This window comes from Bacillus capparidis (genome assembly GCF_017832095.1).
GTDB lineage: Bacteria > Bacillota > Bacilli > Bacillales > Bacillaceae > Bacillus > Bacillus gobiensis.
This window is the reverse complement of the sequence record NZ_JAFDST010000002.1, coordinates 172,795-230,465: the sequence shown is the minus strand read 5'-3', so window position 1 is coordinate 230,465 and position 57,671 is coordinate 172,795. Positions and strand designations below refer to the sequence as shown.

Genomic DNA, 57,671 nt, shown 5'->3' with positions numbered 1-57,671 from the left:
CCTGGGTACTCCTGTATATTTTACGACTGATGTTAATGCAGCCGCGTTAGGGGAACTGAAAAAGGGAGCAGCAAAAGGTCTCGGCAGCTGCATGTATATTACAGTTGGCACAGGAATTGGCGCTGGAGCCGTGATTGGCGGAAAGCTGGTTCAAGGCCATACGCATCCTGAAATGGGGCATGTGTTAGTACGTCGTCATCCTCAAGACACTTTTAAAGGCACCTGTCCTTCTCATAACGATTGCTTGGAAGGATTGGCTGCAGGTCCTGCCATTGAACAAAGGTGGGGCAAACCGGGGAAAGATTTAGCAGATCAACCATTAGTTTGGGAGATAGAAGCCGATTATCTTGCTCAAGGTTTGATGCAGTACATTCTGATTTTATCTCCTGAAAAAATTATTATGGGCGGCGGCGTGATGAAGCAATCTCATCTGTTTCCGTTGATTTTTGAAAAGCTGAAAGGCTACGTGAATAACTATATTGACCTTCCGGAACTTGAGTCATACATTGTCTCTCCAGGCCTAGGAGATCATGCAGGAATTTACGGCGCTATTGAACTTGCTAAAGAGGCTAACGAAGCATCCTTGGTAAAATAAGAAAGCAGCTTAGCTGCTTTCTTTTTCGTACCTTATGTTGCCCACGTGATACAAGGCTATACACGAGTATCAATTCCATTTTACTCTGTGTATATTATCTTAATAAAAGAACCAAATTAAACATGTATCACAATTCATTATATGAGGTGATCATAATGGGTTTTTTTAATATAGGTAAGGGCAAGTCAAACGGGAAAGACAAGCAAGCATTGACTGGAGCACTTAAAGACGCTTCTGCCGCTTTGAAAGGCGATCCTCTTCAAGAAGCAATTAATAAGAAACAAAACAAATAAGCATGTGACAACTTGCAGAAATCTTCTGCAAGTTGTTTTTGTAGAAAAACATTCCATTGACAGCTTCCTTTACTTCTGGTAGCCTCACATAGGTGGTTGTTTTACAACTAATAAAATCCTCACTCGGACTTGGTGAGGTAGAGGTTGCATGGATGATTAGTCGTATGCTTCGAGACTTGTGAGGTTGATGAAAGCATATAAAAGGCATCCGTGCCGAAGCATGAAGATTTCACAGGTTTTTGTGCTGGGTCTGTACCTGAAAAAGGGCAGGACTGCCGCGGTTACGGTGCGGAGAGCTATCCGGAGGTCAGGAGTGTATGTGCAGCATGGACTTTTGTTTGTTCATGCTTTTTATAATGCGTTAAAGGCTTTACGTACCGTATACGTTCAGGAAAAATTGGAGGTATACGATGCAAAACAATAAATGGGGTTTTTGGTTATTAACAGCAATAGTTGTTGGCAACATGGTAGGCTCTGGAGTCTTCATGCTGCCGAGCACTCTAGCTAATACAGCCAGTCCGTTAGGGGCATTATACGCTTGGCTTGTGACTGGCTTTGGTGTCCTTATGATTGCCCTTGTGTTTGGTCAATTATCGATTCGAAGGCCGGATTTAGCGGGCGGTCCGCAAAACTATGCCAGAGCTATTTTTTCTGATCCGAAAAAAGGAAAACTGGCAAGCTTTACAATGGTTTGGGGCTACTGGGTAGCCAACTGGATCAGCAATGTTGCCGTTGTGACAAGTTTGGCGGGATATATTACGACGTTTATCCCCATCTTGACTGACAAAAGGGTCTTATTTGAGACTGGCGACATGGAAATCCAATTAGGGCAGCTGCTTACCTTCCTGCTGTGTACCATATTATTATGGGGAACACATATAATACTTGTTACCAGCTTCAATGCAGCCGGCAAGATCAACTTTTTGACGACTTTTGCCAAAGTGGCTGGTTTCGCATTATTCATTATCGCAGGTCTGTTCGTATTCCAGACTGAAAATTTTAATGGATTTTACTATCCGGTCGAAGGTGAGAGCGGAACGGTTTTAGGCTTGGGGGCGCAGGTACACAATGCAGCCATATCAACTTTATGGGCATTTGTAGGCATTGAATCTGCGGTTATTTTATCCGGGAGAGCTTCTTCTCAGCGTGATGTAAAGCGTGCTACTGTTACCGGACTTATTATTGCTCTTTGCATTTATCTTATCATCACACTTATTACAATGGGGGCTTTGCCGGTCGAGGTCCTTCGGGCTTCTGATAAGCCGTTCGTAGATGTGTTGGCAGTTCTGATCGGGAGCTTAGGGGGAGTCATAATGGGAATCTTGGCCATTATGTGTCTGGCGGGTTCCATGTTAGGATGGATCTTGCTCAGTTCCGAGTTGCCTTATCAATCTGCAAAAGCAGGGGACTTTCCAACTTTTTTTGCTAAAGTGAACCGAAAGGGGAGCCCTGCTAACTCCTTGCTGATCACGAATTTGATGTCGCAAATTTTTATTTTTTCAACGATTTCCGGCACGATCAGCCAGGCATTTGATTTTTTAACGACCTCGGCAACGCTTGCGTATTTAATACCTTACTTGGTTTCGGCCATCTACTTTCTAAAGATCGTGTTTAAAGGTGAAACCTATTCCGAGCTGGAAGGCTCCCGAATAAAAGATGGCGCTATTGCCTTATTGGCAATCGTTTATTCCTTATGGGTCATTGCGACAGGAACTGCAGATATGATTACCTTTGGACTTGGAGTCGGCTTATTTTTAGCCGGAGTCATCATTTATCCATTTGCGGTAAAAAAATTCGCAGCAAAATAATAATATAATTTTCACAAAAAACGCTGAGGTTTCAGCGTTTTTTGTTTTGCGAAAATCGGCAGAATCTATTTAAGTGCGCTTGCTTCCGTAAAGAAGGTCATCCAAATCAGGCTCATCAACCTCTATCCGAAAAACATCAATTCTTTCATTAACTAACGCTCTGACTACTACGGGAATGTAGTAATCGTATTGGATCGAAATGGAAAGCGCGTGATTTGTCCAGTAAAGAATTTCAGCAAATTGGGAAATCAGCGGGATCAAAGTTTGTTTTTCTTTATTTGTTACTTTGGATAGCTTAAATGAGGCTGTAATGGAATGCCCGTATGCTGCATATAGGTCTTCTTTGCTTCCCTCTTTTATCATCCTTCCATTTTGCATAAGCGAAATGGTTGTACAAAGATTGGCAAGTTCATCTAATTTTTCAAAGGCCATAATAATCGTTTTTCCTTGCAATTTCAGCTCCTCAATGAATTGGTGAATATAACGAACTGAAGTGTCGCCAAGACCCTGTGTCGGTTCATCAAAGAGAAGCACCTCCGGATCGTGTACGATGGATTGTACTAGTAGCAGCCTCTTTTGCATATCCCTCGTATATTTATCAACCTTCACGTATGCCGCATCGTAAAGATTGACAGCCCGCAATAGTTCTAAGCATTTATCTTCGCTGGCACGCTTCTTTTGCCGAGATGAAAAATTCAACAAATGATTCATTCCCGTTAAATGGTGATGAATTTCAGAATGTTCGTTATAGACTCCGAGCCTTTGCTGGACACTTTTATCCCCGGACGGCTTATTAAAAAGGAAAACCTCTCCTGAGCTTGGAGAAGAAGAGCCGGCAAGAAGATTCAATAATGTCGATTTTCCCGCTCCGCGGTTTCCGCAAATTCCATAAGTACCACCTTTGGATACTGAGAAAGTGACATCGCTTACTGCGGCTTTACTCTGATAAAATTTGGTAAGATACTGAGTCTTGATGATTGTCATTCGTACACCTCCTCTATTACATGTGTTGTACTTATCATAGCGAATAGGATTTACCCGTAGCTGAAGTTTGCTTTAAAGTTTCCTTAAATAAGATTTAGGTTCGTGACAAGGATACGTTCAATGGTATGATTGATACATGGAACATGATAGAAAGGAAAGAATACAATGGAAAATGCACGAATTCTAATCGTCGATGACGAAGAAGCTATCGTACAAATGGTAGAGCGTGTTTTAAAAAAAGAAGGGTTCGAGCAAGTCATTAGTGCTGTGAATGCTGTAGATGCTTTGGAAATTGTTAAAGCAAAGAAAGTGGATTTGATTCTGCTCGACGTGATGATGCCTGGGCAATCAGGTTTTGAGATTTGTCCGCAGATCCGCCAGCATACGAAGGCACCAATCTTTTTTTTAACAGCAAAGACATCAGATCTAGACAAGCTGTCTGGATTTGCGTATGGAGCGGATGATTACATAACAAAACCTTTTAATCCATTGGAACTGGTAGCAAGAATCAAAGCCCATTTGAAACGGACGTATATAACAATTCAAGAAGAACCGCGACAAGTTCCAGATGATGATTTATATTCATATGATCACTTTATATTAAAGCCAGATTCCGCCGAGCTCATCGTCGCTGGTGAATCAGTCGGCTGCTCTGCCCAGCTGTTACAGCTCCTGCAGTATTTTTGTGATCATCCGAATCGTGTCTTATCTAAGGATCAGCTTTATGAAAGAGTATGGGGATCGCCTTCCTATGGCGACAATAATACAGTGATGGTTCATATAAGGAAGCTAAGGGAGAAAATAGAGGTCAATGCCAGTGATCCGAAATATATCGTTACTGTCAGAGGGCTTGGATACAAATTTATTCCGAAAAGAAAGCAGAATTAATCCCTATGAAACTAAGAACAAAGCTAGTATTTTTAATTATTGGCCAAGTATTTTTAATGTTGGTGGTAGTCGGCTTCGTTTTGGCATTTGCAACAACGAGATTTGTATTGGACATAATTGAAAATGATACAAGAAGCGGCTTGACGCGAGCCACCCCTGAATCTTTTGAGATGTGGATTGAAAAAGATCAGGAGGAATCCTTTCATGTTACGCCCGTTTTAAAAGAAATTGTCGACAAGGAAGAAGGCTTTCTGGTTCTTTTAAATAAAAACCAGGAGATCGTTTATTCTTACGGGAAAAAAGGAAATCTTCCAAAAACGATTAGTAATGAAGATTTGAACACTATTTATCAAAAGGAAAAATTAAATGGCGCAAAAATATATTATTGGTCTGCTTCCATCTCCGATAATGAATATATCGTGCTTTACGGGAAAGAACCTAAAAGTGAGTTCATATTAAATTATATTAAAGAACATGAAAAATCCCGCACGTCCTTAGATTCATTTGATCCTTCCACCCTTGTGTATATAAAGGATTTAAAAGGCTCTGTCTATCTTTTTGATCAAAATGGCAAGTATATTGATGATATTAATGGAAGCGCGAATTTGAAAAAAGGGATACGAGAAATTGATTTGCTTTCCTATACTTCTAAGCCTTGGAATTATAAGAATGAAATATCTTATGAAACGTTGGATAATGGCAGCGTGATGGTTACTGCCGTTCCCAACCTGTCCTATTTTCCCGATGATGATTTTAATCGGATCCTTTCGTTTTCTGCATTAAAGAATTTTCTTATTATTATCTGTTTCTTATTTTTCGTCATAGTTTTGTTCGCTTTATGGTATTCCTTCCGTTTTGGAGCGCCCATTTTTCATACGATTCGCTGGGTATACAATTTAGCTAAAGGAAACTTTTACGAGCCCCTGAATCGGAAAGGGAGGCCGGTGAGCAAAAAGAAGAACGGAAAAGTGAAGCAGCCATACCGGCTTTTCAACGAGGTTATCGTGTCGCTTGAAAAGCTGACAGCAACGCTTGAAACCAATGAAAAAAACCGGAATAAAATACAAACTACTCGAGAGGAATGGATCGCCGGTCTGTCCCATGATTTAAAGACGCCGCTCAGCACAATTTATGGAAATGCGATGATGCTAGAATCCGACCAATACGAATGGTCGAAGGACGAGGTCCGGGAAATGGGCCAAGTCATGCGGGAAAAATCGGAATATATGTCCGAATTAATCGAGGATTTAAATTTAACCTATAGATTAAAAAATGATGCGATTCCAGTTGATCGAGAGAAAACCGATCTCGTCTTTTTTTTAAAAGAATTAATTGAGCATTACGAGAGGACGCCTTTCCTGGATGAGTTTTATTTGCATTTCCATCACAACAAAGAAAAAGTCGTTTTCTCGATAGATCAGGCTTGGTTTAAGCGGATTATAGATAACCTGGTTGCCAATGGGGTAAAACATAATGATCTGGGAACACGCATTTCGGTGATTCTCCACGAAGATATGGATGACATTACGTTAATTATTAAAGATAACGGAAAAGGAATGTCGCAGGAGCATGTCGCTAATTTGTTCAATCGTTATTATAAGGGGACAAATACGAAGGACCCGTCAGTTGGTTCTGGACTTGGGCTTGCTATTACAAAAGAGCTCGTCCATATCCATAATGGAACGATTAATGTGGAAAGCAAGGAAGGAGCAGGAACCTCCATCATTATGCAGTTCAATAAGAATAAGTGATTGAATATTGAATAAGCTTTGAATGGGAAACCTCTCAATTATCCCGGGCTGTAAGACCCCCGCCTCAGGTGATTTTGAAAATCTAAGGAAGCAGGTGGGGGATGTAATGTACAAAGGTGAATTACGCAGTGCGTTCAGTTGCAACCGCCTTCACTGGCATATTCTATATGTTGTAACTCCAGCTGATTGAAGAAAAGATGAACTAGAGGTGAAAATATGGATGCGACTTTGACATTTGATGCGAGAGCTCTTCTTGGAGAAGGGCCAGTATGGGATCCGGATTCTTCCAAACTGTATTGGACGGATATATTGAGAGGGGAGCTTCACGTCTTTGATCCGGAAACAAATGAAGATGTAATACACCGCTTTAATTCCTTTGTCACAGCAATCTCAAGATATCAAAAAGACAAGCTTGTACTCGTAATGAAAGATGGGTTCTACTTATTTGATTTAGTGCAGAAGCAGTTGACGCTTTTAAAAAAGCCGGAACAGATGGAACATTCACTGCGGTTTAATGATGGGAAATGCGATCCTGCAGGACGTTTGTGGGCCGGTACGATGAGTATGGAAGGGAAAAAAGAAAAAGGTGCCTTCTATCGTTTGGAAAAAGACTTACAGCTCACGACTATAATTGAGCCGGTAAGTATCTCAAACGGATTAGACTGGGACCGGGAAAAACATGTATTTTATTATATAGATACTCCCACAATGGAAATCAAGCAGTTTCAATATGATCCTGAAACAGGTAACCTTTCGAATCAAGAAGTTGTATATCGTTTCGAGGAGGATGCCGGATACCCTGACGGAATGACGATCGATCAAGAAGGGAATCTCTGGGTCGCTCTTTTTGGCGGCGGGAAAGCAGTGAAGATCGACCCCGGCAAAAAAGAATGGATCGATACCATTTATCTTCCGGTTCCACATGTCACATGCTGCGCTTTCGGAGGAACGAATATGAAAACCTTATTCATTACGACGGCTTCCATTCCTTTATCTGAGAAAGAAAGAGGGGATAATCCGCATGCGGGAAGCCTATTTTCTGTTGAGCTTCAAGTGGGTGGCTTCACGCCAGAATCGTTTAAATGTAACGCTCAAATTTAGAAATGGGTGTATAAAATCAAATGATGGTCGGATAAACCGACTCGATTCTTTTTTATATCAATATAATTCTGTGAATACAAAGATAAAATTCAAAAGAACAAAATAGAACTACTCTATAAACGTTATAATAGACCTATTTGCACTAGTTATTATCCAAGTTCATGCAACTATTATTTATATAGAGTAAAAGTATATATGGCTAATCATTTATCCTTGAGACGGGATAATAACAATATTAAATTTTTATGAAGGAGTGCAGGAATGAAACTTTACACTCGAACGGGAGACCAAGGACAAACGAGTCTTATTGGCGGAAGAGTCTCGAAGGATGACATCAGAGTCGAAAGCTATGGAACGATAGACGAGCTAAATAGTTTTATCGGGCTGGCAGCGGCTGAGCTAGAGAATAAAATCACGAGCGAGATTAAGGAAGAACTCTTTAAAATCCAGCTTGAGCTGTTTGATTGCGGAGGAGAGTTAGCCAACGTTTCAAAAACAAAAGAAGGAATGCTGAAGGAAGAATACGTGGAATTCCTGGAACAGCGTATTGATGAGTATACAAAAGAGGCACCTCCGCTGGAACGGTTTATTTTGCCCGGAGGCTCAAAAGCTTCCGCCTATGTTCACGCTGCCAGAACGATTGCAAGAAGAGCGGAAAGGCAAATCGTCAGGCTGATGAATAGCGAAGAAATTCCTAGTGTTACCTTAAAATATATCAACAGGCTTTCCGACTACTTGTTTGCCGTCGCACGAGTTATCAATTTCAGATTACATGTAAAAGATGTGGAGTATGAAAGAGGTGCGATTGTGTTTCGAGACCGTGATGAGAAAGAGGAATAGGTCTATCGATTTGGAAAAAGGAAAACCGGCACTGTATACATTGATATGGAACGAATCGGATCTAGTATTCGAGAATTTGCCGTTACAAAAAGGTGGCAGCAGTTTATTTAATGCAGCCACCTTCATCTATTTATTGACTCCAGCTCATGGATGTTATTCCATAGCATTTGAGTCATATGGCTGAAGGATTTAATCGTATTTATTTCGCGTTTGTCTTCAAGCGTGATCAAGGAGGTTTTTACCGTGACTTTTTCGTCGAATAAACGAATGGCAACAAGCTTATTTTCTTGAAGTTCTTGTTTTACAAAGCTGCTTGTCATCACTCCTAGTCCCATTTGGTTCAAAATCCCCTGCTTGATCGCTTTTTCACTCTCCACTAGAATCGTATGCTTCGGAAGAAACGGAAGCCTGTTAATATATCTGTTTAGCATGTCTTGAAAGTAGCCGCTTATTCGATGTTCAAGAAAAGGCAGCTCGGATAAAAGGTGATTTAATCCATATTTATCATAAAGAGTCATGCTGACAACTAGAAGCATTTCCTCTTCCTCAAGAAGCAAGTTTCTTAGCCCCTTTTCGCTCACCTCACCGGCAATCACTCCGATATCATACTCGCTGTTTAATAAGCCCTTTATCACGTCATTAGTCGATCTTGTGAGCAGCTGGATCTCAGCCTTGGGAAAATTTTTTAAGTATTCTGTTGTAATTGGCAGTAAGTAATTCGAACAGTAAACTTCCGCTGCTGCTATCACTAGCTTGGAGTTCGGCTGGGACAAATTGAGGAATTCGGTTTCTATCTTTTCCACGTGGGAAAAGATCTGGTCGCTATGCGTTTTTAATAGTTTTCCTGCTGGAGTCAGAATTAACTTTTTTCCAATACGAAAAAATAGCTGTTGGTTTAATTCTTGTTCCAGGACTTGGATTTGTGAGCTAACTGTTGGCTGAGTAAAATTTAAAGCTTGAGCCGTTTTGGTAAAATTTAAATTTTCCGCAGCAACTTGAAATGTTTTCAATTGACGTAATTCCATTGAACTCTCTCCATCCCTATTGATTAATCAACTAATGATATAGAGGTATACTGGTTAATGCAAAACTGCTGTTAGGAAATATAACATAGAATATCCCTATTATCATCATTAATTCCTTCAATTTTCTAAAAAGTTTGATAAATGATAGATTGATAATAATTAACGAAAGGGAGGGATACGATGAGTACACTCGATGTCGTGTTAATAATATTCTACTTTTTAGTTATTGTAGGAGTGGGCGTTATAGGGACAAGAAAAATTAAAACATCGGAAACCTATGCCGTCGCTGAACGAAATTTAGGATTTTTTATGTATCTTTCTTGTTTATCGGCAGTCATTCTGGGAGGAGCCTCTACGATCGGAACAGCCAAGCTCGGTTATACTTTAGGCATTTCTGACGCGTGGCTGGTGATTATGATTGGACTGGGTACCCTGTGTCTTGCTTACTTTCTATCAAACAAGCTTTTTGGCATGAAGGTGCTGACGATCAGTGAAATGCTTTTTCGCAGATACAATGGAGAAACGAGGGTTCTCAGCGCAATTGTGGCTTGTATTTATACAGCGATGCTTGTGATCACTCAAGTTATTGGGATGGGAACGATATTAAATGTTTTTCTTGGCTGGGGAATGGTTCCCTCTATTCTATTAAGCGGCGGAATTGTTCTCGTATATACGATGTTAGGAGGCATGTGGTCGATTACAATGACCGATGTTATACAGTTTTGTATTATGACTGTCGGAATCTTTTTTATTATGCTGCCATTCAGCTTATCTCAAGCAGGAGGCTGGGATGGCCTGACTGAAGCAATCCCTGAGGCTTATATGGATTGGACGAACATTGGCTGGCCGACAATTTTTCAGTACTTCCTTCTTTATACTCTAGGGATGCTTGTTGGACAGGATTTATGGCAAAGAACATTTACTGCGAGAAATTTGCGGATTTCAAAAGCGGGCGGAATTGGTGCCGGTATCTACAGTATTTTTTACGCAGTAGCCGTGGCTATAATCGGAATGTGTGCCTACGTGGCATTTCCTAATCTTGACGATTCACAAAGCGTATTTGCCCACATGGCGCTAAACGTTCTCCCACCTGGTTTTATGGGACTTGTTTTGGCAGCAGTCCTATCTGCACTTATGTCGACTGCCTCTGGAACACTGCTTGCTTCATCAACGTTAATTGTCAACGATATTCTAAAACCGCTTATTGGCGGACAAAAAATTCTGTTTCTTTCTCGTCTGATTACGTTGATTGTCGGGATATTGATAATTATTTGCTCAATTTGGATACAAGATGTGCTGATCGCATTGGATATCGCGTATGCCATTTTATCAGGAGCTATGTTCTTTCCGATTATCCTTGGCTTCTTCTGGAAGCGAGCATCAGCAAAAGCAGCCTTTATCTCAATGTTGGTTAGTACGGTTGTCATAATTGGGGGACTTTTTTTCAAAGGAACGACATCTACTGATCCGATTTTATACGGGCTTGCCGCCAGCTTGATCAGATCATTGCTTTTTCTTATCTGTATCCGGATAAAAAAGGCAGAACACAATACTTTCAAGAGAAAGGACAAAACGAGAGTAAAGAAGCACTATAACGAATCAGAAAGGGAGAAAAAAATGCCATTTCCAACACAAGAATTTTTAGCAGAAAGTTTACTGACTGAATCATTTAAAGAACCGAATACACTTCACACCGTTTGGGGGGAGAAATGGGGAGCTTCATCCTATGTCGGACAGATTAAAAAAGTCCTTTTGCACCGCCCGGGGAACGAACTTGCACTCTTGAAACAGATGACCTATGAAGAAAGTGTGGATGCACTTGTATTGCGGGATGAAAACAATCAAATCGTCAGCTATCTAAATGGAAAAGAGCCGATCAATACAGATCTGTTGCAAGCCCAGCATGATCAGCTGAGAAAAACGCTGGAAGCTTGCGGAGCAGAGGTGGTAGATTTGGATTTTACGTCTCCTTTACATACGAAATCGATTTATACAAGAGATATCGGCCTAGTCGTACCTGGAGGGGTTATTTTGACCAGATTTGCTCTCCGAATGAGACAAGGAGAGGAAAAAGCAGCTTACCAAACCTTTGCGAAACTCGGAATGCCTGTTCTCGCAACAATTCAAGGCGATGGATTCGTCGAAGGCGGCAGTTTTGCCATGCTGGATTCAAAAACTGCGATTATCGGCCGGTCCATCAGAATCAACCAATCGGGCATAGATCAATTAAGGCAGATTCTTTCATGGCAGGGAATTGATCTAATCGTCATTGATGTTCCCGCTGACCGGATCCATTTGGACGAAATGTATGTACTCATTGATGAAAATACCGCACTTGTCGAGCCTGCACGCCTGCCTCACTGGTTTCTCGAGGAGCTTCGTGCAAGGGGCATTAAGCTGATCTACACAGATCCGGATGACCCGGAACGTACGACAAATTGCCTGGCAGTTTCTCCGGGAAAGGTTCTAATGACTGCAGATGCGCCGCGAACTGCGGATATTTTATCGGAAAATGGCATCGAAGTGCTGCCTGTCGATATATCGGAAATCCGGAAAATGGGCGGCGGAATTCACTGTTCCACGCTTCCTTTAATTAGAGAAGATGAATCATGAAAATGGGAAAAATGAAAAGAAGAAACTCCTGTTGTCTTATACAGTGTACGATAATTAAAGAGATCTGCTGCTAAAGGAGCATAGTAGAGGATTACAAATTGATCTTAAAGATTTGGAAGTATTCATTAAAAACGATATATCCATTTTAAAGTGGTAAGAGAATCTGTTTCTCAAGGATGTTCGGCTCACCCTCTACCACTCTGAAGATATAGGGGGTGAGCTTCATATCATTTTGTTATTTTTTTTGCAGGTGAATCCTTTTTTAGATTAAAATCATATTTATTCGCATTTTTATATCGAGGATCTAAATATTTGGATGGTGCATCACTTTTTGAAGCGATTTTGAAATCCGGAAATGAAGTATATTCTTCATCTTTCCATATCCAAATACCAGTTTTGCCTTTTTCCTTATGAAATACATTCTTTAATAGTTTATTGTCTTGATTGGTAGTAAAATAGTTGGCGATAAATAAACGAGACGGTCCAGCGGTTAAAATATTTTTTTCTATCACATTGTTTTTTGTATCATGCTGTATTAAAAGCTGTCCTCCATCTAGCTCTTTCGTGTCGTTTCGATAAATAATATTTTGAGAGATCGTAGAATTTATCGTACCTCCCCGATTTTCATCATACCCGCCAATCGATATCCCGGTGTAAAAGTTGTTATAAATAGTATTGTTTATAATGTTAATATGATCAGCATATTTTTTAGCATGCTCAGAGGTTGCTTCAATTCCGATATCGTTATTATAAATGGTATTCTTTTCGATGGTTATATTTTTTCCGCCATCAACGTAAATTCCGCCTGCCGTATAATCTTCTCCATAAGCAGGGTTACCATAAGAGGAAATTTCATAAACTTTATTATTTTTTACTGCACCATTTCGTACATAGTCGGTCTTTTTATTATTAGAAGTACCTTCAAAGCCGATTAGATCAATTCCGATATTGTTACTTCGGCGAACTAGATTATTTTCCACTTTGAATCCGTTAATATCTCCATTAAGAACAAGAGCCTCACTCGAACCGAGTATTAAATCTTCCACTGTATTGTTCAAAATGTTTAGGTCTTTCATTGGGCCAGTTCCATATATAGCGATTCCGTGGCCATTCCCATCATCTGCATGTGTCTCTATCCTCTGCACATGATTATTTTCTAATGTAATATGGCTGCTAGAGCCTGTTACGTAAATTCCTATAACTGTTTCATCTGCTAAATCAGTTATTAAATCCTGTATAGTCAATCCCTTGATTGTAAGATAATTTTTATTGTTAATATTGACTAAGGATGTTGTTCCTCCAACATTCTTTACACTCTTTCCGCTAAGAACAACCTTTTCATTTTTGTAGGCTTGAAAAACAATTGGTTTTGATTTTGTGCCATTATGTTTGACGACAATCTTTTCATGATAGGTTCCTTTGCGTATAAAAACGGCGGTACCAGCTTTAGCTTCTGAAGCAGCTTTTTTTAGTGTGCGGAATGGCTTCGATTTTGTGCCGTTATTTTGATCATTTCCGTTTATAGCTACGTATATATCCCTATCCTGTTTTGCGTTAGATTGGTTAAAAACAAAAACAATTATGATAGCAGCTGCAGCCAAGAGGATAACAACTATTTTTTTCATTATCATAGTTCCTTTGAAAAATATTTTTGAAGTTGAATTTTGGATGCCGTGTTGTTTATTTTATTATAGCCTAGAATAAATACTAATCTATATAATATTCAGTTTCATTTTATATTTTAAGAACGGTATCTTATCACTATCTAGGGAATAAATGTACCGTAATCTAACGGAATAAAGAAAGAAGTTAATGAAAGAAAGCGGATAGTAATATGGTATGATGTCAGTTTATGTTTTCTCATGAAAATCACTTTTGGCTTTCTTTTCTTTGATAAGTTCACACCTTCCTCTTTGGGTTCTCGAGGAACGTCGAGCAAGAGGCCTAAAGCTAATTTACATAGGTCCGAATAACTTGGAATGTACGACATATTGCCTTACTGTTTTGCCGAGAAAAGTCATCATGGCTGCAGATACTCCGAGAACCGCAAGATCACTGGGATCGAAGTGTTACCCGTTGATATATCAAAAATTAGAAAAATGGGCGGGGGAATTCACTGTTCCAGATTGCCTTTAATAAGAGAAGAATACTAAAAGGATGGCTTGGCTTTTCATCAAACAAAGCCGGGTTATTCATGTGAAATAATCTAATATTTTTTGGTTCGGAAGTCACGGTTTTGGCTAGTATTGTTACATTACCTTACTTATTAGGTGAATAATTCATTTTTGTAAGTAAAATGGTGCAGTATAGTTTGTTCATCAATTTCCGAAGGGAGAGGTTTTTTGGAACAGTTTCTTGAATGGCTTGTCGGAATCGTGTGGAGTTCTCCGCTAGTGTGGCTTTGTGCAGTTATTGGATTGCTGTTAACCGGGTTAACTGGTTTTGTACAATTGAGATATTTAAAAGATATGATCATTCAAACGTTTACTGGAAAAAGCTCTAAGGAAGGCGTATCGTCTTTCCAGGCGATATCAATAGCTCTATCCGGACGTGTTGGTACCGGAAATATTGCTGGAGTCGCCGCAGCAATCTATGCAGGAGGTCCTGGAGCTGTTTTTTGGATGTGGTTTATCGGCTTTGTTGGAGCGGCAAGTTCGTTTGCTGAATCGACGTTAGGTCAGATATATAAAAAGCAAGAGTCCGGTCAATATCGCGGAGGACCTGCTTATTACATTGATAAAGCCCTTGGATTAAGATGGTATGCAGTCATTTTTGCGATTGCTGCTATGATTGCGACCGCACTGTTTGCTCCAGGGATCCAGGCAAACTCTATTTCTTCCGGCTTGAAGGAGGCTTTTGGTGTTCCTAATGTTGTATCAGGGATAGTGATGACTGCTATATTAGCATTAATCATTATTGGCGGGGTGAAAAGCATAGCTTCTGTTGCACAGTTTGTCGTCCCTTTCATGGCGGTTGGCTATATTTTAGTTTCGTTAATCGTTATCGGCTTAAATATTGAACAAGTGCCCGCCGTTTTGGAATTGATTTTTTCCAGTGCATTTGGGGCAAATGCTATGTTTGGAGGAATTGTCGGTACCGCTATTTCCTTTGGTATACAGCGCGGGGTATATTCGAACGAAGCAGGACAGGGAACCGGACCGCATGCTGCTGCTGCAGCAGAAGTTTCCCATCCGGTGAAGCAAGGGCTGGTCCAGGCATTTTCGATCTATATTGATACCTTATTTGTTTGTTCTGCAACAGCATTAATGATTTTATTTACTAACAGTTTTAATACGGTAGATGCTGGAGGAAATCCGATTGCAAGCAATGTTTTAGGAGCGGACGGGGCATTAATTGAAGGAACAGCCCAATATACCCAGGAGGCTGTCGAAAGCGTGATTCCGGGGTTTGGTTCGGGATTTGTTGCCATTGCCCTATGTTTTTTCGCGTTCACGACGATCATGGCTCAATATTACATTGCAGAAACAAATATGGTCTATATATTAAAAGGAAAATTCAATAAGATCTTTGCCTTAATTTTAAAGTTAGCCTTAATAGCCACCACTCTGATTGGTGCTTTGTGGGAAACAGGAGTAACCTGGCTTTTAGCAGATCTGGGCGTCGGCATGATGGCCTGGCTTAATCTTATAGCACTCCTGTTTCTCATCAAACCGGTGCTGCGTGCTTTAAAAGATTACAGAGAACAAAAGCTGCAAGGATTGGATCCGATTTTCACACCGAGTAAGCTGGGAATCAAAAATGCGGATTATTGGGAAAAGGAGTATGTGAAGAAGAGAAAAAGGATTTCATAATAAGTACAAGACAAGATAAGGTGAAGAAGGGCTCTATAGCAGCTCTTCTTTTTATGTTTAGCTAAGTTTGGAACTGCTCTACAAGCGTGGAAAGCACACGAAGGAGACGAATGATTTCTCAAGCGGGCAGAAAAAAAGAGAAAGTGGTCACAATAAATTCGGAAGTGGTCGCAATAAAATGTAAAGCGGTCGCAATCATTCCCGAAGCGGGCACATGAGCCCCGGGATGAACGGATATATCGTTATCTCCTTGCCGCTGAATACAGAAAAAACTGAGCTGTCTGCCACCAACTGGCGGTATTGTTTTGGCTAAGAGTCTGTCCTCCTATACGACCCTGGTCTTATCTTAAAATCCTTCTCTGTCTCGTTTTATAGGCTTTTAATTTTGACTATAGTTAAGTCAAGGAACGAGAAAGGAGGGACACACGTGAAAATTAGCGGCAAATCCATAATCGGCATCGTCTTGATTTTGTTTGGACTTTCTCTCTTCTTTGGAGGCGGAAGTTTTGGAGGGCTGATTGCAATCGCTGTTTCTGCAGGACTGCTGTACTACGGGGCAAAACGCTGGAGCAGAGGACATAAAATTTCCGGGATCATCCTGATTCTGTTTGGAATTTGCTTTGTAACCGGATCACTCCCGTTTATTTTAGGATTGGCTTTGGCGGCCGGGCTGATTTATTTCGGTTGGAAAATGATCAAGGATGAATCAAAAGAAGCAGATCCGATCATCCATTCACATAAAGAAGACACCGTTTACCAATCAAACTTTGATTCAGAATGGGAAGATTTTTTGAAAAAAAATAAATAACAGGAGGAACGAAAACATGGTACTTAAACGAATGAGAGATATGTTCGTCGCTCAAATCAATGAAGGACTGGATAAGGTAGAAAACCCGAGGGTTATGCTGAATCAATATGTAAGGGACATGGAAAGCGATATTGCTAAAGCGAAGCATATCATTATCGAGCAACAAACGATTGAGCGGGGCTTTAAGAAGAAATTCGAGGAAGCAGAACAATTAGAGACTAAACGCAGAAATCAAGCGCAGCTCGCTTTTGATGCCGGCGAAGAAGAGCTTGCCCGTAAAGCCTTAGCTGAAATGAAATATTACGAAGAAAAAGCGAAGGAACATAAAGAAAGCTATGAACTGGCAAAGAATCAAGTGAAAGAACTGAAAAACCAGCTGGAGACACTTGAAGGGAAGCTTCAGGATCTTAAGGATAAAAAGCATGCATTAATTGCACGCGCGAATGCGGTGAAAGCAAAGGAACATTTAAATGCATCATTTAACAGGATTGATAGCGATAGTGCATATCGGGAATTTATGCGAATGGAAAACAGAATAGAAGAAATGGAAATTAAGGTGAACAGCTTTGCTGACATTTCCGGTTCAAGCTCCTTCACGAATCTCGAATATGCTGGCGAAGTAGAGAAAGAGATTGAAAAAATGAAAGCGAAGAAAAAGGATAATGGCGAGCTTCTGGCAAGCAAGCAGTAATCGCAATGAATGGGGGGCTGGCTTTAGCCTCCTACCCCTGTCTTGAAATAATAGTTTCAATGCAAACGAACATTCCTTATAATAAGGATGACCCATAAAAAATGAGGGATACTATGAAAAAACTTGTCGGGAATCTGATGATATTATTCGGCATCTTACTATTGGTCTTTCTTGTCTTCCGGGACGGCTTTTTTTTCTTGATTAGTCCGGGAGAGAGTAATACTACTGCCTCTGCTGATGTTAGTGATATTGACGAGATTGAGGTTTCTTCAAGGAGTACGAACGTTGATATTGTCGGAGAAGAGCGTGATGACATTTACGCTGAATTGCATGGCGGCAAAAATATCAGCTTGGATGCGAGTGAAAGCGGAGGGAAGCTTTCTCTTAACGTAAAGCATAAGGGTTTGTCTTTCTTTTCGTTCTTTCAAGATCATAAGCTGGTCGTGCATGTCCCGGCCGAGTACAAAGAAAACCTGTCTGCCGATCTCACAAGCGGCAATTTGCGATTATCAGCAGATCATCAATTAAGCTTAGATCAGCTCTCTTTGGAAACGAGCAGCGGGAATATTAAAGTGGACGAAGTAGATGCAAAAGAATTGAATGTAAAAGGAACTTCAGGAAACATTGGATTATCAGATATCAACGCTTCAAATTCAACATTAAGGACTACATCTGGAAATATAGAAATTGAAAACCTGACCGGAAAAATTCATTCGAAACTGACTAGCGGAAATGTTACAGTCAGCTTAAATGAATTGACAAACGATCTCCAATTTCAATTAACCTCCGGGGAACTGAGCCTCTCTTTGCCTGAAGACGCGGATATCGCTCTCGAAGCAAATACCACCAGCGGAGACATCAGCCATTCTTTTGATTTTGACAAAATTGAGTCTGATGAAAATAAACTGAAGGCCTCAAAAGGAAAGGCAAACCATAACGTATCAATTTCGGTCACAAGCGGTGATGTAGAGATTGATGGGCAATAATTCACAGAAAGGAGCGGGGCCGCTTGCGTCTAACTAAGAAAAAGCTACTTGGGCTTCTTGTAATACTTTTCGGGATAAGTGTCTTTATGCAAAATAGTGGTCTGGGTGACGCAGTGTTCTGGCCGCTCTGTTTTTTAATTGCAGGATACTTTTTCCATAAATATTCCCACCGATTACTCGGATCAGTCATGTATGTCTTTGCTGGATTGCTCTTCGTAAAATCGTTATTCAGCATCACCTTTAATCTTTTCGGGTACCTTTTCGCTGCTTTTCTCATTTATGCAGGATATCGTTTAGTTACGAATCAGCCCGTTTTTGCTCAAAAGGAAAAAACAAAGGAACCATCAAAAAAAGTGGATCTGACGAAAAAGAAATCAGAACCGGTGAACCATACAATTCCGACAGCCAATCGCAACTTTTTTATCGGAGAAGTCAGGTTAATGAAAAATCCTTTTGATCTTACAGATCTAAATATTTCCGGTTTTATCGGCGATGTGAAGATTGACCTCTCGAAAGCCATCGTTCCTGAGGGTGAAAGCACGATTGTCATAAGCGGGATTATTGGCGATATTGATATTTATGTGCCGGCTGACTTGGAGGTGGCAATCACCTCATCGGCATTTGTGGGTGATATGGATATAATTGGAGACAGAAGCAGCGGATTAAGCAGCAAAATCCATGCGTCATCTTCTAACTACAACAACAGTTCAAGGAAAGTGAAAATATCTATTTCATTGTTTATCGGGGATGTGGACGTGAGATATTTATGACAAGAAAAATACTTTCCAATATCCAATGGAGATCGGTAAGGATGTATTTGGGTGCGAGTTTTTTTGTCATGAGCGCCATAACCGTACTTTTGTTTTTTTATTATCAGCTTGATCCAAGCCTGCTTTTGTCATCAAAATGGTTTGGTGTTCCGTTTTTCGCCATCCTGCTCATGATCTGTGTTTTCATTGGCTTTGGTTCTGGGTATATTTTCGGTAATGATTTGAAGAATCGCTTGGAAAAGTTAATTGAATCCATATTAAAATTTGAAAATGGGAATTTTGCCTATCGGCTCCCTGCGCTTGGCGATGACGAAATCGGAATGGTGGCAGACCAGTTAAACGAAATGGCTAAGAGAGTCGAGCTTCAAGTGGCATCACTTCAAAAGCTGTCTAACGAACGTGCTGAGTGGCAAATCCAAATGAAAAAATCTGTCGTGTCAGAAGAACGGCAAAAGCTTGCAAGAGACCTGCACGATGTCGTAAGCCAGCAGCTGTTCGCCATATCGATGATGACATCTGCAATACTCGAATCGACGACCGGCTTAAATGAGAAAGTGGCAAAGCGCATGAAATTAGTAGAAGGGATGGCTGCGAATGCTCAAAATGAAATGAGGGCGCTCCTCATGCATTTAAGGCCGGTGACTCTGGAGGGCAAAGGATTAAAAGAAGGACTTTTTGAGCTGTTGCAAGAATTCAAAGAAAAAGAGACTCTTGAGATTGACTGGGAGCTCGAAGACATCCAGTATCTATCAAAAGGAGTAGAAGACCAGCTGTTCCGGATTGTTCAAGAAGCACTATCAAATGTGTTTCGCCACTCGAAAGCCTCGAAGGTTACAGTTCGCCTTTTAGCAAGAAACAGCCAGGTTCAGCTAAAGGTCATTGATAATGGAATCGGATTTAAAATGGACGACATCAAAACTTCTTCTTACGGGTTGAATTCGATTCGTGAACGGGCAAGTGAAGTAGGAGGAGTCGCAGAAATCATTTCGTTTGAAACGAAAGGAACGCAAATTGATGTCAAGGTTCCTATCTATAAGGAGAGGAGTGAACATGTTGATACGGGTACTGTTGATTGATGATCATGAGATGGTTAGAATGGGGTTGGCAGCATTTTTAGAAGCGCAGTCTGACATTGAAGTAGTTGGCGAAGCATCAGATGGGGAGACTGGAGTGAAAATGGCTGTTGATCTAAAACCAGACGTCATCCTTATGGATCTGGTCATGGAGGGCATGGATGGAATAGAGGCGACAAAAAAGATTTGCAGCCAAATGGAAAACGCAAAAATCATCGTGTTAACGAGCTTTATTGACGATGATAAGGTTTATCCTGTCATTGAAGCCGGAGCTCTCAGTTACTTGTTAAAAACTTCAAAAGCAAAGGATATTGCCGAAGCGATCAGATCTGCAAGCATTGGAGAACCGAAGCTTGAGGCAAAGGTCGCGGGAAAAGTCCTGTCCAGATTGCGTCATTCCTCTTCAGAGCAGCCGCTCCATCATTCATTGACAGCCAGAGAGCTGGAAATACTTCGTCTCTTGGCTGAAGGCAAAACAAACAAAGATATTTCAGAGGACCTTTACATAACGATAAAAACAGTGAAAACTCACGTAACGAATATTTTATCTAAGCTTGAGGTGGCAGACCGAACCCAGGCAGCCATTTACGCTCACCGGAATAAGATTGTACAATAAATAAAGGCCTTCCAAACTATAGGAAAGCCTTCATTACTTTATCCTGCATTACGGCCATTAACCGTGCCAATATTTCCGTTCGTTTTCTTGAAATGGCAGTTCTTCTTCTATTTCTGCTGTCAATTCCTGTTCATCTGCCGCTATGTGAGTATTATTCATTGGGGCAGAAGGGGCTTGGGCTTCGTTTTTCATTTCTAACAGCTGTTTTAGCAATGCAGTTGTCATTTCTGATGACCGCTCTTGCACTTCAATCAATTTGGCAGTGCCGAGCAGGAGAAATCCTCCGATAATAAGAAGAATAGGAGTTATAGAATAGGACAAAAAAGACATCATAGACTCGATATAACCCACTCCACCCCCTATATACGGATCTGATAAGAGGGATTGGTTCATCGTCGCAAAGAATATTAGAATTCCTGCCACAATTAATAGAATTCCGACAACCTGCAGCGTTCTTTTCAAACAGACACACCCTTTCTACTGTATTTTACCATGGCTCCCAACCTCTTCAAAAGATCTTCTAGATAATTTTGAAGAACAACTATATTGATGAAAAAACGGTTGGGGAATACAGCACTTAAAAAGCAGGTCAGGTTCACAATGGATGTACCACCGAATTTTTTTAGATTTTCATAGAAAAATACGATAAAATTTTAATAAAGGATATTACTTGTTTTCATCGAAGTACTAGATTAATGGAGGGATACATAATGGAATACAGAATTGAAAAAGACACAATGGGAGAAATAAAAGTACCGGCAGACAAATATTGGGGGGCGCAAACTCAAAGAAGCAGGGAGAATTTTAAAATAGGCAATGAAAAAATGCCGCACGAAATTGTGAAGGCGTTTGCAATTCTCAAGAGAAGTACAGCAATTGCGAATGAAAGGCTTGGGAATTTGGAGAAGGAGAAATCAAAGGCAATCGTATCCGTCTGTGATGAGGTCTTGAAAGGTACGTACGATGATCAATTTCCATTGGTTGTTTGGCAAACTGGCAGCGGAACCCAAAGCAACATGAATATGAACGAGGTTGTTGCTAACCTGGCGACCGAATATCTGCAAGAAAAAGGCGTATCGGAAAGGATCCACCCAAATGATGACGTGAACCGCAGTCAAAGCTCAAACGACACCTTTCCTACGGCAATGCACGTTGCTGCTGTACTATCAGTCTACGAAAAGCTTATTCCGGCGATCGATCAGCTGAAAGGCACTCTTGATGAGAAGGCCCAAGCCTATGAAGATGTCGTGAAAATTGGCCGGACCCATCTGCAGGATGCTACGCCATTAACGTTAGGTCAGGAAATCAGCGGATGGGTATACATGCTGGAGCGTTCGAAAGAAATGATTCTGGAATCTACTGAAAAAATCCGCGAATTGGCTATTGGCGGAACCGCGGTAGGAACCGGGATAAATGCTCATCCGGAGTTTGGGAACATAGTAGCGGAGGAAATCAGTCAGTTGACGAAGCACAACTTCCGTTCTTCGCCGAATAAGTTTCATGCCCTAACGAGTCATGACGAATTAACCTATGTGCATGGGGCAATAAAAGCGTTGGCAGCTGATTTAATGAAAATTGCGAACGATGTAAGATGGCTTGCGAGCGGGCCGCGATGTGGAATTGGCGAACTGGTGATTCCTGAGAACGAACCGGGAAGCTCAATTATGCCGGGAAAAGTAAACCCGACTCAATGTGAAGCATTAACGATGATTGCTGTACAGGTCATGGGGAATGACGCAACAATTGGAATTGCTGCAAGCCAAGGGAATTTTGAATTAAATGTGTTCAAGCCCGTGATTGCTTATAACTTCCTGCAATCCGTCCAGCTGCTTGCTGAAGGAATTCACTCATTCCATGACAATTGTGCGGTTGGAATTGAACCGAATCAAGAAGTTATTCAACGGAATTTGGAAGAATCACTTATGCTGGTGACTGCATTGAATCCGCATATCGGGTATGAAAATGCGGCGAAAATCGCAAAGCTTGCCCATAAAGAAGGTTTGACATTGAAAGAGGCTTCTTTGAAATTAAATCTATTAACTGAGGAAGAGTTTGATCGGTTTGTGAAGCCGGAAGATATGGTGAATTCAAAGGCTTAACATACGGAAGAAACGGCTGTCATTCAGCCGTTTCCCCCCATTTTAGATGAAGTTGGAACCATTCTTTCTTTCATTTATCAGATGATCGAGCATTTCAGCTTCTCCTTTAATTTCGTCTACTGCTTTTAAATTGGCAATCATGCCTTTAATAATTGCAGTTCGCGGAGTTGGATGCCTAAGTTCATTTTCAAGCAGCTCCAAGCTTTCCATGATTTCTTGATGATGAGAGCGGTCGGGTAGACGTGAGGCTTTTTCTTTAATTTTTTTGATCATTGAATGTCCCGGTTTATGCTCCATATCCGGCCATTCAAATAAGCTGCTAGCAGTCAAGTTTGTCACAAGCGGCTTTTCATTTCTTCTAATCATCCCTTGGACAAGGTCATCGACCCTGTCGACAATCGTGGATGTCAGCCTGCTGATTTCTAATGGAAGTTTATATAAAATGATCAGCTCCAAATAGACGTGGGTAAGCCCCTCAATTAATAAGCAAATATCGGCCAGATAGGGGGCAATGCCTTCACCGTAAATGTGCTTTACATTTTGTGTATGCAGTTCAAGTGATGTCGCTTTGAACTGATTGGCGATCGTACGAATGTCCTTATTGTCAGGCATTGATTTTTCTTTCATTTGCATCGTAATAAAATCCTGGTGTTCAAGAATATTTTCATAATAAACCGCAAGCTGCTTCCGATAAACTTCTTTGGGGGGGAGATGGCTGGTTTTCAATTCGTCAATTCGGGTAAATACTTTGTGATAATAGTATTCGAGGATGCTTACCAATAATGCGTCTTTCGATTTGAAGTAAATGTAAAAAGCGCCTTTGGATATTCCGCATTCATCAGCGATTTCTTGAACAGAGGTCGTTTTATATCCTTTTTCTGCGAACAATTTAATTGCTTGATTAATGATGCTTATTTCTTTTTGCTTCATGAATGCCCATCCTCCATGTTGACGTTGGCTAAAGGAGTGACCAAGTGGTCAAACCGAAAATTTAACAAGATTGTAACTTGTAATTCATACTCTTGTTTTATATATTATATAGTAAGGTGACTGTATGGTCAAAATTAACTGAAAGGGTGCATCGCCATGAAAGAATTGGAACAGATCATTTCCCGTTTAAAAAGCCAGGGAATCAAAGCTGAAAAAGTCAGTTATCCAAAGCAAATGGTCGAAGAAAAACGCTGGATACAGCATTCGAAAAGACATGTGACAAAAGGCTATCGTGATTTAAACGGATATTCATTTACGTAAAAAAACAGACTGCGCAGATTACAGCCTGTTTTTTGGAACGATGATTGTATAGCACACTCCTGTTTCTTTATTTTCAATCTTGATTTTTGCATTATGAAGCTCCAATATACGTTTTACGATGCTAAGCCCTATTCCGAATTCGCCTTTCTTCCCTTTATTAAAAGGCTCAAATAGGCTGGTAAGCATCTTTTCTTCAATATGCGGTCCATCATTTTTGATCGTTAGAATGGCTTCATTTGCATTTCCTGTGCGAACCTGAATTTCTATGGTTTGTTCCGCATAGCGTATTTGGTTTTCCAAAATGTTTTCGACCAATTTATTCCACTGTTCTTCATCCCCTTCAATAGATACATCATCTAAAGAGGTCAGCCAATCTATATCGATTCTAGACCATTTTAACCGATCCACAACCGATTGGATCGTTTCGCTCAAATGAAATGTTTCCCGAACTTGCTTTTGTTTCGAAAGATAATCCAGTTTTGTCAGGTATAATAAATTTTTGATTTTCTTCTCCAATTTTTCAGCTTCCGCTTCAATGACATCCACTGTACTATCTAAATCACCCTGCGGAAAGATTCCGTCCTTTATTGCTTGAGTGTACCCGCGAATGACCATTACTGGTGTTTTTAAGTCGTGTGAAATATTTTGCATTAATGCTCTTTCTGTCTCATCCTTATGAATAAGCTTTTGCCTCATATCCTCGATGCTTTGGCCGAGATGTCCAATTTCATCCGTCCGATCGACGGTCACAGGATCGTGCCAGTCCTGTTTGCTGATTTGTTTGACGTGCTTTTCCAAAGTGACCAAGGGTCTTGATAAATAACGCGCCAGCCAAAGAGAAGGAATCCAGCTTAATATCAGTACAATAGCTAAACCGTAAAGCAGCCTTTTAAACAGTGTGAATGACAGTGTGTCCCGATACGAATCAAATGCATAGGAAAGCAGGTATCCCGGCTGGTCATTGACGATCACTTTTTTTACGACGAAGAAAACTCTTGTATTGCCTATATCTTCAGAATATCTTCTCGTCTTTGTGTGTTGGCTGTTGACCAATTCATAGACCTTTTTTATGAACGAGTCGGGAACAAATTGCTGTTTTCGGTACAGGGAGATATCCTCTGGAAGCAGGATGTGCTGCACCGATCGTTCCGTGCTCGGTGCAGAGGCATCTTTGGAAAAATCGCGTCTCTCCAGAGAACCGGGCACTCGAAACTCAGTTAAAATGTGCTGCTCATTTTCGATCGTCGTATAGATTTCATCCGTAAAAAAGTTTCGTAACGTCGTGAGCAGCAAAATCATCAACAAAATGGCAATAACAAATAAAATCGCTGCTATTGATAACCAAATTTGAAAGGCGAGAGGTTTGTTTTTCATCCTTTTGCCATCCTGTAGCCAAACCCGTAGATCGTCTCGACCTTAAGCTCAGGCATTTTTTTTCTTAATCGCCGAACGAGATCATCGACGACACGATCGGTGCCAAAATAGTTATCTCCCCAAATTTTCACCAAAATATCTTCCCTGGAAAATGCATGGCCTTTGTTTTTAATAAATAATAGCAAAAGGTCAAACTCCTTTGATGTCAAAGTGATCGATACACCATTTTTGTAGACTTCTCTCAGCTCTTCGTAAACCTCATACGGAGAAAGGAGAGGGGAAGCTTTTGGCCTGTCATTTTTATATACTAGTTCAAGTAGTTTTTTTACACGAATGATGAGTTCCCTGGGCAGGAATGGCTTTGAAATATAATCGCTGCTTCCCAGTTCAAGGCCGAGTACTCTATCAATATCGGCGTCTCTTGCCGATATAAAAATGACAGGAACGGCCGGGTCTTGTTTTTTAATTTCCTTGATTATCGTGTAGCCGTCAATATCAGGGAGCATGATATCAAGGATCCAAATATGAGGAGAGGGCGTTAACTTGTTGATTGCATCTGTTCCATTTAAAAAAGACGTAACGATCCAGCCCTCGCTTTGTAAGTATTTCGTTAACAGCTCATTTAAGCTTTGTTCATCTTCCACAAGGTTAACTGTGTAGGACAAAATGAGTCACATCCTTTCTTACGCCATTATAAACGGTTAATATGTATTCAAGAAGGTTTTTCACAATTTCACATATTTTTTTCATTTTTATCCCACAATGTTTGCGTATTATACACGTAAGGGAAGAAAGAGAATGAGGAAATGATTGGATGATAAGTTATTTCTTTGGTACATAGCAAGATGATTGGAAAGCTGTGCACCAGACCATGATAGAAATGAAAGAAGGAGTGATTTTTTCATGGATTACAGACGAGAAGACCAAAACCAAGAAAATAATAATCAACAGAACAATAACTCAAACGAGCAAAATCAATACAACTCGAAAGCCGATGAGCCGAATTCTTACAAACAGGAAGAAGAACGCCGTGTTGTTTGGAACAGTGACGATACACGAGATGATTCAGACAAAGTCGACGCTCCGGTCATATCGAAACAAAATTCTCAACCAAATCAAACAATTTACGAAGCGGGTGAAACAGCAGCTTCCGTTGAAGAATCGAGAGAAAAAAATAACAATAAGACAAAAAAACGAAGAGCAGCTTCTTGGCTGAGCCCCATCCTCGGAGGTGTCATTGGAGGCGGCTTGGTGCTTGGCGTGTTCCCTTATTTGCCAAATCAACAAGAGGAAAATACCCCGATAACGGAGAATGCAAGCTCTGGACAGGAGCAGTCTCCTAATTTTACAAAGACATCTGCTTCTAAAAACAACTCCGATTCAATTGCGGATATGGTGGAAGAGCTGTCACCATCTATTGTCGGTATCAGCAACATCCAAAACCAACAAAGCAGCTTCGGATTTGAAAACAATAGCAACAAAGGTGTAGAAAGTGGAACGGGAACTGGCATTGTCTTTAAAAAGGATGGCGATAAGGCTTATATTGTTACAAACAACCATGTCGTAGAAGGAGCTAACAAAGTCAAAGTCTCTCTTTTTGATGGCAGCGACACGGAAGCAAAATTAGTCGGAAGTGATGCGTTAACCGACTTAGCTGTTCTTGAAATAAGCTCAAAAGGAATTGATTCGGTAGCCAGCTTCGGAAATTCCTCCAAAGCGAGACCCGGCGATCAAGTCATTGCCATCGGAAATCCGCTTGGACACGACTTTTCCAGAACTGTAACTGAAGGTATTATTAGTGGAATCAACCGGTCGGTGGATGTTTCGACCTCGCAAGGAAGCTGGGAAATGAACGTGCTGCAAACCGATGCGGCGATTAATGCTGGAAACAGCGGAGGTCCCTTGATTAATAGCGATGGACAGGTCATTGGCATTAACAGTTTGAAAATCAGCGAAACCGGAGTAGAGTCGATAGGCTTCGCTATTCCAAGCAATGATCTGCAGCCAATTGTAGATGAACTCCTTGAAAAAGGAAACGTTGAACGGCCGTTTCTTGGAGTAAGTATGTTAGATATGGAGAGGGTTCCGCAAAACTATCAAGAAGGCACACTCGGCCTCTTTGGGGATCAGCTGAATAAAGGCGCGTATATAGATGATGTGCAGTCCGGGTCTGCGGCTCAAAAAGCAGGAATTAAGTCCGGCGACGTTATTGTAGGAATTAACGGCAAATCAGTCACAAACACTGGTGATTTAAAAAATATTTTATATAAAGAAACTAAAATTGGCGATAAGGTCACGATGGATGTTCTTCGTGAAGGCAAGAAACAAACATTCAGTGTTACGCTTAGTCAAAAAGAAGAGGAGTCTTAAAATAGAATATAATTGGTAAAAACGGCCTTTATAGGTCGTTTTTTACTATGTTATTATAATTTGCATGTTTGATTCCTGGTAAAAGACCTATAAAACTTCCGAATTCCATTGAAATCTACCATTCGGGACTGATAAGATTTAAGAGGGAAATATAGACTTTTTCGAAACTTTTACATATACAGGTGATTCCATGTTCTTTATACGATCCATTCTTCTACTTATCGTCCTACTATTTGCAGCAGGAATTCAAAAGCAGGCAGGTGCAGCTGAGAAAGAGCCTGTGTTAGAAAGTGAATCTGCTATTTTGATGGATGCGAAGTCAGGGGATATTATATTCCAAAAAAACAGCGGAAAAAAAATGTACCCCGCGAGTATAACTAAGATTGCAACGGCTATTTATGCTATTGAAAAAGCGAATCTTGAAGATAAAGTTACCGTGAGTGCCAATGCGGCAAATATGGATGGAACGAAGGTGTATCTTGAAGAAGGAGAACATATGAAATTGAAGCAATTGATTCAAGGCATGCTGATCAACTCAGGCAATGACGCTGCAATGGCCGTAGCGGAATATGTCAGCGGTAATCCTGATCAATTTTCAAAAGATATTAATGCTTACCTCCATGAGAGAATAGGCGTTTCTCAGACGAATTTTATGAATCCAAGCGGACTTTTTCATGAAGATCATTATACAACCTCAGAAGACATGGCGAAAATCACCGCGTATGCAATGAAAAATGACGGGTTCAGAGAAATTTTTCAAACAAAAAAACTCCCATGGAACGGAAAATCATGGGATACGACACTGGTTAATCACCACCGGATGCTTACAGGGGAAATTTCTTATGCGGGAATTACAGGCGGTAAAAATGGCTTTGTGAACGAATCTAAGCACACCCTTGTTACGACAGCCAAAAGAGACAATTTAGATCTCATCGCAGTCGTGTTGAAGGCTGATCAAAAAAACTTCATGTACAAGGATACGATGCAGCTCCTTGATTACGGCTTCAAAGGCTTTGAAACCAAAAAATATGTTCAAGGTGAATCCTTCTCGACAGAATCGGCAGACAGCGCCAAACTGCCAAGTGATTTAATGATCACGAAGAAAAAAAACGAAACCCTTTCCGAACGTGTAGATAGCTCTGGTAAGCTGAATATACTGGGAGAAGATGGCCGGATAATAAATTCGATGCAGCTGGCAATTGACAATAAACATGAACCGAAAGAAGAAGATCCGATTCAACAGACACAGCATGTGGATGGAGAAATCAATCGGTATTTGCCGCCCATTTTAATGGTTCTTTGCCTGCTGGGTTTATTGGCGACAGACAGATTTGTAAAAAAATTAAGAAACAGTTGAGCTTCTGACTTAGTCGGAGGCTCTTTTTCTTTCTAACAATATTTTCATAATTAGCTTATAATAAAAAGAATAGTCGAGAAGGGAGAATAGGTATGACACTAAATAATTTAAAAGAAACCTGGAATCTGGATGTGTTCTTTAAAGGAGGGAGCCATTCAGAAGAGTTTGCTTCCTATTTGAATATGATCAGAGAAGAATTGTCTGCTTTTCATGAACAGGTCAAGTCCTTTACCAGTCCTAAGCATACCGGTGATATAAATGAATTGTCAGCCATTCTCAGCTTATTCGAAAGTGTCGTGAAGAAGACAAGACAGGCTGGAGCATTTGTCAGCTGCTTACAGGCTCAAAATATGAAAGACTTAAAGGCAAATCAGAAACGATCAGAGATCACACAGTTAAGTGCAACATTTCATAACTCTTTGGTCTTATTCGATAAAAAGCTCTCGGAAATTGACAAAAGCCTTTGGAACGAACTGCTGCAGCAGGAAGAAATAAAAGAAATTTCATACATATTAAATGAAAGAAGAGAAAAGGTAAAAGATCGTCTTTCGGTCGAACAGGAGACGCTTATTCAAGGGATTGCAGTTGATGGTTATCATTCTTGGGGAGATCTGTACAATGCAATCGTTTCTAAAATTAAAATTCCGTATGAAGACGACGGAGAAACGAAAATGCTTTCGGTTGGCCAAGCCTCTAATCTAACTGCAAGGCCGGAACGCCATACGCGAAAGATAATTACAGAAAATTTAAATCGCGCATGGGAGCAGGATGCTGATATCCTTAGCCGAACACTGAATCACCTTGGCGGATTCAGGTTAAATGTTTATGGCGCACGACGCTGGAACAACGTCTTAAAGGAGCCTCTTGAAATCAATCGGATGAAAGAAGAAACATTGGATGTCATGTGGGAGGTCATCAGCGATAACAAACAGCCGTTTGTCGATTACTTAAATCGAAAAGCAGAACTTTTAGGGCTCGACAAGCTCGATTGGTGTGATCTGGAAGCCCCGATCGGAACCGATGCAGGGGAGTATTCGTATGATAGAGCGGCTAATTTTATTGTCGATCAGTTCAAGTCATTTGCTCCTAAGCTTTCATCTTTTAGTGAAAAAGCGTTTAAAGACCGATGGATTGAAGCGGAAGACCGGGATGGCAAACGCCCGGGCGGCTTCTGTACGAGCTTCCCCGAAAGCGAACAATCGAGAATTTTCATGACGTTTTCTGGCAGCGCCTCAAACGTTTCGACCCTTGCCCACGAACTTGGGCATGCCTATCATCAGGAGGCAATGCTCGATGTCCGCCCTTTAAATAGAGGGTATGCAATGAATGTGGCCGAGACTGCATCTACATTTGCGGAAATGATTGTCGCTGATGCGGCGTTAAAGCAAGCCGATTCGGACGAACAAAAATTGGTATTGCTTGAAGATAAGCTTCAGAGAAGTGTCGCATTTTATATGAATATCCATGCCCGGTTCCTGTTTGAAACAAGATTTTATGAAGAAAGAAAAAAAGGAATGGTTTCTGCGGAGAGATTAAATCAATTGATGGTTGAGGCGCAAAAAGAAGCCTATTGTGATGCGTTAGGCGACTATGCACCGTATTTCTGGGCCTCAAAGCTTCATTTTTATATCACATCTGTGCCTTTTTATAATTTTCCTTATACATTTGGATATTTATTTTCATTGGGTATTTATGCAAGAGCATTGAAGGAAGGAGCGAGATTTGAGGAAAAGTATATAGCGCTATTAAAGGATACCGCTTCAATGACAGTTGAAGATCTGGCGTCAAAGCATCTAAACGTTGATCTGACAAAACGTGAGTTTTGGGAGGATGCAATCGAGCTTTCTATAAAGGATGCTGAAGAATTTCTGCGTTTAACTTAAACCGCAGGATAAGACACGCATAACCTGCAAACATGTGGAGCATGCTAAAGGAAAAAAGTGTTCGTATGGGAGTTGAATAGCATGCGTCTGTCTTTGCAGATGATGATGATTGTTTGTGTGGCCATTACTTCGGGATGCGGGTTAGCCGGTTTTGAAAAAACAGAAGACCGTTCGTTAAATGTTGCGGATGCCGTTGATGTTGATCAATCGACGCTCCCATTTAAAAGCTTCAAGCTTGCGGTTTACTACGGACAAGGAAACCAGGATTCATTTCAAGCCATTTATCGCAATTCGCCAGAAGAAACAGCAGAAATTAAAGACGGCCTTAGTGGAGTCAATCATATCGGGGACGAAGCGTTAGTAGAAATGAAAATGATGCTTGACGAGCTGCAGCCGGAGAATAATCAATCAGAGGATTCGTTAGTTCATGACATCCTATCTTCCTTTAATTTAGAGGAAGATTACGAAAAGCTTGATTTGGAAATAACGATGAAGGACGGAAACCAATTAAATTATCATAAGAAGAGCCCTCACAAATCGTGAGGGCTCTTCTTTAAACTGCTTTTTTTACTTTTCCAGGAAGTAAGATTCAATATCGTCAAGCAGCAGATTCGCAGCTTTCACTCCGCCTGCAGTTGTCCAAACTGTATCATTAACTTTATGCGCATTTCCTGACTTAACAGCCTTTAAATTTTTCCAAAGCGGATCGTTCGTCCAATTATTCTCCCACTCACTCGCATCTTTTTCAGATTCAGCTGGTTTATAAGTGAAGTAAAATAGAACATCTCCGTCCATCTCCGGGATTGATTCCTTGCTTTCAGTCATATATGCAAACTTGTCGTCTTGAGATTCAAATATTTTGTCCTGATTTGCAGGATATTTAAATCCGAGCTGGCCCAATATTACACCAGGAAAAGAATCTTTATAATAAATCCGTGATTGGCCAGCCATAAACCTGACTACGGAAACCTTTTTCTCTTTTTTATCTCCAAGCTTTTCACTTAAATCTGTCACTCGCTTATCGAATTGATCGATAATTTCTTTTCCTTTTTGTTCTTTATTGACTGCATTTGCATAGAGATTGAAATTTACTTTCCAATCACCGCGGAGCTCTTCGGAAAAAACTGTTGGCGCGATTTCGGAAAGCTGTTCATAGACTTGCTCTTGACGAATTTTATTTCCGATGATTAAATCTGGCTCTAATTCGGCAATCGCTTCAATGTTCGGTTCGCTCTCTGTCCCCACGTTTTTGACATTCTTCATGCTGTCTTTAATATGGTCATACCAAGGATCTCCGGTCCAAGATTGGACAGCCCCTACAGGTGTAATCCCCAGTTCTAACAAAGCTTCTGTTCCTTCGTTTGTTAAAACAACGACTTTTTTAGGTTCAGAAGGAACATCAGCAGTTCCCATTGCGTGGTCTATGGATCTAGTTTTATCTGGTGAACTGTCTTCAGACGATCCGCCGCCACATGCAGCAAGAATGAGTAATAGTATAACAGTAAATAAAGATAATAGTATTCTATTTTTCATTTATGTAAAATCCTCCTATGAAAATCATTATCAATTAGATCATAATGTGAAGGATTAATAATGTCAATCTTTAATTGAAAATGATTTTCAAGATCAATAAAATTTGTTACTATAGAAGCAGGCAATATTTCTATCAATCAGGAGAAACAAAACATGCTTTTAGTGACGAATAGACAAAAAATCTGGGTCTCCTTATTTTTAATCTTGATTTCATTGGCTGCCATATGCTGCAGCGTGGTATATGGGTATACAGATACATCATGGAAGACAGCAATTGATGCGTTTCAAGCATTTAATGGATCAAACGAGCATCTTATTATTACGAATGTCCGATTGCCAAGAGCGCTTGTCGCTGCTGTTGTCGGTGCTGCGCTGGCTGTAGCTGGAGCATTGATGCAGGCGCTGACGAAAAATCCATTAGCCTCCCCAGACATTTTTGGTGTCAACGCAGGAGCCGGATTCTTTGTAGTAGTATCAATGATTTTTTTTCATGTACAATCCTTACAAGCCAACGTCTGGATCGCATTTGCTGGGGCTGCAATTGCGGCATTTATCGTTTATTTTATAAGCTCAATAGGCATAGATGGCCTTACACCGGTAAAGCTTACCCTTGCAGGAGCGTCAATCGCGGCATTATTTTCTTCTTTGACCCAGGGGATGCTTGCCGTGAATGAAGCTGCTTTGGAGCAGGTTTTATTTTGGCTTGCAGGATCTGTCCAAGGCCGTAACCTGCAGCTACTTCTTTCTCTTTCTCCTTATCTGATTATTGCATTAATAGGAAGCTTTTTGTTAGGCAGGAAAATTAATGTGCTTATCATGGGGGAGGATGTAGCGAAAAGCCTTGGCCAAAAAACAGGCTTAATCAAACTGATGATGGCCGTGTCCATCATTATTCTTGCTGGGGGAGCAGTCGCCATTGCAGGGCCAATAGGATTTATTGGAATTGTAGTTCCGCATTTTGCAAGATATCTTGTCGGCAATGACCATCGCTGGATTTTGCCATATTGCGCTCTTTTGGGAGCGATACTACTGATCACAGCAGATATCGGAGCCAGGTACATTATTATGCCTGAAGAGGTACCAGTCGGTGTGATGACTGCTATTATTGGCACCCCTGTCTTCATTTACATAGCAAGAAAAGGGGATCAGCGATGAAGAATTATCGTCCGATGAGAGTAAATAAAGGAAACATTTCATATTTATTAGATAAAAGAGCCGTTATCACCTTTCTCATATTAGTGTGCATAACAGTTCTGTCAATTATTGTGAGCGCCGGAGTCGGAGATCGATTTATTTCTCCTCTTGACGTTGGCAAATCGCTGCTCGGAATTGGTTCAAAACTTGATCAGCTTGTCGTCCAAAGCTTTCGAATGCCAAGAATACTTATTGCCCTATTGGCGGGAATCTGTCTGGCAGCTGCAGGAAGCATACTTCAAGGGCTCATCCGCAATCCGCTGGCGTCTCCCGATATCATCGGAGTTACCGGCGGTGCATCTGTAGCCATAGTTTTGTTTATTTTGCTTTTTTCAACGAGCAGCGGCGCTTTAACCGTCAATATTGCATGGCAGCCCCTTGCCGCATTTGCCGGTGCATCAATAACAGGCATGGTAGTGTACGCACTTTCTTATAAAAACGGAGTATCTACTTTTCGTCTGATATTAATTGGGATAGGAACGTCAATGCTTGCTCAGTCATTGACCACACTTTTGATGATAAAAGGGCCTATCCACAGAGTACAGCAAGCGAATATTTGGATCACAGGATCAGTTTATGGAGCAAACTGGAGTGAGGTTTACGTATTAGGTGTTGCGGCAGTTGTACTGTTACTCCTTTCTTTTCTTGCTATCCGCCATGTGAATATTCAAGGGCTTGGTGAAGAAGTAGCTAAAGGAGTGGGGAGCAAGGTTCAGCTCCACCGTTTGTATTTGCTGCTTCTAAGTACAGCATTGACAGCCTGCGCTGTATCTTTTGCAGGAGCCATTGGGTTTGTCGGGCTTATTGCTCCGCACATCGCGCGAAGGCTGGTCGGATCTTCCTTCGGCGCATTGCTGCCATCTGCATCATTGCTCGGCGGTTTACTAGTTGTTCTAGCTGACTTAATTGGAAAAAGCGCATTCGCCCCTTTGGAAATTCCGGCTGGAGTATTTACAGCGGCGATCGGCGCACCTTATTTTATCTACTTGCTTTATAAAAGCAGAAATCAATAGAAGGAGTGGATTCAGATTATGAGTGCTATATCAACAAACACGTTAAGCCTGGGATATGGAGATAGTTTGATTATTGATGAGTTAAACGTAACAATACCAAAAGGTGAAATTACAGTATTCATCGGCAGCAATGGCTGCGGCAAATCAACCCTTCTAAGGTCTTTAGCCAGGCTGATGAAACCAAAAGGAGGATCTGTTCTTTTGGAAGGTAAGTCCATTGCAAAGCTTCCAACTAAGGAGGTTGCAAGAGAGCTCTCCATCTTGCCTCAAGGACCTGCTGCTCCGGAAGGTCTTACAGTTCTTCAGCTTGTAAAACAAGGCAGATACCCATATCAAAATTGGCTGAAGCAATGGTCGGAAGAAGACGAAGAAGCAGTTGAACGGGCACTCGAGGCCACAGGAACGAAAGAATTAGCAGAAAGAACAGTTGATTCACTCTCTGGCGGCCAAAGGCAAAGAGCTTGGATCGCAATGACTCTAGCACAGGAAACGGATATCATCCTGCTTGACGAACCAACGACTTATCTAGATATGACTCATCAAATTGAAATTCTCGACCTTCTGTTTGAATTAAATGAAAAAGAAAAGCGCACCATCGTTATGGTTCTGCATGATTTGAACCTTGCCTGCCGATATGCGCATCATCTGATTGCCATAAAAGACAAGAAGATTTATGCTGAGGGGAGACCTGAAACAATTATGAATTGTAATCTTGTTCAGGAAGTGTTTGGAATGAACTGCCAAGTAACAAGTGATCCGCTGTTTGGTACTCCGCTTTGCATTCCTCATGGACGGGGCAGATGTATTGTCAGACAGGTCAGTTTGGAGCAAAATGCATAGTATTACGGTGCAGACGTAAAATGTTTCAATGAGAAAAGGAGAGAAATTCGTTGTCAAATAAATTAGAGGAACAAATCGATGGTCTTCTAGAAAAGTACACGGAACTCTTGCTTGGCGAAACAGATGAAGATTTAAAAAAGCAAGTAGAAATGTGGATTATTTACACTCATATCGCAAAAAGCATGCCAGCTCTTGCCAAGCACTGGAACGGAACCTATCCTGATGCTAAGAAAGAAATTAAAGAAGTCATCTACCATATCAAAACGTTGAATGAAGAGCATAGGAAGAATGGAAAGGAATAACAATCACGGGGCTCTATTTTTGATAAATAATTAGACTAAAGGAAATGTGCCCCGTTTCAAACTGTCATCTGCCTCTAAATGTAATGATGGAGCATTTGCAAGGCTTTCTCATTCGACTAAATACACTTTTTTAGATAAGTTTGGCAAAAGGGAGAACGCTGCAACCTTGGTTTCGGTTGTTGGAAACTTGGTGTCTAACCTTCATTTCCCTAAAGAAAATCCTTCAAACAATCGTCCGCCGTGCGGTTCTAAAACCATTTCACTTATTAGAATAACTTTGCTTTTATCACCTGTTCTATAAAAAACGTCAAAGGCTTCAACAAATTCTTCAGCGAAATTTATATCATAATGCTTCAAAGCACGAATCATCCATTTCGAAGAACCTATCCAATGGCCATTTGTTCTTAAAACAAACTCATGAATAAGCTCGGCTAATGTGTTTGCTATAAATAATTCTTCAGCTCGATTATTACATCCTATAAAATCATCAAGTACATCAGTTATAAAATAACGTTTTATCCTAATTGTTTCTTTTGTCCACTTTTGAGGACCATTATCTAGCATTTCTTTAGCTTCTTTTTTTATAGAATCTATGATTCCTTGATCTTTTAGTATAATCCCCTCTACTATCATTCTTTGCATCGAAGGTTTTGCATCTTGATAATCCAAATTGAAAAAATGTTTATAGGAAGTTAAATTATGAACAAAAACCTCAATTGCCCAACCAAAATCAATGAATGACTCTCTGTAGGATGATGTTATGCTGTTATCAAAAACAACAATGTCAAGGTCAGACGTATCTGTTGCCTCACCTCTAACAACACTTCCAGCCAATACAGCTCCTTGACAGTCAGGGAAGTGTTTAGTAATAAACCGTTTAGCTGCTTCAATTGGTATTAGTTTTTTTGCTGCCCCCATCTTTTTCACCTCATTCTAAATTTATCCCCTAATTGAATTCGTATCTTACCACTAGTAATCCTTTTATTTGCCTGTTATTTTATTTGCCTTTTTCTAAAAGAGAATCACATATGAGAATAATAATATAAGTAAAAGAATATGATTCCATATTCCATTTTAAAAAATAAAATCAAAAAGGAACATGATAGTAATTAGTAGAACATAATCATGAATGCCTTTTTCAATCAATACTGTAATTGAAAGGAGACATGAATATGAACGAAAATAAAGACAAGGTGGATACCAAAAAGAGGGGGAAATTCGGACTATCAATTCAAGTCCGTTTAGTCTCCGACTTAAAAAAATCACAGGAATACTACCGTGATGTCCTCGGATGCCGAGTAGATGATTGGGGACACGCAGAACGAGACGATATGATAATTATTCTGCAACAGGCGAACTCTCCTAATGATGTGCGACCGAACGCTTTAGCAAAAAAGCGACCAGATTATCCGACTGATTGGGAGGGTCCTGATTACGGTTGGGACACATATATACACGTTAGCTGGGATGACTTGGACTCTTTATTTGAAGAAGTACGTGGAAATGGAGGACAAATTGCAGCAGAACCGTTTACAGGTATACACGGCAAATGGGAGTTTAAAAACACGTGTATTAAAGACCCTGATGGATATAACATCGTATTAGGTTCGATGCGTGAAATTAATGTGTAATTCTATTGAAAACAGTGCAGCTTTCTTTTAAAACTGAACGAACAAAAGGCAGATAACAATGTTGTTATTTGCCTTTTGTTCATTGTTAATGCTGCTGATATGGAGACTGGTTCTCCAATGTGTTCTGAAATTGGGTATATGCCTGCTGAAGCTTTTGGGTTTTTTCAGCTTCGACTTTATACCAGCCGTGTTGAAACATAACATTAAATAACCTTCTCTGTGCATCCTTAGACTCATTAAAGATGCTGTGAATATCTTGATAGAGCGCATCATGTCTGAACTCATTTAATGCTGTACAGTAAGAATCCGTGATATACTTTTCAGTCGCCAAAAGTTCGTTCATATAGTCTCGGTCGTTCATTGCGCTCGTTTCAGGTACCGGTGTCGGCTGATTACCAACGGTTGTTTGATTTTGCTGGTTCATTTGGTCCTCCTATTGCAACGTAGTTTGTTGTCCCATTTGATTCGGTTGCAGGTGCTTCATAATCGCTTGATAATGCTTATGATGCATCTGTCCGATTTGGTCAAGCTCGTTCTTGATCGTTTGATCCTGGCATTGTCCAGCAAATGCATGAGCTTTTTTCATTGCCATTAGATTCCAATGAAGCATGTCTTCCAAATATAGAAAATCCTTTGTAGAAATGACCGGTGGCGGTGTGTTCATACTTGTTTGCTGATTTTGCAATGATGTGGTCCTCCTCTTTTTTCTGATCTTCTTTATCGTTCCAAAAGGGAGAAAAAGTATTTATCAATGTTTGTATTCAAAATCTTCTGAAGATGGTAAGCTATTAGAAAAAGATCTAGATCGTTACAACTTGTTTTTATATAAACAGGGGGATTTCGGATGGAACAATTCATGCGTGACTCTTTATTGTTTTTATCAAAAAATAAGATGATGACAAGGCTTGCCAAAAAATACGGTCTTCGTTTTGGCGCAGGAAGGTTTGTTGCTGGAGAAACAATAGATCGGGCTGTACGTGTAATAAAGGGACTTAATAACGAGCAATTGGCTGTCACGTTAGACTACTTAGGAGAGTTTGTTGACACCGAGAAAGAAGCAAATGATATGGCAGCCCAATGTATCAAAGCAATTAAAGCGATCCGTGCCAACAATTTGGATTCACAGCTTTCGTTAAAATTGACATCTATGGGATTAGGAATATCAGACGAGATTGTTCTTAAAAACATGAAACGAATTTTAAATGAAGCTACGACAAATAATGTATTTGTCACAATAGATATGGAAGACTATTCCCTTTGCCAAAAAACGCTGGACATCTTCAAGATTTTAACAAAGGAATATGACAATGTCGGAACAGTCCTTCAAGCGTATTTGTATCGAACGGAAAACGATTTGATCGATCTTAGTTCATACCAGCCAAATCTCAGACTTGTGAAAGGGGCTTATAAAGAGTCTCCGAAAGTTTCGTTTCCTGAGAAAAAAGATGTGGATGAGAATTTTAAAAAGATGATAAAAATGCATTTGCAAAATGGCAATTATTCAGCGGTTGCTACACATGATGATGCCATAATCGAATATACGAAAAAATTAGTTGAAAAGTATCAAATTCCTTTTGACCAATTTGAATTCCAAATGCTTTTTGGCATTCGAACGGAAAGGCAGAAGGAATTGGTGGAAGAAGGCTATAAAATGAGAATTTACGTTCCCTACGGCAAAGATTGGTACGGCTATTTTATGAGACGGCTCGCTGAAAGGCCGGCAAACGTGGCGTTTGTTTTGAAGGGAATGGTTAGAAAATAAGAGTGAAATTGAAACCCTCCTGAGCTCCGGGGGTTTTTTTATTTGGCCATATAAAATATTTTTGGCAATTAGTATTGAAATCTGGAAGTAGGATAGGATAAAAGATTAGACAGGAAGGGTATGCAAAACTTAAGTTGAAATGAAGGATGGGGTACTTGGCCAATGGAAAAATCGAAAATTAGTGTGATTCAACTTTTTGCCTTGATGTTTATGTTTAACATGGGGACTTCGTTGATCGTAGCTTATGGAATAGTAGCGAGAAAAGATGCTTGGCTTGCCATTCTTCTAGGAATGTGCGGCGGGATGATCTTATTTTCAATTTACTACTACTTATTTCGTCAATACCCAAATTTACCTTTAACCGGATATGCACGAAAAATATTGGGGAAATATCTTGGATGGATCGTTGGTTTAGTTTATATCGTATATTTTTATTATATTGCTGCCAGAAATGTCCGTGATTTCGGCGGTTTGCTTATTTCGTCAACCTTACAAGAAACACCGCTAGTAGCGATCAATCTTTTATTGGTTCTATTGATGTGTTATGTCGTTCATCATGGGATTGAAGTGATAGGAAGAACAGCAGAAGTATTTATTGTTATTTTGTTTTTATTCGGGTTAGCAGGTAATTTATTTATTCTCGTTTCAGGAAATATTGACATAAATAATTTGCAGCCGTTTCTTGAAAACGGATGGACACCGATCATAGAAACATTTCTTCTGGATACCACTCCTTTTCCTTTTGGTGAAATGATCGTTTTTACTATGCTGCTTCCTTATTTGAATCGAGGCGGATTAGTAAAAAACGTGTGGCTGATTTCCATCGTTTCAAGCGGACTCATCTTATGCTGGACATCAAGCTTGAATATTGCTGTTCTTGGTGTTGATACTGCAGAAAGAGCTACATTTCCTACATTATCAACAGTTTCAACGGTCAATCTTTTAGAGTTTATCCAAAGGCTTGATGCGATTGTTGTTTTTACTATGTTGATTACCGTGTTCTTTAAAACTTCCATCTTTATGTATGGTGCCGTTATCGGAGTAGTGGATTTATTTCGGCTGAAAGATTATCAACAAATTCTTTTGCCTTCAGGGATCATTATCATCTTTTTATCTTTGGCGATGGCGTCCAATTTTACAGAACATTTGGAAAAAGGGAGAGAAACATTACGCTATTACATCCACATTCCTCTTTTCATAATTATTCCATTGTTTCTGCTGCTCGTAGCTATAATTCGCAAGATGAAATCTAAATCAAACACAAAACTAACATAAGTTTAATAAAAGCGGGATTCTGTGTAAAAAAATAGAATCCCGCTTCATATTATTAGGTTTTACTTTGGCTGCTGGTTTTTGCTGTTTCGCCTGCCTGTGCCTTCCCTGCTTTGTACAGGACCGGCACTTCCTTTAACGCTTGCAGCGCTGACTCCCGCTTTTGATGGATCTTTCTTCAGACGCGCCATAACTAGTATCACCCCCATTGCTCGTTTTTTTATCCTTTCCACTCCCGTAAAATCAATACGTTAGCGTTCGAGAGATCTTTTTTCCAACATGCTATTGAAGAAATTTTCAAATTCTTTTAAGATGAAAAAAGAGGGATAATAACTGCATTTTTTTTACACAAAAAATGAATGAGTATTCATTCAAATGAGGGGGATGGGAATGAAGAGGCATATTGGAAAAGCTGCTGTCATAGGATCGGGCGTCATGGGTTCAGGCATTGCCGCTCATCTAGCCAATACCGGTATACCTGTGTTGTTGATTGATCGTGTTCCAAATGAATTAACGGAGGATGAGAAGCAAAAAGGGTTAACTTTGTCAGATGATAAGGTTAGAAACAGACTGGGCACTGAGGCTCTGCAAAAGCTTGTAAAGCAGAAGCCTGCACCGCTGACATCAACTAAAAATCTCGCGTATTTGACAGTTGGCAATTTACTTGATCATGCGGATTCTTTAAACAGCGCAGATTGGATTATAGAAGTCGTTGTCGAGAATCTTGAGGTGAAAAAAGAAATACTTGCACTGATCGATGAAAAACGAAAACCGGGAAGCATCGTTTCCAGCAATACGTCCGGAATATCCGTCAATAAAATGGCAGAAGGAAGATCCGCTGATTTCAAAAAGCACTTTTTAGGAACCCATTTCTTTAATCCGGCACGTTACTTGAAGCTGTTAGAAGTCATACCCATAAGAGAAACGGATCCCTGCATCCTAGACTTCATGAAGACCTTTGGTGAGGATGTTCTTGGTAAGGGAATTGTCGAAGCAAAAGATACACCCAATTTTATTGCGAACAGGATTGGAACCTATGGACTGTTAGTGACGATAAAAGAAATGATTGCCGGCCAATACAGCGTAGGTGACATCGACTCGATCACCGGCCCATTGATCGGAAGGCCGAAAAGTGCCACATTTCGAACTCTGGATGTGGTCGGTCTTGATACCTTTTCTCATGTAGCCAAAAATGTTTATGAACATGCAACAGGTGAAGAAAAAGAAATATTCACATTGCCTTCATTTGTAAGGATCATGTTGGAAAATGGCTGGATTGGAAGCAAAGCAAATCAAGGTTTTTATAAAAAAGAAGGAAATGAGATTTTAGAATTAGATCCTGTCTCGATGACTTATCATGCACGAACAAAACTCGATTCACCAGGCATACAAGCTGCTAAATCGTTAAAGGGCGCAGAAAATAAAATGAAAGCGCTTATATTTTCTGATGACAAGGCAGGAGAATTGCTTTGGAAACTAATAGCTCCCGTACTCGTCTATTCAGCAAAATTAATAGGCGAAATATCAGATGATATTTCAGCGATAGACAATGCGATGAAATGGGGCTTTGGCTGGCAGCATGGTCCGTTTGAGATTTGGGATATTCTTGGTGTAGAAAAAATCACCCATAAGCTGCAGGAAGAAGGGGCAGAAGTGCCTGCTGTCGTAACGACAATGCTGGGAAAGGGACATGAATCCTTTTATTTGCGGGAACACGGGAAGGTTTTTTTCTATAATCAGGCTGAATATCGTTTGCTTGAACAAAACAAAAATCAGATCCATTTAGCTGCAATAAAGCGCTCAAATGGAGTGATTCAGTCAAATAACGGCGCAAGCCTTATCGACATCGGTGATGATGTTGCGCTCCTTGAGTTCCATTCCAAAAGCAACGCCATAGGGATGGATATCATTCAAATGATTCATGCTTCTTTGGAGGAAGTGGATACCAATTACAAGGGTCTCGTCATCGGAAATCAAGGGAAAAATTTCTGTGTTGGCGCGAATTTAGCGCTCATATTAATGGAAGCGCAGGACGAAAATTTTTATGAAATTGAGTTTGTGATTAGAAGGTTTCAAGATGCAATGATGAAGATCAAATACAGTAAAAAACCTGTGGTAGCTGCTCCATTTGCCATGACTCTCGGAGGAGGAACAGAGGTATGTCTTCCCGCAGGTAAAATTTGTGCTGCCAGTGAAACCTACATGGGTCTTGTTGAGGTAGGGGTCGGCTTAATTCCTGGTGGAGGAGGGAATAAGGAGCTTTATCTCCATCACATTGAAAATCTTCCGGAAGGGGTAGAATTCGATTATCAAAAAGCTGCAAACCGCGTATTTGAAACGATTGCATTTGCAAAGATATCCACCTCCGCGCAGGAAGCAAGGGAGTACTCCTTTTTACGAGCTGGAGATCTCGTCATTAGCAATCAAGACCATTTGATCCATCATGCAAAGCAGCAGGTCATTTCATTGTTTGACCAAGGATATCACCCGCCTGTTCCAGTGAAAATACCGGTCACTGGAGAAACAGGCTTCGGTACAATGCTGTTAGGTGCAGAAGCATTGAAGCTTTCAGGTTATATAAGTGAATATGATATGAACATTGCGAAAAAACTGGCTTACGTAATTGCAGGCGGGAATGTACCATTCGGAACAAAGGTCTCGGAAGAATACTTGCTGGATTTAGAAAGAGAGGCCTTTTTAAGCTTAGCGGGGGAAGCACAATCCCAACAAAGAATGCAGCATATGCTGGTAAAAGGGAAGCCTTTACGTAATTAGGAGGGATAGAATGAAGGAGGCAGTTATTGTCACAGGTGCGAGGACGCCGGTAGGAAAAGCGAAAAAAGGAACATTAAAAACGGTCCGTCCAGACGATCTTGGGGCGTTAACGGTAAAAGAAACATTGAAGAGAGCAGGGAATTATGAGGGGACGATCGATGACCTTATTATGGGCTGTGCCACGCCTGAAGCAGAACAGGGATTAAATATGGCGAGAAACATCGGGGCTTTGGCAGGACTTCCGCATACAGTACCTGCTATTACTATCAACCGCTACTGTTCTTCCGGTTTGCAGGCGATCGCCTATGGGGCAGAAAAAATCATGCTTGGCGCGGCAGACACGATTCTTGCAGGAGGAGCCGAATCGATGAGCATGGTTCCGATGATGGGGCATATATCTAGGCCGAACCCGATCCTTGCAGAAAGAACTCCTGAATATTATATGGGTATGGGCCATACGGCAGAGCAGGTGGCTGCTGCATATAATGTGTCGAGAGAAGCGCAGGATGAGTTTGCCGTTCGCAGTCATAAAAGAGCAGCGCAGGCAGTTAACGCAGGAAAATTCAAAGAAGAAATTGTTCCGGTTGAAGTAAATCGAAAAGAAGTTGGTGAAGACCATAAGCTGCAGGAAACGAAGTTTATCATCGAAAATGATGAAGGTGTAAGGAAAGACACGAATCTGAAGGTTCTCGGGACATTGAAACCGGCGTTTTCAATAAATGGATCAGTTACGGCGGGGAATTCGTCTCAAACGAGTGACGGTGCTGCGTGCGTTCTTTTAATGGATAAAGACAAAGCAACTGCTCTCGGTTTTGCTCCGATGGTAAAATTTCGTTCCTTTGCTGTTAGCGGAGTACCGCCGGAGCTGATGGGGATCGGACCTGTAGAAGCGATTCCGCGGGCACTAAAGATTGCAGGACTAGATTTAAGTGATATTGGACTTTTTGAACTAAACGAAGCTTTTGCTTCCCAAGCGGTCAGTGTCATTAGAGAGCTCCGGTTAGATGAGGATAAAGTCAACGTAAATGGCGGAGCAATAGCGCTCGGGCATCCTCTTGGATGTACTGGAGCAAAGCTGACACTTACGCTGATGCATGAAATGAAAAGAAGAAACGTACAATTTGGGGTTGTAACAATGTGTATCGGAGGCGGCATGGGGGCAGCCGGAGTGTTTGAATTACTTTAAATCAAGGGGGAAATACAGTGGGAGAGACTATCAAAAAAGTACCAAAAGGCGGAAGCTTCTTAATTGAAGACGTTTCGTATAAGCAAATATTTACGCCGGAGGATATCACAGAAGAGCATCAGATGATTGCAAAAACAACCGAAGACTTTATTGAAAAAGATGTTTTGCCTTACATTGACGAAATCGAAGAACAAAACTTCAGCCAATCTGTTCGCTTGTTGAAAAAGGCGGGTGAATTAGGATTGCTGGGTGCTGACGTACCGGAAGAATTCGGAGGGCTAGGGCTTGACAAAATAAGCTCTGCTCTAATTACAGAGAAATTTTCCACGGCAGGAAGCTTTTCTCTTTCTCACGGGGCTCATGTCGGAATTGGTACTCTCCCAATTGTCTTTTTTGGGACAGCGAAGCAAAAAGAAAACTATCTTCCAGACCTTGCAAGCGGTGAAAAAATTGCCGCTTATGCCTTGACTGAACCGGGATCGGGATCAGATGCCCTTGGAGCAAAAACGACAGCGGTATTAAACCAAGCGGGTACCCATTATATATTAAATGGCGAGAAGCAGTGGATTACAAATTCCGGATTTGCAGATGTATTTATCGTTTATGCGAAAATAGACGGTGATCAATTTTCCGCATTTATCGTTGAGAAGACCTTTCCCGGAGTATCTACAGGAACTGAAGAAAAGAAAATGGGGATTAAAGGATCATCGACGAGAACACTGATTCTAGACAACTCCGAGGTCCCGAAAGAAAATCTTCTGGGCGAAGCAGGAAAGGGTCATCTTATCGCATTTAATATATTAAACATCGGCCGTTATAAGCTGGCAATCGGGACCATTGGAGCATCTAAACGAGTGATCGAACTGTCTGCAAGATATGCGAATCAACGGCGCCAATTCCAAAAACCGCTTTCTTCGTTTAGTTTAATTGGTGAAAAAGCAGCTACAATGGCTTCCAAGCTTTACGCGATGGAAAGTTCCGTCTATCGTACGGTTGGGCTTTTTGAAGAAAAATTGGGAGCTCTGTCCGAAGAAGACCAAAAAGATGGTATTAAAATAGCTGACGCAATCGCCGAATATGCGATTGAATGCTCGTTAAACAAGGTGTCGGGCTCAGAAACCTTGGATTATATTGTGGATGAAGGTGTTCAGATTCATGGCGGATACGGATTTATGCAGGAATATGAAGTAGAGAGGAGATACCGTGACTCCAGGATTAACAGAATCTTTGAAGGAACGAATGAAATCAATCGTCTGATCGTACCGGGAACCTTTTTGAAAAAAGCGATGAAGGGAGAACTGCCGCTATTTCAAAAAGCACGGGAGCTTAAGGATGAGTTAATGATGCTGATGCCCGAAGAGCCGGGCAGCGAACCGCTTAATTTGCAAAAGCATTTGTTGAAAAATGCTAAAAAAATCGCGCTCATGACTGCCGGACTCGCTGCAGAGAGATATGGGAAAGAGATTGAAAAAGAACAGGAGGTACTTGTGAATCTTGCTGACATTGTTGGACACGTCTATTCAATTGAATCAGCCATTCTAAGAACAGAAAAATCATTGGCAGAAAAAGGCGAGGAAAAAAGCAGGCAGAAGCTCCTTTACACGGAAATCTTTACTCAGGAAGCATTTAATGAAATAGAAGCACATGCAAAAGAAACAATACTTGCTGTAGAATCCGGTGATTCCCTTCGCATGACGCTCTCTGCATTAAGAAAGCTTACGCGCCATACTCCCCTAAATATCATAGTCAAGAAAAGAGAAGCAGCAAAAATGATTTTTGCTGAGGAAAGATTCGTCGTTTGAAGAGGCAAGAGCTTGATATCATGTCAGGCTCTTTTTTACATAAGTACGTTATTTTGGAGATGAAATCATTCTATGGTAAAATACCTCCGTAGATACTGGAGGTGAGTGAATGTCATTGACTTTTTATTGGTACCCGAAATGCGGAACGTGCAGAAAGGCAAAAAAGTGGCTGGAAAGCCATGAAATAGAGCTTAACGATATACATATTGCAGAAACTCCGCCGGATAAAGAGGAACTAAAAAAGCTTTATCAAACGAGCGGACTGGACTTGAAAAAGTTTTTTAATACAAGCGGCCAAAAGTACCGGCAGCTCCAACTGAAGGATAAAGTTAAAGAAATGACAGAGGATGAAATGCTCGAGCTTCTCTCATCAGATGGCATGCTTATTAAACGTCCGTTAACAACAGACGGAAAAAAAACAACAGTTGGATTTAAAGAAGAAGAGTTTCAAAAGTACTGGCTATAATGTAATATTAATTGTAATGTGATGTTTTTTAAGTCTAGAAAATTACTGGAGGTTTGAAAATGAGTACACCGAATGAATTGCGTTATTCTGAAGAACATGAGTGGGTAAAAACTGAAGATGGCAATGTAAGAATTGGAATTACTGATTTTGCCCAATCAGAGCTGGGAGACATCGTGTTTGTCGAGCTGCCGTCAGTTGGAGATGAAATCAAAGCGGACGAGCCTTTTGGAAGCGTAGAGTCTGTTAAAACCGTTTCCGAGCTATACGCACCCATTAATGGGAAAGTTCTAGAAGTAAATGAAGATTTAGAAGATAATCCTGAATTTGTAAATGAGTCTCCGTACGAAAAAGCGTGGATGATCGTAGTTGAACCACAAGACATCTCCGAAATTGACAACCTTATGACTTCTGAACAATACGATGAAATGATAAAGGAAGACTAAGGGATAAGAAAAAATCGGAGTGGACACCCTTAGGTAAGATGGGTGTCCATTTTTGCATATCGAATCTTCCTGCGTGTGGTTCTGGGGTGCTGACAGATGTGACAATAAAGGCGTTGCAGCAGGAAGCCTGAGGAGCCAGCCGTTGTTCAGGTGAACCAACCCAACCCAGGCCAGGCAGTAATCTTTCAAAGGGATCCAACTACTTTTAACTGAGAATGAAATTTTACTTTTTGTATGTAATTATATAGTGATGGGTGATGTCCTCATGGAAAAAGTCATTATAGTTGAAGGAAAAACTGACAAAATGAAAGTGAAAGAAGTTGTAATGGATCCGGTAGACATTGTTTGTACCAATGGAACAATCAGCATAACCCGGCTTGATGAGCTAGTCGAAGAACTTTATGAAAAAGATGTCTATATTTTAGTAGATTCAGATGAATCAGGTGATAAGCTTAGAAAGCAGCTGAAAAGAGAGTTTCCTGCGGCGATTCATTTATACGTGGATAAAACGTATCGAGAGGTTGCAACTGCACCTAGTCATCATTTAGCCGTAATTCTTCAGAATGCTAATATAGATGTAAAGGTAAAATATCTATAATATAGAGGTGTCTCGCTTCCATGAAAGAGCTTCAGGAAAAAGAAGTGATGAATATTAATGATCCAACATATCTTGTGTATCTCTATACTCCGCTTTGCGGAACATGCAAGGTTGGAGGCAAAATGTTAGAGGTTGTGGAGGAAATGCTCCCATCTATCCCCTTTTATAAGATCAATCTTAATTTTTCACCCCGTTTAGCTAAACAATGGAAGGTGGAAAGTGTTCCTTGCTATATTCTCCTGTCTGGAAACGACATTGTAAACATGGAATATACTTTTCAATCTGTTTCCCATTTATACGATACGATTAAACAAAAAGCCGCTCTATAAAGCGGCTTTTGACATATTTCTTAGGAAATAATCCCCGTTTATGTCGAGCAATTCTAAGAGGACTCCTTTCAAAGAAAGAGAAATGGTATATGAAGGCAATTTTTTTGGGGGGTCTATATTTTGAATGAATTGGAATGGGCAGAAACAACAAAAAGCCGTCTTTTTTTAAAACCTCTTTTATCAAAGTCACCCTTGTTAATCGCATTTGCAGGAGAACGGGAAATCATTTCGATTTCGATTAACGAAGAAGGATTAATGGCTCAAAGATCCCCGTCGGAAGGGGAAAAATCACATCTGGTTTTTTTTGGAGAGCAACATGAAATAATTTGTTTGCTGCAAGGAGATATCCCGCTGCAGCAGCTTGTGCAAAGCGGAACAGTAAAAGTGAAGGGCTCCTTTCGAGCGCTTTTAAGGCTTGAAGCAATACTTTGGCTGACCGATGGTTTTTTTACAACAGCGTAATAACTTCTGTTTTTCTATAAAAATGTTATTACAATAAGAATTTTGTAATATTTATTGACAAAGAATCTTACGCGTGATATTCTTCATGTATTATCAGACCTATGTCTTATATAACCGCATATCGTTTTCTCTTATTGAGAGAGGTGGAGGGAAGTGCCCTATGAAACCCGGCAACCGTCAACTTTGTTGAAATGGTGCCAATTCACCCGAAGCATACGCTTTGGAAGATGAGAGAAAGGTGATTACAACATATAATACCTTTCTGCTCGTTTTTCGCGGAAAGGTTTTTTTATATAGTATTAGGCTGAAGGAATTGGATTTGAAAGGAAACAGGTGATTGTACTGATTAAACTAATAAACATCTCTAAGACCTATCAGACGGGGCATAATAAAGTCCATGCCGTACAGAACGTTGATTTATCGATAGAACAAGGAGAAATATTTGGGATTATCGGCTACAGCGGTGCCGGCAAAAGTACGTTGATTCGCCTTTTAAATGGATTGGAACTGCCGACTGAGGGGACTGTTGAAGTCGCGGGCAATCCTATAAACAAAATCAAAGGAAATTCACTGCGTAAGGCGAGACAGGAAATCGGCATGATTTTTCAGCACTTTAATCTGCTGTGGTCCCGAACCGTTAAAGAAAATATTTCTTTTCCTCTTGAAATTGCGGGAGTAGGTGCAAAAAAAAGGAACGCCAAAGTAAACGAATTGATTCGCCTTGTCGGCTTAGAAGGCAAAGAAAATGCATACCCATCCCAGCTCAGCGGAGGGCAAAAACAAAGAGTCGGCATCGCCAGGGCTTTGGCTAACGATCCCAAGGTGCTTCTTTGTGATGAAGCGACTTCAGCTTTGGATCCGGAAACAACAGAGTCAATCCTGGACCTTCTGTCTGACATAAACAAAAGGCTCGGTTTGACCATCGTGTTGATTACCCACGAGATGCATGTCATCAGAAAAATTTGTCACAGAGTGGCTGTTATGGATAATGGCCGGGTAGTAGAAGAAGGAGACGTGCTCAAAGTATTCGTAACTCCGAAAGAACAAACGACGAAACGATTTGTTGGACAGCTTACTGAGCCCGAGGAAACAAAGGAAGCGATTCAGCATATTCTCAGAGCAAAGAAATCAGGGAAAACTGTTCGTCTTTCTTTTATCGGAGAATCAGCTGAACAACCGCTGATCGCTCACATGATTCGTAATTTCCAAGTTGAAGTAAACATTCTCCAAGGAAAGATAACGCAAACTCAGGAAGGCTCATACGGAACACTATTTATCCATATTGATGGAGATGCGGCTGAAGTGAATCAAGTCATTGAGTACATCAAGACAAGACAGGTAGAAGCAGAGGTGATTTCAAATGTTTGAAAAATGGTTTCCAAACGTTGATATGGAGGTTCTCTGGAATGCAACGTATGAAACGATTTATATGACTATCATCTCGTTATTTATTGCCTTTATTATTGGAGTTGCCTTGGGAATGCTGCTTTTTTTGACAGATAAGGGGAACCTATGGGAAAACAAAGCGATCAACAGTCTGATCGCGGCAGTGGTTAATATTTTCAGGTCGATTCCATTTATTATTTTAATTATTTTATTGCTCGGCTTTACCAAGTTTTTAGTTGGCACGATTTTAGGCCCAATCGCTGCACTGCCAGCGCTCGTTATCGGATCGGCGCCATTTTATGCACGTTTAGTGGAAATCGCCTTGCGTGAAGTCGACAAAGGTGTCGTAGAGGCCGCAAAATCGATGGGAGCAAGAACATCCACGATAATTTTTAAAGTGTATCTTCCGGAATCCATGCCTGCACTTATTTCCGGTATCACTGTAACGGCTATCGCCTTAATTGGCTCAACTGCTATTGCGGGTGCAATCGGTGCAGGGGGATTGGGAGATCTTGCATATGTAGAAGGTTATCAGTCTGGCAATACAGATGTAACCTTAGCCGCGACTGTATTTATTTTAATCATCGTCTTTATTATTCAATTGTTCGGTGATTTGATAACTAATAAAATTGATAAACGATAACGGAGGATTTGTAATGAAGAAACTAATTTTAAGTGCATTAATTTTTGTTTTTGCTGGCATTTTAACTGCTTGCGGTTCAAATAATGCAGGTGACTCAAACAGTAAAGAAATCGTTGTTGCAGCAACGAAAACACCTCATGCAGAACTTTTAGAAGAAGCGGAGCCCCTATTGAAAGAAAAGGGCTATACATTGAAGGTTGAAACGTTTAGCGACTATAAAATGTATAATAAAGCATTAGCTGAAAAAGAAGTAGATGCAAACTTTTTCCAACACATTCCGTACTTGGAGCAAGAAAAAAAGGATAATGATTACGACCTTGTAAATGCCGGTGCAATCCATCTTGAACCATTTGGTATCTATTCTAAAAAGGTTAAATCTTTAAACGAGCTTCCGGACGGAGCAAAAGTTATTTTGACAAACAACGTGGCTGAGCAAGGACGTATGCTTGCGTTTCTTCAAAAATCTGGATTAATTAAACTGGATTCCAAGGTGGAAGCAGTAAATGCAACAGAGAAAGATATAGTTGAGAATAAAAAAAACCTGAAATTCGAAAAAATTGCACCTGAATTAACCGCGAAGGCTTACGAAAACAATGAAGCCGATGCTGTATTCATTAATGTGAACTACGCGATTCAAAATAAATTAAATCCTAAAAAAGATGCAATTGAACTTGAATCACCAGAAAACAACCCTTATGCGAACATCATCGCCGTACGAAAAGGGGATGAATCGTCTGAAAAAATTAAAGCTTTGCTTGAAGCTTTGCATTCCGACGAAATTAAGAGCTTTATCGATGAGAAATACAACGGATCTGTACTTCCAGTATCAGAATAAATTGACGGAAAGCCCGGTTTTGATGAAAACCGGGCTTTTTGCGGTTTAACGAATGCTGATTTTCTCAGCCATCCTGTTTTAACGCCTTCGCTATCAATTTTTCATAGCTTTTTTTAAATCGTACATACTAAACGGTGAAAAAGTGAAAATTGGGAGGGAATTCTTATGAATCATCATGATACGGAAAATCATACAGAAGCAGCACTGCATGATTTCAAAGCAGGATTAGGCCTTTTTTCAAAGAAAATGCCCTTGATTGCAGAAAAATACAATGAGTTCACTGAAGAGTGCTTTAAAGAGGGCGTTCTATCAAAAAAAGAAAAACAACTAATAGCACTTGGAATCAGCGTTTTTTCACAGGATGAATATTGTATTGTTTATCATGTGAAAGGGTGTATGGACGAAGGGGCAGCCGAGGACGAAATTCTTGAAGCGGTAAGTGTAGCTGCCGCATTTGGCGGAGGAGCAGCTGTAAGCCAAGCGGTAACGCTGGTTCAAGAAAGCATCAACGATCTTAAAGATTCACTGCATTAATTCAGCGTAATTTGCACATTGCTTTTCATTAACGGCCATTGTTGATACACTGTACTCGTAAATAAAAACAAGCTAAAGGGATGGGGACTTCACTCCATCCTTTATCAATATATAAGTGTTTTTTGTTGGTAACCACCCTTTGGTTTCGGGAATGCTTTATGTTTTTCAATTATTTTGGTACACTTTATTATTTGAAGGGTAACGTTTTAACCACTATTAAGAGTTGTTTTCAGTTTTAATTTGTTATAAAATTAGAATGAGAATAAATTGAGAATAACTAAATTTTTCGTTAAGAATACTGGAGGTAAAAAGAATGGCTGCATCAACTTTAGTAATTAAAGATCTTCATGTCGAAATTGACGGGAAAGAGATCTTAAAAGGTGTAAACCTTGAAATAAAAGGTGGAGAATTTCATGCGGTAATGGGTCCGAACGGTACTGGTAAGTCAACCTTGTCTGCCGCTATTATGGGACACCCAAAATACGAAGTAACACAAGGAAGCATCACATTGGACGGACAAGATGTACTAGAGATGGAAGTAGATGAACGTGCCAAAGCCGGTTTATTTCTTGCCATGCAATATCCTAGTGAAATCAGCGGCGTGACAAATGCTGATTTTCTCCGTTCTTCAATTAATGCACGCCGCGAAGAAGGCGACGAAATTTCTCTTATGAAGTTCATCCGCAAAATGGATGAAAACATGGAGTTTCTAGATATGGATCCTGACATGGCTCAGCGCTATCTAAATGAAGGTTTTTCCGGCGGGGAGAAAAAACGCAATGAAATTCTACAACTAATGATGATTGAGCCAAAAATTGCAATCTTAGATGAAATCGACTCCGGATTGGATATTGATGCCCTTAAAGTCGTTTCAAAAGGCATTAACAAAATGCGTGGTGAAGATTTCGGTTGCTTAATTATCACTCACTATCAACGACTGCTTAACTACATCACTCCTGACCATGTGCATATCATGATGCAAGGCCGTGTTGTTAAATCAGGCGGTGCGGAATTGGCACAACGCCTTGAAGCAGAAGGTTACGAGTGGATTAAAGAAGAGCTTGGCATCGAAGACGAAACAATCGGTCAAGAAGCGTAAGCGTTAGGGGGATTATCATGACATCAGAAACCAAGCAATCAGTCGATCAGGCATATATTAAAGGATATTCTGAAAAACACCAAGAGCCTGCTTGGCTTACGGATTTCCGTTTACGTGCACTTGCTGATGCGGAACATCTGCCAATGCCAAAGCCGGATAAAACCAATATTAAAAGCTGGAATTTCACAAGCTTTGACAAGCATGAATCAGAAGGAGCTGCACTGGAATCTCTGCAAGACCTGCCGGATGATATCCGTTCCTTGGTCGATGTGGATAATAAAAACAGCATCCTATTTATCCAAAGAGACAATACCACGTCTTACGTATCTCTTCCAAAAGAGTATGAAGAACAAGGTGTAATCTTCAAGGATATTCAATCTGCAGCTCGTGAGAACAGCGACTTGGTAGAAAAATATTATATGAAAGACGGCGTCAAAGCCGATGAACATAAATTAACAGCTCTTCACGCTGCATTAATGAACGGCGGAGTCTTTCTTTATGTACCAAAAAATGTAGAGATAAAAGAGCCTGTTCAAGCAGTTTTCACACATGAAAGTCTTGACACAACATTGTTTAATCACGTTCTTATCGTTGCTGAAGACAATAGTGCGGTCACTTATGTCGAAAACTATATCAGCACTGTCAATCCAAAATCGGCAGTGTTCAACATCATCTCCGAGGTCATTACAGGTGCCAATGCCAAGGTATCCTACGGAGCAGTTGACTATTTGTCTGAAGGTGTTACTACGTATGTCAATCGACGTGGTGTTGCCAAAGGACGGGACAGCAAAATCGAATGGGCACTTGGTTTAATGAATGACGGAGACACCATTTCGGACAATCGGACTAATCTTTTAGGCGACGGAACAATCGGTGATTTGAAAACAGTCGTCGTCGGAAGAGGGAACCAAAAAGAAAATTTCACGACAAGCATTGTCCATTATGGCAAGCATTCTGAAGGATATATTTTAAAGCATGGCGTTATGAAGGATGCGGCATCATCCATTTTTAACGGAATCGGAAAGATTGAACACGGAGCTTCAAAATCCAATGCAGAGCAAGAATCTCGTGTGTTAATGCTCAGTGAAAAAGCCAGAGGCGATGCCAACCCGATTCTTTTGATTGATGAAGATGACGTAACAGCGGGACATGCTGCATCTGTTGGTCGCGTAGACCCGATTCAGCTCTACTATTTGATGAGCCGGGGGATTCCAAAAACAGAAGCAGAACGTTTAGTCATTCACGGCTTTTTGGCACCTGTCGTAAAGGCACTTCCAATTGAACAGGTCAAAACACAGCTTGTCTCTGTAATTGAAAGGAAAGTGAGATAATGAATACGGCGGAAATCCGGGAGCAGTTTCCAATCCTTCATCAGCAAGTTAATGGGAATGACCTAGTGTATCTAGACAGTTCGGCTACATCTCAGAAACCCCGGGCTGTAATAGAAGCCATCGACCATTATTATCGTTCTTACAATTCAAACGTGCACAGAGGTGTCCACACGCTAGGCACGAAGGCGACTGATCAATATGAAGGGGCACGTGATAAAGTAAGAAAATTTATCAATGCTGTCTCAATGCAGGAAATTATTTTTACCCGAGGAACTTCAACCGCCTTAAACATGGTAGCCCAGAGCTATGCGAGAGCCAATCTGAAGCCGGGGGATGAAATTGTAATTACTCCAATGGAGCATCATTCAAATATTATCCCTTGGCAGCAAGCGGCAAAGGCAACCGGAGCTACTTTGAAATATATCCCACTTCAAAAAGACGGTACAATTTCAATTGAAGATGTTAAACTAACAGTAACAGCGAATACGAAAATTGTATCTGTCACCCATGTATCAAACGTACTCGGAACGATTAATCCGATCAAGGAAATTACTGAAATTGCCCATGCACATGGTGCGGTTGTAGTAGTTGACGGAGCTCAAAGCACTCCGCATATGAAGGTAGATGTTCAAGATCTTGACTGTGATTTCTTTGCGCTTTCTGCCCACAAAATGTGCGGCCCTACCGGCATCGGAGCTCTGTATGGCAAGAAGCACCTGCTTGAAAGCATGGAGCCTGTTGAATTCGGCGGAGAAATGATTGATTTTGTCGGTTTGTACGAATCTACCTGGAAGGAACTTCCGTGGAAATTCGAGGCCGGTACACCGATCATCGCCGGAGCCATCGGACTTGGAGCAGCCATCGATTTCCTTGAAGAGGTTGGTCTTGATGAAATCAGCGAGCACGAGCATAAGCTTGCCGTATATGCACTTGAGCGTTTCTCGCAATTTGAGGGAGTTACCGTGTACGGTCCAGAACATCGAGCAGGAATCGTCACCTTTAATTTAGAGGATGTTCATCCCCATGATGTTGCAACCGTATTAGACGGGGACGGAATAGCTGTAAGAGCAGGCCATCACTGTGCACAGCCATTGATGAAATGGTTGAATGTTTCAGCAACTGCACGAGCCAGCTTCTATCTGTACAACACAGAGGAAGAAATTGATAAATTGATTTCTGGATTACAAAAGACAAAGGAGTATTTCACAAATGTCTTTTAATTCAAATTTAGATACACTTTACAGGCAGGTCATCATGGATCATTACAAAAACCCTAGAAATAGAGGGGTTTTAAACGACAGCATTGTTGTCGACATGAACAATCCTACCTGTGGAGACCGTATTCGCCTTACTATGAAGGTTGAAGACGGAAAAGTAGATGATGCGAAATTTGAGGGTGAAGGCTGCTCAATCTCCATGGCATCTGCAAGTATGATGACCCAGGCGATTAAGGGGAAAGATATAGAGACAGCCCTCAATATGTCGAAGATTTTTTCTGATATGATGCAGGGAAATGAATACGACGATTCAATTGACCTTGGAGATATTGAAGCATTGCAAGGAGTATCCAAGTTTCCTGCAAGAATCAAATGTGCCACATTGTCTTGGAAAGCACTTGAAAAAGGAGTCGCCACAGATGAAAACGCTGGCGACAAATCATAAAAAGGAGTGAAAATGGATGGCTAAAAAAATGCCTGAAATTGGTGAATACAAGTATGGTTTTGCCGACAGAGACGTTTCCATTTTCCGTTCAGAACGAGGGCTAACGAAAGAAATCGTTCAAGAAATTTCACGTATGAAAGATGAACCTAAGTGGATGCTCGATTTCCGTTTGAAATCATTAGAGCACTTTTATGAAATGCCGATGCCTCAATGGGGCGGAGATTTAAACGCTCTTAACTTTGATGAGATCACTTATTACGTCAAGCCTTCTGAACGCTCAGAAAGATCTTGGGATGAAGTACCTGAAGAAATTAAACAAACCTTTGACAAGCTGGGGATTCCAGAAGCTGAGCAAAAATACTTGGCTGGTGTATCTGCACAATATGAATCAGAGGTTGTTTACCACAATATGCAAGAGGATCTTGAATCCCAAGGTATCGTTTTTAAAGACACAGACAGCGCACTAAGAGAAAATGAAGATATTTTCCGTGAGCACTGGGCAAAAACGATTCCGCCAACTGACAATAAATTTTCTGCTCTGAACTCAGCTGTTTGGTCAGGAGGATCTTTCATCTATGTACCAAAAGGTGTAAAGGTGGAGACGCCGCTTCAAGCTTACTTCCGCATTAACTCAGAGAACATGGGTCAGTTTGAGAGAACGCTGATTATCGTGGATGAAGAAGCTTCCGTGCATTACGTTGAAGGCTGTACAGCCCCTGTTTATACAACAAACTCTCTTCACAGTGCTGTTGTTGAAATTGTTGTGAAAAAAGGTGGATACTGCCGTTACACGACAATTCAAAACTGGGCAAACAATGTCTTTAATCTGGTGACAAAGCGTGCGGTCTGCGAAGCAGGAGCAACGATGGAATGGATCGACGGCAATATTGGAAGTAAATTAACAATGAAATACCCTGCCGTTATTCTAAAAGGCGAAGGCGCTCGCGGTATGACGCTAAGTATCGCTCTTGCAGGTAAAGGGCAGCATCAGGATGCGGGAGCGAAAATGATTCATTTGGCTCCAAACACATCATCAACCATCGTGTCTAAATCTATTTCAAAACAAGGCGGAAAAGTAACCTACCGCGGAATCGTCCACTTCGGAAGAAAAGCGGAAGGCGCCCGCTCAAACATTGAATGTGATACGTTGATTATGGATAACAAATCAACATCTGATACAATCCCATATAACGAAATTTTGAACGACAACATTTCTCTAGAGCACGAAGCGAAGGTTTCTAAAGTCTCTGAAGAACAGCTCTTCTACTTGATGAGCCGCGGAATCTCAGAAGAAGAAGCCACAGAAATGATCGTCATGGGCTTTATCGAACCATTCACAAAAGAACTTCCAATGGAATATGCAGTCGAAATGAACCGTCTGATCAAGTTCGAAATGGAAGGTTCAATTGGATAATTCAGACTTACAAAGGTTCGGCGGGAAATCCTGCCGAATCTTTTTTATTTTGCTATCTTCTTTCCTGCAGGGGGAAGGCTGAATACTACTAAAGGAGTACCCAGGCTACTATTTAAGCCTTGTAATTGTGCAATCACCCAGAGTAACGATCTCGATTATTGGATGAATTGG

At 40.7% G+C, this 57,671-nt stretch carries 57 protein-coding genes and 2 riboswitches (1 of these 59 running past the window's edge); of the genes, 45 read left to right on the top strand and 12 right to left on the bottom strand.

The window, feature by feature from the left end; all coding sequences use genetic code 11:
- The 3 genes from JOC74_RS08215 to JOC74_RS08205 all read left to right on the top strand — a co-directional run.
- On the top strand, window positions 1-595 hold the 3' portion of the coding sequence (locus JOC74_RS08215; protein WP_053604119.1) for an ROK family protein. The gene continues 281 nt to the left of window position 1, outside the view; only the last 595 of its 876 coding nucleotides appear in the window; the start codon falls outside the window, past its left edge; the stop codon is at window positions 593-595.
- 155 nt (window positions 596-750) lie between these two features.
- A complete protein-coding gene (gene sspJ / locus JOC74_RS08210; RefSeq protein WP_053604118.1) occupies window positions 751-888 on the top strand; it encodes a small acid-soluble spore protein SspJ in 138 nt (45 codons plus the stop codon).
- Window positions 889-1,018: 130 nt separating this feature from the next.
- Window positions 1,019-1,195, top strand: a riboswitch (Lysine riboswitch).
- A gap of 103 nt (window positions 1,196-1,298) precedes the next feature.
- On the top strand, window positions 1,299-2,696 hold the full coding sequence (locus JOC74_RS08205; protein ID WP_053604116.1) for an amino acid permease: 1,398 nt from the start codon (window positions 1,299-1,301) through the stop codon (window positions 2,694-2,696).
- A 69-nt stretch (window positions 2,697-2,765) separates the two neighbouring features.
- On the opposite strand, the gene JOC74_RS08200 is transcribed toward JOC74_RS08205, so the two are convergent.
- Window positions 2,766-3,680, bottom strand: coding sequence for an ATP-binding cassette domain-containing protein (locus JOC74_RS08200; RefSeq protein WP_053604115.1), 915 nt, complete (start codon window positions 3,678-3,680; stop codon window positions 2,766-2,768).
- Between the two features lie 165 nt (window positions 3,681-3,845).
- On the opposite strand from JOC74_RS08200, the gene JOC74_RS08195 reads away from it, so the two are divergent.
- The 4 genes from JOC74_RS08195 to JOC74_RS08180 all read left to right on the top strand — a co-directional run bounded on the left by JOC74_RS08195 (window position 3,846) and on the right by JOC74_RS08180 (window position 8,260).
- Window positions 3,846-4,568, top strand: coding sequence for a response regulator transcription factor (locus JOC74_RS08195; RefSeq protein WP_053604114.1), 723 nt, complete (start codon window positions 3,846-3,848; stop codon window positions 4,566-4,568).
- Window positions 4,569-4,573: 5 nt separating this feature from the next.
- Window positions 4,574-6,319, top strand: coding sequence for a HAMP domain-containing sensor histidine kinase (locus JOC74_RS08190; protein ID WP_053604113.1), 1,746 nt, complete (start codon window positions 4,574-4,576; stop codon window positions 6,317-6,319).
- Window positions 6,320-6,535: 216 nt separating this feature from the next.
- Window positions 6,536-7,420, top strand: a complete 885-nt coding sequence (locus tag JOC74_RS08185) for an SMP-30/gluconolactonase/LRE family protein (protein WP_053604112.1) — start codon at window positions 6,536-6,538, stop codon at window positions 7,418-7,420.
- A 261-nt stretch (window positions 7,421-7,681) separates the two neighbouring features.
- A complete protein-coding gene (locus JOC74_RS08180) occupies window positions 7,682-8,260 on the top strand; it encodes a cob(I)yrinic acid a,c-diamide adenosyltransferase (protein ID WP_053604111.1) in 579 nt (192 codons plus the stop codon).
- 122 nt (window positions 8,261-8,382) lie between these two features.
- Here the strand turns inward: JOC74_RS08180 and JOC74_RS08175 are convergent, their stop codons facing one another.
- On the bottom strand, window positions 8,383-9,285 hold the full coding sequence (locus JOC74_RS08175; protein WP_053604110.1) for a LysR family transcriptional regulator: 903 nt from the start codon (window positions 9,283-9,285) through the stop codon (window positions 8,383-8,385).
- A gap of 180 nt (window positions 9,286-9,465) precedes the next feature.
- Here JOC74_RS08175 and JOC74_RS23445 point away from each other — a divergent pair, with 180 nt between their 5' ends.
- The gene (locus JOC74_RS23445; RefSeq protein ID WP_245212880.1) at window positions 9,466-11,898 is read left to right on the top strand and encodes a sodium:solute symporter family transporter; all 2,433 of its coding nucleotides are present in this window, start codon (window positions 9,466-9,468) and stop codon (window positions 11,896-11,898) included.
- 227 nt (window positions 11,899-12,125) lie between these two features.
- Here JOC74_RS23445 and JOC74_RS08160 read toward each other — a convergent pair whose 3' ends face one another.
- Window positions 12,126-13,523 carry a right-handed parallel beta-helix repeat-containing protein gene (locus JOC74_RS08160; protein WP_053604108.1) on the bottom strand — a complete coding sequence of 466 codons (1,398 nt, stop codon included), beginning with the start codon at window positions 13,521-13,523 and terminating at the stop codon, window positions 12,126-12,128.
- 717 nt (window positions 13,524-14,240) lie between these two features.
- On the opposite strand from JOC74_RS08160, the gene JOC74_RS08155 reads away from it, so the two are divergent.
- From JOC74_RS08155 to liaR, 7 genes are all read left to right on the top strand, one after another.
- Window positions 14,241-15,710: an alanine/glycine:cation symporter family protein gene (locus tag JOC74_RS08155; protein WP_053604107.1), complete on the top strand. Its 1,470-nt coding sequence runs from the start codon at window positions 14,241-14,243 to the stop codon at window positions 15,708-15,710.
- Between the two features lie 427 nt (window positions 15,711-16,137).
- A complete protein-coding gene (locus JOC74_RS08150; protein WP_053604106.1) occupies window positions 16,138-16,518 on the top strand; it encodes a protein liaI in 381 nt (126 codons plus the stop codon).
- A 16-nt stretch (window positions 16,519-16,534) separates the two neighbouring features.
- On the top strand, window positions 16,535-17,209 hold the full coding sequence (liaH, locus tag JOC74_RS08145; protein WP_211086117.1) for a stress responsive protein LiaH: 675 nt from the start codon (window positions 16,535-16,537) through the stop codon (window positions 17,207-17,209).
- Between the two features lie 113 nt (window positions 17,210-17,322).
- Window positions 17,323-18,195, top strand: a complete 873-nt coding sequence (gene liaG, locus JOC74_RS08140) for a LiaG family protein (RefSeq protein ID WP_053604104.1) — start codon at window positions 17,323-17,325, stop codon at window positions 18,193-18,195.
- A gap of 86 nt (window positions 18,196-18,281) precedes the next feature.
- A complete protein-coding gene (liaF, locus tag JOC74_RS08135; RefSeq protein ID WP_098945311.1) occupies window positions 18,282-18,965 on the top strand; it encodes a cell wall-active antibiotics response protein LiaF in 684 nt (227 codons plus the stop codon).
- Window positions 18,962-20,041: a two-component system sensor histidine kinase LiaS gene (gene liaS, locus JOC74_RS08130; RefSeq protein ID WP_053604102.1), complete on the top strand. Its 1,080-nt coding sequence runs from the start codon at window positions 18,962-18,964 to the stop codon at window positions 20,039-20,041. The genes liaF and liaS overlap by 4 nt, the downstream gene beginning before the upstream one ends.
- Window positions 20,019-20,654 carry a two-component system response regulator LiaR gene (gene liaR, locus JOC74_RS08125; RefSeq protein ID WP_053606104.1) on the top strand — a complete coding sequence of 212 codons (636 nt, stop codon included), beginning with the start codon at window positions 20,019-20,021 and terminating at the stop codon, window positions 20,652-20,654. The genes liaS and liaR overlap by 23 nt, the downstream gene beginning before the upstream one ends.
- A gap of 57 nt (window positions 20,655-20,711) precedes the next feature.
- Here liaR and JOC74_RS08120 read toward each other — a convergent pair whose 3' ends face one another.
- Entirely contained in the window at window positions 20,712-21,116 is a 405-nt protein-coding gene (locus tag JOC74_RS08120; protein WP_053604101.1) for a hypothetical protein, read from the bottom strand.
- Between the two features lie 248 nt (window positions 21,117-21,364).
- Between JOC74_RS08120 and fumC the strand changes: the two genes are divergently transcribed.
- Window positions 21,365-22,753 carry a class II fumarate hydratase gene (gene fumC / locus JOC74_RS08115; RefSeq protein ID WP_053604100.1) on the top strand — a complete coding sequence of 463 codons (1,389 nt, stop codon included), beginning with the start codon at window positions 21,365-21,367 and terminating at the stop codon, window positions 22,751-22,753.
- A gap of 42 nt (window positions 22,754-22,795) precedes the next feature.
- On the opposite strand, the gene JOC74_RS08110 is transcribed toward fumC, so the two are convergent.
- A complete protein-coding gene (locus tag JOC74_RS08110) occupies window positions 22,796-23,683 on the bottom strand; it encodes a TetR/AcrR family transcriptional regulator (RefSeq protein WP_053604099.1) in 888 nt (295 codons plus the stop codon).
- 156 nt (window positions 23,684-23,839) lie between these two features.
- Between JOC74_RS08110 and JOC74_RS08105 the strand changes: the two genes are divergently transcribed.
- Window positions 23,840-24,004 carry a hypothetical protein gene (locus tag JOC74_RS08105; protein ID WP_098945239.1) on the top strand — a complete coding sequence of 55 codons (165 nt, stop codon included), beginning with the start codon at window positions 23,840-23,842 and terminating at the stop codon, window positions 24,002-24,004.
- Window positions 24,005-24,022: 18 nt separating this feature from the next.
- Here JOC74_RS08105 and JOC74_RS08100 read toward each other — a convergent pair whose 3' ends face one another.
- Together JOC74_RS08100 and JOC74_RS08095 are read right to left on the bottom strand one after the other, a co-directional pair.
- On the bottom strand, window positions 24,023-25,378 hold the full coding sequence (locus JOC74_RS08100) for a sensor histidine kinase (protein WP_053604098.1): 1,356 nt from the start codon (window positions 25,376-25,378) through the stop codon (window positions 24,023-24,025).
- Window positions 25,375-26,043 (bottom strand): response regulator transcription factor, encoded by a 669-nt coding sequence (locus JOC74_RS08095; protein WP_053604097.1) that lies wholly within the window; start codon window positions 26,041-26,043, stop codon window positions 25,375-25,377. Before JOC74_RS08095 ends, JOC74_RS08100 begins: the two co-directional genes overlap by 4 nt.
- 238 nt (window positions 26,044-26,281) lie before the next feature.
- Here JOC74_RS08095 and JOC74_RS08090 point away from each other — a divergent pair, with 238 nt between their 5' ends.
- The 4 genes from JOC74_RS08090 (at window position 26,282) to JOC74_RS08075 (ending at window position 31,531) form a co-directional block, all read left to right on the top strand.
- Window positions 26,282-27,748: a S1C family serine protease gene (locus JOC74_RS08090; RefSeq protein WP_053604096.1), complete on the top strand. Its 1,467-nt coding sequence runs from the start codon at window positions 26,282-26,284 to the stop codon at window positions 27,746-27,748.
- Between the two features lie 190 nt (window positions 27,749-27,938).
- Window positions 27,939-29,105, top strand: coding sequence for a D-alanyl-D-alanine carboxypeptidase family protein (locus JOC74_RS08085; protein WP_053604095.1), 1,167 nt, complete (start codon window positions 27,939-27,941; stop codon window positions 29,103-29,105).
- A 92-nt stretch (window positions 29,106-29,197) separates the two neighbouring features.
- Entirely contained in the window at window positions 29,198-30,988 is a 1,791-nt protein-coding gene (locus tag JOC74_RS08080; protein WP_053604094.1) for a M3 family oligoendopeptidase, read from the top strand.
- Between the two features lie 81 nt (window positions 30,989-31,069).
- The gene (locus JOC74_RS08075) at window positions 31,070-31,531 is read left to right on the top strand and encodes a YusW family protein (RefSeq protein WP_053604093.1); all 462 of its coding nucleotides are present in this window, start codon (window positions 31,070-31,072) and stop codon (window positions 31,529-31,531) included.
- A gap of 24 nt (window positions 31,532-31,555) precedes the next feature.
- On the opposite strand, the gene JOC74_RS08070 is transcribed toward JOC74_RS08075, so the two are convergent.
- Complete coding sequence (locus JOC74_RS08070; RefSeq protein WP_053604092.1) at window positions 31,556-32,521, bottom strand: ABC transporter substrate-binding protein; 966 nt, start codon at window positions 32,519-32,521, stop codon at window positions 31,556-31,558.
- A gap of 153 nt (window positions 32,522-32,674) precedes the next feature.
- Here JOC74_RS08070 and JOC74_RS08065 point away from each other — a divergent pair, with 153 nt between their 5' ends.
- Genes JOC74_RS08065 through JOC74_RS08050 form a run of 4 tightly spaced genes read left to right on the top strand, consistent with a single transcriptional unit; the run spans window position 32,675 to window position 35,870 of the window.
- Complete coding sequence (locus JOC74_RS08065; RefSeq protein ID WP_053604091.1) at window positions 32,675-33,676, top strand: FecCD family ABC transporter permease; 1,002 nt, start codon at window positions 32,675-32,677, stop codon at window positions 33,674-33,676.
- Window positions 33,673-34,728 carry a FecCD family ABC transporter permease gene (locus JOC74_RS08060; RefSeq protein WP_053604090.1) on the top strand — a complete coding sequence of 352 codons (1,056 nt, stop codon included), beginning with the start codon at window positions 33,673-33,675 and terminating at the stop codon, window positions 34,726-34,728. The genes JOC74_RS08065 and JOC74_RS08060 overlap by 4 nt, the downstream gene beginning before the upstream one ends.
- 18 nt (window positions 34,729-34,746) lie before the next feature.
- Entirely contained in the window at window positions 34,747-35,568 is an 822-nt protein-coding gene (locus JOC74_RS08055) for an ABC transporter ATP-binding protein (protein WP_053604089.1), read from the top strand.
- A gap of 50 nt (window positions 35,569-35,618) precedes the next feature.
- Window positions 35,619-35,870 (top strand): YusU family protein, encoded by a 252-nt coding sequence (locus JOC74_RS08050; protein ID WP_053604088.1) that lies wholly within the window; start codon window positions 35,619-35,621, stop codon window positions 35,868-35,870.
- 201 nt (window positions 35,871-36,071) lie between these two features.
- Here the strand turns inward: JOC74_RS08050 and JOC74_RS08045 are convergent, their stop codons facing one another.
- On the bottom strand, window positions 36,072-36,788 hold the full coding sequence (locus tag JOC74_RS08045) for a nucleotidyltransferase domain-containing protein (RefSeq protein ID WP_053604087.1): 717 nt from the start codon (window positions 36,786-36,788) through the stop codon (window positions 36,072-36,074).
- 254 nt (window positions 36,789-37,042) lie between these two features.
- Here JOC74_RS08045 and JOC74_RS08040 point away from each other — a divergent pair, with 254 nt between their 5' ends.
- The gene (locus JOC74_RS08040) at window positions 37,043-37,501 is read left to right on the top strand and encodes a VOC family protein (RefSeq protein WP_053604086.1); all 459 of its coding nucleotides are present in this window, start codon (window positions 37,043-37,045) and stop codon (window positions 37,499-37,501) included.
- Window positions 37,502-37,586: 85 nt separating this feature from the next.
- Here the strand turns inward: JOC74_RS08040 and JOC74_RS08035 are convergent, their stop codons facing one another.
- Both JOC74_RS08035 and JOC74_RS08030 read right to left on the bottom strand, forming a co-directional pair.
- A complete protein-coding gene (locus JOC74_RS08035; RefSeq protein ID WP_211086116.1) occupies window positions 37,587-37,925 on the bottom strand; it encodes a spore coat protein in 339 nt (112 codons plus the stop codon).
- A 9-nt stretch (window positions 37,926-37,934) separates the two neighbouring features.
- Entirely contained in the window at window positions 37,935-38,186 is a 252-nt protein-coding gene (locus JOC74_RS08030) for a hypothetical protein (RefSeq protein ID WP_053604084.1), read from the bottom strand.
- A gap of 159 nt (window positions 38,187-38,345) precedes the next feature.
- Between JOC74_RS08030 and JOC74_RS08025 the strand changes: the two genes are divergently transcribed.
- Together JOC74_RS08025 and JOC74_RS08020 are read left to right on the top strand one after the other, a co-directional pair.
- Window positions 38,346-39,263 carry a proline dehydrogenase family protein gene (locus JOC74_RS08025; RefSeq protein WP_053604083.1) on the top strand — a complete coding sequence of 306 codons (918 nt, stop codon included), beginning with the start codon at window positions 38,346-38,348 and terminating at the stop codon, window positions 39,261-39,263.
- Between the two features lie 162 nt (window positions 39,264-39,425).
- Entirely contained in the window at window positions 39,426-40,538 is a 1,113-nt protein-coding gene (locus JOC74_RS08020; protein WP_053604082.1) for a GerAB/ArcD/ProY family transporter, read from the top strand.
- Window positions 40,539-40,597: 59 nt separating this feature from the next.
- Here the strand turns inward: JOC74_RS08020 and JOC74_RS08015 are convergent, their stop codons facing one another.
- Window positions 40,598-40,726, bottom strand: a complete 129-nt coding sequence (locus tag JOC74_RS08015; protein ID WP_082364007.1) for a YuzL family protein — start codon at window positions 40,724-40,726, stop codon at window positions 40,598-40,600.
- A gap of 199 nt (window positions 40,727-40,925) precedes the next feature.
- On the opposite strand from JOC74_RS08015, the gene JOC74_RS08010 reads away from it, so the two are divergent.
- The 17 genes from JOC74_RS08010 to sufB all read left to right on the top strand — a co-directional run bounded on the left by JOC74_RS08010 (window position 40,926) and on the right by sufB (window position 57,500).
- Entirely contained in the window at window positions 40,926-43,310 is a 2,385-nt protein-coding gene (locus JOC74_RS08010; RefSeq protein WP_053604081.1) for a 3-hydroxyacyl-CoA dehydrogenase/enoyl-CoA hydratase family protein, read from the top strand.
- 10 nt (window positions 43,311-43,320) lie between these two features.
- The gene (locus JOC74_RS08005) at window positions 43,321-44,496 is read left to right on the top strand and encodes an acetyl-CoA C-acetyltransferase (RefSeq protein WP_053604080.1); all 1,176 of its coding nucleotides are present in this window, start codon (window positions 43,321-43,323) and stop codon (window positions 44,494-44,496) included.
- Between the two features lie 17 nt (window positions 44,497-44,513).
- A complete protein-coding gene (locus tag JOC74_RS08000) occupies window positions 44,514-46,298 on the top strand; it encodes an acyl-CoA dehydrogenase FadE (RefSeq protein WP_053604079.1) in 1,785 nt (594 codons plus the stop codon).
- Between the two features lie 109 nt (window positions 46,299-46,407).
- Window positions 46,408-46,764: an arsenate reductase family protein gene (locus JOC74_RS07995; protein ID WP_053604078.1), complete on the top strand. Its 357-nt coding sequence runs from the start codon at window positions 46,408-46,410 to the stop codon at window positions 46,762-46,764.
- 59 nt (window positions 46,765-46,823) lie between these two features.
- Entirely contained in the window at window positions 46,824-47,207 is a 384-nt protein-coding gene (gene gcvH / locus JOC74_RS07990; protein WP_053604077.1) for a glycine cleavage system protein GcvH, read from the top strand.
- A gap of 265 nt (window positions 47,208-47,472) precedes the next feature.
- Window positions 47,473-47,805, top strand: a complete 333-nt coding sequence (locus JOC74_RS07985) for a toprim domain-containing protein (protein WP_376773354.1) — start codon at window positions 47,473-47,475, stop codon at window positions 47,803-47,805.
- A 20-nt stretch (window positions 47,806-47,825) separates the two neighbouring features.
- Entirely contained in the window at window positions 47,826-48,134 is a 309-nt protein-coding gene (locus tag JOC74_RS07980; RefSeq protein WP_053604075.1) for a thioredoxin family protein, read from the top strand.
- 120 nt (window positions 48,135-48,254) lie between these two features.
- Window positions 48,255-48,596, top strand: a complete 342-nt coding sequence (locus JOC74_RS07975; protein WP_053604074.1) for a hypothetical protein — start codon at window positions 48,255-48,257, stop codon at window positions 48,594-48,596.
- 128 nt (window positions 48,597-48,724) lie between these two features.
- A riboswitch (SAM riboswitch) is annotated at window positions 48,725-48,830 on the top strand.
- 108 nt (window positions 48,831-48,938) lie between these two features.
- Window positions 48,939-49,964: a methionine ABC transporter ATP-binding protein gene (locus tag JOC74_RS07970; protein ID WP_053606103.1), complete on the top strand. Its 1,026-nt coding sequence runs from the start codon at window positions 48,939-48,941 to the stop codon at window positions 49,962-49,964.
- Window positions 49,957-50,625, top strand: a complete 669-nt coding sequence (locus JOC74_RS07965) for a methionine ABC transporter permease MetP (protein WP_053604073.1) — start codon at window positions 49,957-49,959, stop codon at window positions 50,623-50,625. Before JOC74_RS07970 ends, JOC74_RS07965 begins: the two co-directional genes overlap by 8 nt.
- 13 nt (window positions 50,626-50,638) lie before the next feature.
- A complete protein-coding gene (metQ, locus tag JOC74_RS07960; RefSeq protein WP_053604072.1) occupies window positions 50,639-51,460 on the top strand; it encodes a methionine ABC transporter substrate-binding lipoprotein MetQ in 822 nt (273 codons plus the stop codon).
- A gap of 165 nt (window positions 51,461-51,625) precedes the next feature.
- Window positions 51,626-51,994, top strand: a complete 369-nt coding sequence (locus JOC74_RS07955; RefSeq protein ID WP_053604071.1) for a carboxymuconolactone decarboxylase family protein — start codon at window positions 51,626-51,628, stop codon at window positions 51,992-51,994.
- A 313-nt stretch (window positions 51,995-52,307) separates the two neighbouring features.
- The gene (gene sufC, locus JOC74_RS07950) at window positions 52,308-53,093 is read left to right on the top strand and encodes a Fe-S cluster assembly ATPase SufC (RefSeq protein ID WP_053604070.1); all 786 of its coding nucleotides are present in this window, start codon (window positions 52,308-52,310) and stop codon (window positions 53,091-53,093) included.
- Between the two features lie 17 nt (window positions 53,094-53,110).
- Window positions 53,111-54,424 (top strand): Fe-S cluster assembly protein SufD, encoded by a 1,314-nt coding sequence (gene sufD, locus JOC74_RS07945; protein WP_053604069.1) that lies wholly within the window; start codon window positions 53,111-53,113, stop codon window positions 54,422-54,424.
- The gene (gene sufS, locus JOC74_RS07940) at window positions 54,424-55,644 is read left to right on the top strand and encodes a cysteine desulfurase SufS (RefSeq protein WP_053604068.1); all 1,221 of its coding nucleotides are present in this window, start codon (window positions 54,424-54,426) and stop codon (window positions 55,642-55,644) included. The genes sufD and sufS overlap by 1 nt, the downstream gene beginning before the upstream one ends.
- A complete protein-coding gene (sufU, locus tag JOC74_RS07935; RefSeq protein ID WP_053604067.1) occupies window positions 55,634-56,086 on the top strand; it encodes a Fe-S cluster assembly sulfur transfer protein SufU in 453 nt (150 codons plus the stop codon). The genes sufS and sufU overlap by 11 nt, the downstream gene beginning before the upstream one ends.
- A 16-nt stretch (window positions 56,087-56,102) precedes the next feature.
- The gene (gene sufB, locus JOC74_RS07930; RefSeq protein WP_053604066.1) at window positions 56,103-57,500 is read left to right on the top strand and encodes a Fe-S cluster assembly protein SufB; all 1,398 of its coding nucleotides are present in this window, start codon (window positions 56,103-56,105) and stop codon (window positions 57,498-57,500) included.
- Window positions 57,501-57,671 lie beyond the last annotated feature (171 nt).

What these genes read in the sequence shown, in the direction of transcription:
- sspJ (WP_053604118.1), top strand. Translation starts at nt 751, where the DNA reads ATGGGTTTTTTTAATATAGGTAAGGGCAAGTCAAACGGGAAAGACAAG.
- JOC74_RS08205 (WP_053604116.1), top strand. Translation starts at nt 1,299, where the DNA reads ATGCAAAACAATAAATGGGGTTTTTGGTTATTAACAGCAATAGTTGTT.
- JOC74_RS08200 (WP_053604115.1), bottom strand. Translation starts at nt 3,680, where the DNA reads ATGACAATCATCAAGACTCAGTATCTTACCAAATTTTATCAGAGTAAA.
- JOC74_RS08195 (WP_053604114.1), top strand. Translation starts at nt 3,846, where the DNA reads ATGGAAAATGCACGAATTCTAATCGTCGATGACGAAGAAGCTATCGTA.
- JOC74_RS08190 (WP_053604113.1), top strand. Translation starts at nt 4,574, where the DNA reads ATGAAACTAAGAACAAAGCTAGTATTTTTAATTATTGGCCAAGTATTT.
- JOC74_RS08185 (WP_053604112.1), top strand. Translation starts at nt 6,536, where the DNA reads ATGGATGCGACTTTGACATTTGATGCGAGAGCTCTTCTTGGAGAAGGG.
- JOC74_RS08180 (WP_053604111.1), top strand. Translation starts at nt 7,682, where the DNA reads ATGAAACTTTACACTCGAACGGGAGACCAAGGACAAACGAGTCTTATT.
- JOC74_RS08175 (WP_053604110.1), bottom strand. Translation starts at nt 9,285, where the DNA reads ATGGAATTACGTCAATTGAAAACATTTCAAGTTGCTGCGGAAAATTTA.
- JOC74_RS23445 (WP_245212880.1), top strand. Translation starts at nt 9,466, where the DNA reads ATGAGTACACTCGATGTCGTGTTAATAATATTCTACTTTTTAGTTATT.
- JOC74_RS08160 (WP_053604108.1), bottom strand. Translation starts at nt 13,523, where the DNA reads ATGAAAAAAATAGTTGTTATCCTCTTGGCTGCAGCTGCTATCATAATT.
- liaH (WP_211086117.1), top strand. Translation starts at nt 16,535, where the DNA reads ATGGTACTTAAACGAATGAGAGATATGTTCGTCGCTCAAATCAATGAA.
- liaG (WP_053604104.1), top strand. Translation starts at nt 17,323, where the DNA reads ATGAAAAAACTTGTCGGGAATCTGATGATATTATTCGGCATCTTACTA.
- liaF (WP_098945311.1), top strand. Translation starts at nt 18,282, where the DNA reads ATGCAAAATAGTGGTCTGGGTGACGCAGTGTTCTGGCCGCTCTGTTTT.
- liaS (WP_053604102.1), top strand. Translation starts at nt 18,962, where the DNA reads ATGACAAGAAAAATACTTTCCAATATCCAATGGAGATCGGTAAGGATG.
- fumC (WP_053604100.1), top strand. Translation starts at nt 21,365, where the DNA reads ATGGAATACAGAATTGAAAAAGACACAATGGGAGAAATAAAAGTACCG.
- JOC74_RS08110 (WP_053604099.1), bottom strand. Translation starts at nt 23,683, where the DNA reads ATGAAGCAAAAAGAAATAAGCATCATTAATCAAGCAATTAAATTGTTC.
- JOC74_RS08105 (WP_098945239.1), top strand. Translation starts at nt 23,840, where the DNA reads ATGAAAGAATTGGAACAGATCATTTCCCGTTTAAAAAGCCAGGGAATC.
- JOC74_RS08100 (WP_053604098.1), bottom strand. Translation starts at nt 25,378, where the DNA reads ATGAAAAACAAACCTCTCGCCTTTCAAATTTGGTTATCAATAGCAGCG.
- JOC74_RS08090 (WP_053604096.1), top strand. Translation starts at nt 26,282, where the DNA reads ATGGATTACAGACGAGAAGACCAAAACCAAGAAAATAATAATCAACAG.
- JOC74_RS08085 (WP_053604095.1), top strand. Translation starts at nt 27,939, where the DNA reads ATGTTCTTTATACGATCCATTCTTCTACTTATCGTCCTACTATTTGCA.
- JOC74_RS08080 (WP_053604094.1), top strand. Translation starts at nt 29,198, where the DNA reads ATGACACTAAATAATTTAAAAGAAACCTGGAATCTGGATGTGTTCTTT.
- JOC74_RS08075 (WP_053604093.1), top strand. Translation starts at nt 31,070, where the DNA reads ATGCGTCTGTCTTTGCAGATGATGATGATTGTTTGTGTGGCCATTACT.
- JOC74_RS08070 (WP_053604092.1), bottom strand. Translation starts at nt 32,521, where the DNA reads ATGAAAAATAGAATACTATTATCTTTATTTACTGTTATACTATTACTC.
- JOC74_RS08065 (WP_053604091.1), top strand. Translation starts at nt 32,675, where the DNA reads ATGCTTTTAGTGACGAATAGACAAAAAATCTGGGTCTCCTTATTTTTA.
- JOC74_RS08060 (WP_053604090.1), top strand. Translation starts at nt 33,673, where the DNA reads ATGAAGAATTATCGTCCGATGAGAGTAAATAAAGGAAACATTTCATAT.
- JOC74_RS08055 (WP_053604089.1), top strand. Translation starts at nt 34,747, where the DNA reads ATGAGTGCTATATCAACAAACACGTTAAGCCTGGGATATGGAGATAGT.
- JOC74_RS08045 (WP_053604087.1), bottom strand. Translation starts at nt 36,788, where the DNA reads ATGGGGGCAGCAAAAAAACTAATACCAATTGAAGCAGCTAAACGGTTT.
- JOC74_RS08040 (WP_053604086.1), top strand. Translation starts at nt 37,043, where the DNA reads ATGAACGAAAATAAAGACAAGGTGGATACCAAAAAGAGGGGGAAATTC.
- JOC74_RS08035 (WP_211086116.1), bottom strand. Translation starts at nt 37,925, where the DNA reads ATGAACCAGCAAAATCAAACAACCGTTGGTAATCAGCCGACACCGGTA.
- JOC74_RS08025 (WP_053604083.1), top strand. Translation starts at nt 38,346, where the DNA reads ATGGAACAATTCATGCGTGACTCTTTATTGTTTTTATCAAAAAATAAG.
- JOC74_RS08020 (WP_053604082.1), top strand. Translation starts at nt 39,426, where the DNA reads ATGGAAAAATCGAAAATTAGTGTGATTCAACTTTTTGCCTTGATGTTT.
- JOC74_RS08015 (WP_082364007.1), bottom strand. Translation starts at nt 40,726, where the DNA reads ATGGCGCGTCTGAAGAAAGATCCATCAAAAGCGGGAGTCAGCGCTGCA.
- JOC74_RS08010 (WP_053604081.1), top strand. Translation starts at nt 40,926, where the DNA reads ATGAAGAGGCATATTGGAAAAGCTGCTGTCATAGGATCGGGCGTCATG.
- JOC74_RS08005 (WP_053604080.1), top strand. Translation starts at nt 43,321, where the DNA reads ATGAAGGAGGCAGTTATTGTCACAGGTGCGAGGACGCCGGTAGGAAAA.
- JOC74_RS07995 (WP_053604078.1), top strand. Translation starts at nt 46,408, where the DNA reads ATGTCATTGACTTTTTATTGGTACCCGAAATGCGGAACGTGCAGAAAG.
- gcvH (WP_053604077.1), top strand. Translation starts at nt 46,824, where the DNA reads ATGAGTACACCGAATGAATTGCGTTATTCTGAAGAACATGAGTGGGTA.
- JOC74_RS07985 (WP_376773354.1), top strand. Translation starts at nt 47,473, where the DNA reads ATGGAAAAAGTCATTATAGTTGAAGGAAAAACTGACAAAATGAAAGTG.
- JOC74_RS07980 (WP_053604075.1), top strand. Translation starts at nt 47,826, where the DNA reads ATGAAAGAGCTTCAGGAAAAAGAAGTGATGAATATTAATGATCCAACA.
- JOC74_RS07965 (WP_053604073.1), top strand. Translation starts at nt 49,957, where the DNA reads ATGTTTGAAAAATGGTTTCCAAACGTTGATATGGAGGTTCTCTGGAAT.
- metQ (WP_053604072.1), top strand. Translation starts at nt 50,639, where the DNA reads ATGAAGAAACTAATTTTAAGTGCATTAATTTTTGTTTTTGCTGGCATT.
- JOC74_RS07955 (WP_053604071.1), top strand. Translation starts at nt 51,626, where the DNA reads ATGAATCATCATGATACGGAAAATCATACAGAAGCAGCACTGCATGAT.
- sufC (WP_053604070.1), top strand. Translation starts at nt 52,308, where the DNA reads ATGGCTGCATCAACTTTAGTAATTAAAGATCTTCATGTCGAAATTGAC.
- sufD (WP_053604069.1), top strand. Translation starts at nt 53,111, where the DNA reads ATGACATCAGAAACCAAGCAATCAGTCGATCAGGCATATATTAAAGGA.
- sufS (WP_053604068.1), top strand. Translation starts at nt 54,424, where the DNA reads ATGAATACGGCGGAAATCCGGGAGCAGTTTCCAATCCTTCATCAGCAA.
- sufU (WP_053604067.1), top strand. Translation starts at nt 55,634, where the DNA reads ATGTCTTTTAATTCAAATTTAGATACACTTTACAGGCAGGTCATCATG.
- sufB (WP_053604066.1), top strand. Translation starts at nt 56,103, where the DNA reads ATGGCTAAAAAAATGCCTGAAATTGGTGAATACAAGTATGGTTTTGCC.